Source organism: Flectobacillus sp. BAB-3569, from assembly GCF_002270355.1.
Lineage (GTDB): Bacteria > Bacteroidota > Bacteroidia > Cytophagales > Spirosomataceae > Flectobacillus > Flectobacillus roseus.
In genome coordinates, this window is record NZ_NJFZ01000020.1 from 57,672 (window position 1) to 115,342 (window position 57,671).

Annotated in this window: 46 protein-coding genes and 1 pseudogene (2 of these 47 cut by a window edge); 15 read left to right on the plus strand and 32 right to left on the minus strand. The window is 37.1% G+C overall.

Annotation, left to right across the window (positions count from 1 at the left end; genetic code table 11):
- The 3 genes from BWI92_RS18320 to BWI92_RS18330 form a co-directional block, all read left to right on the plus strand.
- Positions 1-156, plus strand: the end of a protein-coding gene (locus BWI92_RS18320; protein ID WP_095165390.1) for a hypothetical protein. Its footprint begins 2,289 nt before the window's first position; only the last 156 of its 2,445 coding nucleotides appear in the window; the start codon falls outside the window, past its left edge; it ends in the stop codon at positions 154-156.
- 260 nt (positions 157-416) lie between these two features.
- Positions 417-1,133 (plus strand): DUF1080 domain-containing protein, encoded by a 717-nt coding sequence (locus tag BWI92_RS18325; protein ID WP_095165393.1) that lies wholly within the window; start codon positions 417-419, stop codon positions 1,131-1,133.
- Positions 1,134-1,425: 292 nt separating this feature from the next.
- Positions 1,426-2,301 carry a YicC/YloC family endoribonuclease gene (locus tag BWI92_RS18330; protein WP_095165395.1) on the plus strand — a complete coding sequence of 292 codons (876 nt, stop codon included), beginning with the start codon at positions 1,426-1,428 and terminating at the stop codon, positions 2,299-2,301.
- A 167-nt stretch (positions 2,302-2,468) separates the two neighbouring features.
- Here the strand turns inward: BWI92_RS18330 and BWI92_RS18335 are convergent, their stop codons facing one another.
- From BWI92_RS18335 to BWI92_RS18345, 3 genes are read right to left on the minus strand one after another with little or no spacing between them, the layout of a single operon-like run.
- The gene (locus BWI92_RS18335; protein WP_095165397.1) at positions 2,469-3,098 is read right to left on the minus strand and encodes a response regulator transcription factor; all 630 of its coding nucleotides are present in this window, start codon (positions 3,096-3,098) and stop codon (positions 2,469-2,471) included.
- On the minus strand, positions 3,091-4,386 hold the full coding sequence (locus tag BWI92_RS18340; protein ID WP_095165399.1) for a triple tyrosine motif-containing protein: 1,296 nt from the start codon (positions 4,384-4,386) through the stop codon (positions 3,091-3,093). Before BWI92_RS18340 ends, BWI92_RS18335 begins: the two co-directional genes overlap by 8 nt.
- Entirely contained in the window at positions 4,353-6,077 is a 1,725-nt protein-coding gene (locus BWI92_RS18345) for a two-component regulator propeller domain-containing protein (RefSeq protein WP_095165401.1), read from the minus strand. The genes BWI92_RS18340 and BWI92_RS18345 overlap by 34 nt, the downstream gene beginning before the upstream one ends.
- A gap of 157 nt (positions 6,078-6,234) precedes the next feature.
- Between BWI92_RS18345 and BWI92_RS18350 the strand changes: the two genes are divergently transcribed.
- Positions 6,235-6,807, plus strand: a complete 573-nt coding sequence (locus BWI92_RS18350) for a DNA-3-methyladenine glycosylase (RefSeq protein ID WP_095165403.1) — start codon at positions 6,235-6,237, stop codon at positions 6,805-6,807.
- A gap of 264 nt (positions 6,808-7,071) precedes the next feature.
- On the opposite strand, the gene BWI92_RS18355 is transcribed toward BWI92_RS18350, so the two are convergent.
- The 18 genes and pseudogenes from BWI92_RS18355 to BWI92_RS18440 all read right to left on the minus strand — a co-directional run bounded on the left by BWI92_RS18355 (position 7,072) and on the right by BWI92_RS18440 (position 34,363).
- Complete coding sequence (locus tag BWI92_RS18355; RefSeq protein WP_095165405.1) at positions 7,072-7,968, minus strand: EamA family transporter; 897 nt, start codon at positions 7,966-7,968, stop codon at positions 7,072-7,074.
- 211 nt (positions 7,969-8,179) lie between these two features.
- Positions 8,180-9,256, minus strand: a complete 1,077-nt coding sequence (gene hemH, locus BWI92_RS18360) for a ferrochelatase (RefSeq protein ID WP_095165407.1) — start codon at positions 9,254-9,256, stop codon at positions 8,180-8,182.
- A 258-nt stretch (positions 9,257-9,514) separates the two neighbouring features.
- Positions 9,515-10,546, minus strand: a complete 1,032-nt coding sequence (locus BWI92_RS18365) for a DUF4249 domain-containing protein (RefSeq protein WP_095165409.1) — start codon at positions 10,544-10,546, stop codon at positions 9,515-9,517.
- Positions 10,547-10,566: 20 nt separating this feature from the next.
- Complete coding sequence (locus tag BWI92_RS18370) at positions 10,567-12,999, minus strand: TonB-dependent receptor (protein WP_176464475.1); 2,433 nt, start codon at positions 12,997-12,999, stop codon at positions 10,567-10,569.
- Positions 13,000-13,295: 296 nt separating this feature from the next.
- Positions 13,296-13,982: an HAD family hydrolase gene (locus tag BWI92_RS18375; protein WP_095165414.1), complete on the minus strand. Its 687-nt coding sequence runs from the start codon at positions 13,980-13,982 to the stop codon at positions 13,296-13,298.
- Between the two features lie 57 nt (positions 13,983-14,039).
- A complete protein-coding gene (locus tag BWI92_RS18380) occupies positions 14,040-15,638 on the minus strand; it encodes a serine hydrolase (protein WP_095165416.1) in 1,599 nt (532 codons plus the stop codon).
- Between the two features lie 429 nt (positions 15,639-16,067).
- Positions 16,068-17,543, minus strand: coding sequence for a serine hydrolase (locus BWI92_RS18385; RefSeq protein ID WP_095165418.1), 1,476 nt, complete (start codon positions 17,541-17,543; stop codon positions 16,068-16,070).
- 166 nt (positions 17,544-17,709) lie between these two features.
- Complete coding sequence (locus BWI92_RS18390) at positions 17,710-18,405, minus strand: LytTR family DNA-binding domain-containing protein (RefSeq protein ID WP_095165420.1); 696 nt, start codon at positions 18,403-18,405, stop codon at positions 17,710-17,712.
- A 2-nt stretch (positions 18,406-18,407) separates the two neighbouring features.
- The gene (locus BWI92_RS18395; protein WP_229363305.1) at positions 18,408-19,985 is read right to left on the minus strand and encodes a sensor histidine kinase; all 1,578 of its coding nucleotides are present in this window, start codon (positions 19,983-19,985) and stop codon (positions 18,408-18,410) included.
- Between the two features lie 632 nt (positions 19,986-20,617).
- Positions 20,618-22,132: a PQQ-dependent sugar dehydrogenase gene (locus tag BWI92_RS18400; RefSeq protein ID WP_141234835.1), complete on the minus strand. Its 1,515-nt coding sequence runs from the start codon at positions 22,130-22,132 to the stop codon at positions 20,618-20,620.
- 11 nt (positions 22,133-22,143) lie between these two features.
- Entirely contained in the window at positions 22,144-23,178 is a 1,035-nt protein-coding gene (locus BWI92_RS18405; protein ID WP_176464476.1) for a plastocyanin/azurin family copper-binding protein, read from the minus strand.
- A 232-nt stretch (positions 23,179-23,410) separates the two neighbouring features.
- Positions 23,411-24,520: a DUF2891 domain-containing protein gene (locus BWI92_RS18410; protein ID WP_095165424.1), complete on the minus strand. Its 1,110-nt coding sequence runs from the start codon at positions 24,518-24,520 to the stop codon at positions 23,411-23,413.
- A gap of 232 nt (positions 24,521-24,752) precedes the next feature.
- Positions 24,753-25,940 carry an AraC family transcriptional regulator gene (locus BWI92_RS18415; RefSeq protein WP_095165426.1) on the minus strand — a complete coding sequence of 396 codons (1,188 nt, stop codon included), beginning with the start codon at positions 25,938-25,940 and terminating at the stop codon, positions 24,753-24,755.
- 532 nt (positions 25,941-26,472) lie between these two features.
- Positions 26,473-28,111, minus strand: a pseudogene (locus tag BWI92_RS18420) (sodium/sugar symporter).
- Between the two features lie 199 nt (positions 28,112-28,310).
- The gene (locus tag BWI92_RS18425; protein ID WP_095165428.1) at positions 28,311-29,591 is read right to left on the minus strand and encodes an amidohydrolase family protein; all 1,281 of its coding nucleotides are present in this window, start codon (positions 29,589-29,591) and stop codon (positions 28,311-28,313) included.
- A 151-nt stretch (positions 29,592-29,742) separates the two neighbouring features.
- Positions 29,743-31,068 (minus strand): TolC family protein, encoded by a 1,326-nt coding sequence (locus tag BWI92_RS18430; RefSeq protein ID WP_095165430.1) that lies wholly within the window; start codon positions 31,066-31,068, stop codon positions 29,743-29,745.
- A 378-nt stretch (positions 31,069-31,446) separates the two neighbouring features.
- Positions 31,447-33,027, minus strand: a complete 1,581-nt coding sequence (locus BWI92_RS18435; protein WP_095165433.1) for a DHA2 family efflux MFS transporter permease subunit — start codon at positions 33,025-33,027, stop codon at positions 31,447-31,449.
- A gap of 316 nt (positions 33,028-33,343) precedes the next feature.
- Positions 33,344-34,363 carry an HlyD family secretion protein gene (locus BWI92_RS18440; RefSeq protein ID WP_229242037.1) on the minus strand — a complete coding sequence of 340 codons (1,020 nt, stop codon included), beginning with the start codon at positions 34,361-34,363 and terminating at the stop codon, positions 33,344-33,346.
- Positions 34,364-34,812: 449 nt separating this feature from the next.
- Here BWI92_RS18440 and BWI92_RS18445 point away from each other — a divergent pair, with 449 nt between their 5' ends.
- Positions 34,813-35,337 (plus strand): MarR family winged helix-turn-helix transcriptional regulator, encoded by a 525-nt coding sequence (locus BWI92_RS18445; protein WP_095165438.1) that lies wholly within the window; start codon positions 34,813-34,815, stop codon positions 35,335-35,337.
- Positions 35,338-35,516: 179 nt separating this feature from the next.
- A complete protein-coding gene (locus BWI92_RS18450; protein ID WP_095165441.1) occupies positions 35,517-35,981 on the plus strand; it encodes a cytochrome c in 465 nt (154 codons plus the stop codon).
- A gap of 193 nt (positions 35,982-36,174) precedes the next feature.
- On the opposite strand, the gene nuoH is transcribed toward BWI92_RS18450, so the two are convergent.
- The gene (gene nuoH / locus BWI92_RS18455; RefSeq protein WP_095165444.1) at positions 36,175-37,266 is read right to left on the minus strand and encodes an NADH-quinone oxidoreductase subunit NuoH; all 1,092 of its coding nucleotides are present in this window, start codon (positions 37,264-37,266) and stop codon (positions 36,175-36,177) included.
- 80 nt (positions 37,267-37,346) lie between these two features.
- The gene (locus BWI92_RS18460) at positions 37,347-38,519 is read right to left on the minus strand and encodes a PLP-dependent aspartate aminotransferase family protein (protein WP_095165446.1); all 1,173 of its coding nucleotides are present in this window, start codon (positions 38,517-38,519) and stop codon (positions 37,347-37,349) included.
- Positions 38,520-38,912: 393 nt separating this feature from the next.
- Here BWI92_RS18460 and BWI92_RS18465 point away from each other — a divergent pair, with 393 nt between their 5' ends.
- A complete protein-coding gene (locus BWI92_RS18465) occupies positions 38,913-40,193 on the plus strand; it encodes an amidohydrolase family protein (protein ID WP_095165448.1) in 1,281 nt (426 codons plus the stop codon).
- Positions 40,194-40,352: 159 nt separating this feature from the next.
- On the opposite strand, the gene BWI92_RS18470 is transcribed toward BWI92_RS18465, so the two are convergent.
- A complete protein-coding gene (locus BWI92_RS18470) occupies positions 40,353-40,940 on the minus strand; it encodes a DUF4202 domain-containing protein (RefSeq protein WP_095165450.1) in 588 nt (195 codons plus the stop codon).
- Positions 40,941-41,098: 158 nt separating this feature from the next.
- Here BWI92_RS18470 and BWI92_RS18475 point away from each other — a divergent pair, with 158 nt between their 5' ends.
- From BWI92_RS18475 to BWI92_RS18485, 3 genes are all read left to right on the plus strand, one after another.
- The gene (locus tag BWI92_RS18475) at positions 41,099-41,875 is read left to right on the plus strand and encodes a PspA/IM30 family protein (RefSeq protein WP_095165452.1); all 777 of its coding nucleotides are present in this window, start codon (positions 41,099-41,101) and stop codon (positions 41,873-41,875) included.
- An 82-nt stretch (positions 41,876-41,957) separates the two neighbouring features.
- Complete coding sequence (locus BWI92_RS18480; protein WP_095165454.1) at positions 41,958-42,515, plus strand: TerD family protein; 558 nt, start codon at positions 41,958-41,960, stop codon at positions 42,513-42,515.
- Positions 42,516-42,535: 20 nt separating this feature from the next.
- A complete protein-coding gene (locus tag BWI92_RS18485) occupies positions 42,536-43,141 on the plus strand; it encodes a TerD family protein (protein WP_095165456.1) in 606 nt (201 codons plus the stop codon).
- 421 nt (positions 43,142-43,562) lie between these two features.
- On the opposite strand, the gene BWI92_RS18490 is transcribed toward BWI92_RS18485, so the two are convergent.
- Positions 43,563-43,838 carry a hypothetical protein gene (locus BWI92_RS18490; protein WP_095165458.1) on the minus strand — a complete coding sequence of 92 codons (276 nt, stop codon included), beginning with the start codon at positions 43,836-43,838 and terminating at the stop codon, positions 43,563-43,565.
- A gap of 545 nt (positions 43,839-44,383) precedes the next feature.
- On the opposite strand from BWI92_RS18490, the gene BWI92_RS18495 reads away from it, so the two are divergent.
- The 3 genes from BWI92_RS18495 to BWI92_RS18500 all read left to right on the plus strand — a co-directional run bounded on the left by BWI92_RS18495 (position 44,384) and on the right by BWI92_RS18500 (position 46,420).
- Positions 44,384-45,112, plus strand: a complete 729-nt coding sequence (locus BWI92_RS18495; protein WP_217903448.1) for a twin-arginine translocation signal domain-containing protein — start codon at positions 44,384-44,386, stop codon at positions 45,110-45,112.
- A complete protein-coding gene (locus BWI92_RS27785) occupies positions 45,100-45,339 on the plus strand; it encodes a hypothetical protein (RefSeq protein WP_217903449.1) in 240 nt (79 codons plus the stop codon). Before BWI92_RS18495 ends, BWI92_RS27785 begins: the two co-directional genes overlap by 13 nt.
- Before the next feature lie 265 nt (positions 45,340-45,604).
- Positions 45,605-46,420, plus strand: a complete 816-nt coding sequence (locus BWI92_RS18500; RefSeq protein ID WP_095165460.1) for a mechanosensitive ion channel family protein — start codon at positions 45,605-45,607, stop codon at positions 46,418-46,420.
- A 120-nt stretch (positions 46,421-46,540) separates the two neighbouring features.
- Here the strand turns inward: BWI92_RS18500 and BWI92_RS18505 are convergent, their stop codons facing one another.
- From BWI92_RS18505 to BWI92_RS18530, 6 genes are all read right to left on the minus strand, one after another.
- Positions 46,541-47,794 carry an aspartate aminotransferase family protein gene (locus BWI92_RS18505; protein WP_095165462.1) on the minus strand — a complete coding sequence of 418 codons (1,254 nt, stop codon included), beginning with the start codon at positions 47,792-47,794 and terminating at the stop codon, positions 46,541-46,543.
- A gap of 3 nt (positions 47,795-47,797) precedes the next feature.
- The gene (locus tag BWI92_RS18510) at positions 47,798-48,994 is read right to left on the minus strand and encodes a hypothetical protein (protein ID WP_095165465.1); all 1,197 of its coding nucleotides are present in this window, start codon (positions 48,992-48,994) and stop codon (positions 47,798-47,800) included.
- 62 nt (positions 48,995-49,056) lie between these two features.
- On the minus strand, positions 49,057-49,908 hold the full coding sequence (locus BWI92_RS18515; protein ID WP_095165468.1) for a type 1 glutamine amidotransferase: 852 nt from the start codon (positions 49,906-49,908) through the stop codon (positions 49,057-49,059).
- A 245-nt stretch (positions 49,909-50,153) separates the two neighbouring features.
- On the minus strand, positions 50,154-51,257 hold the full coding sequence (locus BWI92_RS18520; protein WP_095165471.1) for a carboxylate-amine ligase: 1,104 nt from the start codon (positions 51,255-51,257) through the stop codon (positions 50,154-50,156).
- 67 nt (positions 51,258-51,324) lie between these two features.
- Entirely contained in the window at positions 51,325-52,302 is a 978-nt protein-coding gene (locus BWI92_RS18525) for a RimK family alpha-L-glutamate ligase (protein ID WP_095165474.1), read from the minus strand.
- Between the two features lie 63 nt (positions 52,303-52,365).
- A complete protein-coding gene (locus tag BWI92_RS18530; RefSeq protein WP_095165476.1) occupies positions 52,366-53,070 on the minus strand; it encodes an esterase family protein in 705 nt (234 codons plus the stop codon).
- A gap of 443 nt (positions 53,071-53,513) precedes the next feature.
- On the opposite strand from BWI92_RS18530, the gene BWI92_RS18535 reads away from it, so the two are divergent.
- A complete protein-coding gene (locus BWI92_RS18535; RefSeq protein WP_229363307.1) occupies positions 53,514-54,302 on the plus strand; it encodes an esterase family protein in 789 nt (262 codons plus the stop codon).
- A 204-nt stretch (positions 54,303-54,506) separates the two neighbouring features.
- Positions 54,507-57,140 (plus strand): DUF5686 and carboxypeptidase regulatory-like domain-containing protein, encoded by a 2,634-nt coding sequence (locus tag BWI92_RS18540; RefSeq protein ID WP_095165480.1) that lies wholly within the window; start codon positions 54,507-54,509, stop codon positions 57,138-57,140.
- 354 nt (positions 57,141-57,494) lie between these two features.
- On the opposite strand, the gene BWI92_RS18545 is transcribed toward BWI92_RS18540, so the two are convergent.
- Positions 57,495-57,671, minus strand: partial view of a PIG-L family deacetylase gene (locus BWI92_RS18545; protein ID WP_095165482.1) — the 3' portion only. 2,340 nt of this gene lie beyond the right edge of the window; the window shows 177 of its 2,517 coding nt (coding positions 2,341-2,517); the start codon falls outside the window, past its right edge — the gene reads right to left on this strand; its stop codon occupies positions 57,495-57,497.

Consider the following 57,671-nt stretch of genomic DNA (forward strand, 5'->3'; position numbering starts at 1 on the left):
AGAGCATTAGTTGTTCCAGAAGGAAAACACACCATCGAGTTTAAATTTGAACCAGAAGTAATAGCAAAAGGCTCAAAAATTGACTTTGTTGCTTCGTTCTTTTTAGTTGGCTTGTTGGGATTGGCTATTTTCTTCGAAGTAAAAAAGAAAAAGTAATTTGATTATAGGTTAAAACTTATTTGCACAAATACTCAGTGCTTTTGGGCTTGCAACATGATGTTGCAAGCCCATTTTTTATATATTATAAAAAGGATATATTTTTCAGTATTTCCGAAATCAGAAATCTCAAATCCGCAATTGAATGAAAGTTTCCCTCCTTGTCAGGTCATAATATTCAGAATTGAGTATTACATTTGTTTTTGTAAATGATTGTACAATTTCCCCAATCAGCCCATTTTCTAAATTCCCTTTATTACATGAAAAAAACTAGTTTTATTACTTGCTTAATGCTTTCAGCATCGGTTTTTAGCCTACAAGCTAAAGAAACTCCAAATACTCTCTCTAAAAAAGAAATCAAATCAGGATGGCGTTTATTGTTTGACGGTAAGTCTACTACAGGTTGGCATACTTGGAAAAGCAAAGAAGTAAAAGCCAACTGGATTGTGTCAGATGGCGCTTTGAAATATGATACTTCGAAAGGCAAAGAAGGTTCGGGTGACTTGGTAAGCAACGAAGAGTTCGAAAACTTTGAATTGAGTATCGAATGGAAAATTTCACCAAATGGTAATAGTGGTATCTATATCAATAGCCAAGAAGATGCAAAATATGGATACGGATGGTTTACAGGTCCTGAAATCCAAGTAATCGACAACGATGGTCACCCAGATGGTAAAATCAAAAAACACCGTGCAAGCGACCTTTATGATTTGATTCAGTCATCATCAGAACCAGTGAAAGCCGTTGGTGAATGGAATACTGTTAAAATCATCAGCAACAAAGGAAGCCTTCAGGTATTTATGAATGGCGTAAAAGTGGTTGAAACACGTATGGATGACCAAAACTGGAAAGATTTAATCGCAAATAGTAAATTCAAAAATATGCCAGACTTTGGTAAGTTCTTGAAAGGACATATCGTATTGCAAGATCATGGCAATGATGTTTGGTACCGTAGTATCAAAATCAAATCACTTTAGTATTTCGCTTCACAATTGAGTGAATGCTTATTGAGTGATTTAGTGATTTTTTAGCAGTAAATTTGTAAAAAAAGCGGTCGAAAAGTATTTTCGACCGCTTTTTTTTTACCAGTATTAAAATAGTAATAATTTCAGCAATCCCAAATCCAGCATTGTTCGGAAACTTTAGCCCTAGACAAACTCACCATTCTCGACTCCGCACTCATCCTTAATTACAAACACCTCCTCTATTTTATTTGGACAAGTCAATTTTTACCTGCAAATTGCATAGAACGTAAAATATTGAATAACTATGTTGAAATCAATGACAGGCTTCGGGAAGGCAGTAGTAGAAGCAAATCATCTTACTGTAACTGCCGAAGTCAAAAGCTTGAACTCTAAATTCACTGATATATATTGCCGTATTCCGAAAACATTTTCTTCAAGAGAAATCGAGATTCGTAATATTCTCACTCAGCAATTAGAAAGAGGTAAAATAGAATTTAATTTACAGGTACAATATACAGATACAACCGCCGGCACTTCGGTCAACAGAGTTTTGGTACAAGCTTACGTAAAAGATTTGGCTGAAACCGCTGCTATTTTCGGAAGCATCGAAACTACTGAGCTATTGAAAATTGCCTTAACGATGCCAAACGCTTTTAATACCGACGCTGTTTCGGAAGAGCAAAGTGAAGCAGAATGGAAAGTGATTGTACAGGCCGTAAATAAGGCAGTTGAAGAATGTAATAAGTTTAGACTTAGAGAAGGTGCTATCGTACAAGCTAAATTTATCGAATATGCACAGAGTATCGGTAGCCTCTTAACGGAAGTTGAGGAGTTAGACAAAACTCGTATCCCTGGCGTAAGAGAGCGCCTCCGTAAATCGGTGAGTGATTTGTTACAGGATGAAAATTTTGACAAAAATCGCTTCGAACAAGAATTGGTGTATTATGTAGAGAAATACGATATTTCGGAAGAAAAAGTACGTCTACGCACACATCTGGACTATTTCCAGACGATTGTTAAGGAAGGGAATGGTAAAAAGTTAAACTTCTTATCTCAGGAAATTGGTCGTGAAATCAATACGATTGGTTCTAAGGCAAACGATGTAGGTATTCAACGTTTGGTCGTGAATATGAAAGACGAATTAGAGAAAATCAAAGAGCAGACTTCTAATGTTCTTTAAAACAGACTTACGATAAAACTACTATTAAAAAGCGGTTGGAAAATAATTTTCGACCGCTTTTTTGATGAATAGGCTAATAAATCATCATCGAACGCAAAGCTATTTGTTTCCAATACTGAAAAGAGTAATCACTCATTCACTCAATCGCAATTCACTAAATTCTCACCTTACAGTCCATTCGCATTGGCAAATTCTATCAGTTCAGATACTTTTGATACGCCGAGCTTGAAATGAATATTTTTACGATGTGAACGCACGGTTTCTTCACTCAAATGCAAAGCCTCCGCTATTTGCCCTGAACTTGCCCCTTTCTTAATCAATCTTATGATTTCAACCTCTCGAGGGGTAAGCAGAAATTTTTTAACAAAATAGTCAGTCTGGTGGAGGTTTGTTTTCTCTAAATTCAATTTTGGGTCGAAGTATTTTCCCCCAGATAAAACTTTATCAATTGCCAAAATGAGCTCCTCCTTGGTAGAATGTTTGAGCATATAGCCATCGACTTTGAGTTTTTGCGCTTGATCGACAAATTTTCCTTCATTATACATCGTGAGAAATATAATCCTTACCTCTGCAAAATTAGACTTGATCAGTTTAGCTAACTCTAGTCCGTCGATATTAGGCACGTTTATATCCAGCAAAATTAAGGCAGGTTTTCTTTCCAAAATTGCGTTCATAACCTGTTTCCCATCTGTGACAAGTCCCGAAAAATGATAGGTATCCCTCAGCATAGAGATAATTCCTTCACTAAACAAAACGTGATCATCGGCAATTAACAGGGATGCTTTAGATTCATTCATAGGGTATTTCCAATATAAAGGTGGTGCCAAGATTACTTGTATCTATATGCCATTGGGCTTGAAGGTTATCAACACGAGTTTGAATATTTTTGAAACCAATTCCCCAAGAAGAACTCTCTTCGTTAATACCAATGCCGTTATCCTCGATTGACAGATAAATCATTTGTTCATGAAAAATAAGCTGCATGGTGGCCTCGTGCGCTTTAGAATGCTTTAAAATATTGTTGAATACCTCAAGTACGATTCGATAAATATGGATTCTTGATTTTTCTGGTAGTTGTTTCTCTTTGCCAAAATGGATAAACGTAAACTTAATGTCTGAAGATTTTTGTATTCGTTCTACAGCGTTTTCGAGTGCTGCAACCAAACCATCTTTCATCAAATCGGGTGGTAGTAAATTCCATGAAATTAACCTTAAATCCTGAATAGCTTGATTGACAAGCTGAATCATTTCATGACTTACGCCTTCATTGGATAGTCTTCCTCTTAAAATCGACAAGCTTCCACCTAAATCATCATGTAAATCCTGAGCTAATCGCTTTCGTTCTGACTCTTGTGTTTTAAGTATTGTCTCAAGCTCGTGCTGTTGGACCAGTAATTTACGATTTACCCAGTAAGTAGTTCCTATATAGCCACAGAAAATCAGTAGAAGAACAGAAGCTAGATAAAATGGAATTGTTCGCCAAAAAGGCGACTTAATCACTATGACCAACTCTTTAACAGGAAACCCTTCATTGTCTAGGTTTTTTACTTTTATCTTGAATTTGTATTCACCATAGGGTAAATGGGTATATCTTATCGACTGCTGAGATCCAACATTCATCCAACTTTTATCAAATCCTTCAAGTTGAACAAAATACGTATTACTAATCTGATTACTGTAGTCAATTCCGACATAAGATAGAGTGATTGTATTTTCATCATAATTGAGTATAATTTTATCCTGTTCACCAATATGTCCTTTTTCGACCGATAAAGGTTTGTCATTAACAGACATATCGGTCAAATAGATATTTATTAACGAATTGCGGGAGGGTGTAATCAAAGGGTTAAAATAGGTCAGTCCGTGGGTAGAACCAAAATAGATTGTACCATTAGAGGCTTTGAGACTTGCATTCCGATTATATTCTCGAAATTCCTCTTGTGTAATCGCCTTAAATTTTTCATGAGTCAGGTCAAATTGGGCTACACCTTTATTCGTACTCAGCCAAAGACTATTCTTAAAAGGCATAATGGCATATACTACATTATTGATTAGTCCACTTTTATCGGTAAATACACGAAGCACTTGAAGTTTTTTACATCAAATTTAATAAGTCCTTTGTTAGAAGAAATCCAAAGGATATCAGAATTGGGTTGTCGATAACACTCCATGACATTAAAACCTTGTAAAAACAATTGAGGCAATAGCACAGGCTTTTCAGTCTTAGTCGAATAGACCGCCAAGCCCTTCTCTCGCCAGCCCACGTACAGCCTCTGTGCCGAAGCGTCATAATAGAGACTTCCAGAACCAGGTTCTTTATCCTTTGAAAAAGCAGATATATGTTTGTCTTTTAGCAAAAACAATCCACTCATGGTGCTAAGCAAAATCTGGTTATCCTTATACCGACAAATCTCTCGCACATAGTTTGCATTGACATAATTGTTCGGGTCTGCATGATTAAGGACAGGAATAAACTTCTTTTTTTGTTTGTCAAAATAGGCCATCCCTAGAAAAGTAGCTACCCAGACAATTCCATTGGCATCAATCAAAATATCGTTAACATCATGATCTGGCAATCCATCCTTAGTCGTAAATTTCTGTAGTGAAATAGGCTCTTCTACCATTCCAGTTCTATTGGGATTCATTTTGATGTACCAAATTCCCTCATCAATCGAACCAACCCAGAGGTTATGCTCCTGATCTTCGGTTATTCCACGAATAGAAGCACCATTAAATTCTCCAAAATCACAGGGATTGCTATCAAAGGTATTGATTTGAAAATGTTGAGGTAAAATAACATCTATTCCAACAGGGTCTGGATTTGCCCATAGGATTTGTTGGTCGTCCAAAATAGCAGTAGAAATCTCCCAATTTGACAAACTCCTTGCGTTATTCAGTTGATGAGTGTAGTATCGACCTATTCGTTCTTGTAACAAATCAAAAACAACCAACCCATAATTACCACTAATCACTAGTTTTTGGGTGTCAAAGCTTTCTTTGATATCATATGTGGTAGGACTAATTCCTCTCAGATTAGGCAGTTTGAAGGATTTTATTTTTTTCGATAAAACTGAGTACTTCCATAATTGGCTACCAGAGACCCCCCAAACATTGCCTTTAGCATCTAGTTCAAAACTGGTGATATCACTTTTATTGGGAAGGATTTTGGGAGAAATGAGAATCTCTTCTTTGGTCTGGTAATTTAAACCTACTACTCCCGTTGGTAACAAAATCCATACAATTGGGCGAATAGGGTCTTTTTTTACTTTTCCTGAAAGGTAATCAGCTTTGTAAATAAAATCTTTCCATATTTTTCTTTTGTGAAAACTTTTATAATTCAAAGCCATAATGCCTTCTTCTTCATTGATATACCAGATTTCATCCTTATTGGCATAAAAAACTGTCGTAATCGTTGAACGTCTTGAGTTATTACTATAAAAGCGCGTGAAGTTATTTGACTTTCTATTAAAACGATTCAGGCAATCCCCAGAACCAATCCAAAGGTCTCCATTGGCGTCCTCAACAACCCCTCGCAAATCTCCTCCGCCTATCGTTGTGCTATCATCATCAATAAACTGATAAACTTTTATATTTGAACCATCATAACGATTGAGTCCTGCCTGACTAGCAAGCCAAATAAATCCCCTCGAGTCTTTAAAAATGGTGTTAATAGAGCCTTGAGAAAGTCCATTTTTGATCGTGATATGCCTATACCCTTCCTGTGCTACACAAGGAAGACTTAGCAATAACCAAACTAGTAAAACTGAACATTTCATAAATATTTTAGTTAATCGAGTAGGCTAGTTACTAATAAAAGATAAGCAATAAAATACTTAATTGCCAGTAGATATACAAATAGTAACGTCTTCAGTATTACATACAAACCAATAACTTTAACCTAGGGCCTTACATTCGAGGGTAAACTAATTAGAGATGAATTTAGATAACTTATTAACCTTAGATACCCTTCAACTTGCCAAAGCAATGTTGGGGTGGCGTTTGAGACTTGATTCAGAAGAAGGAAGCTACGAAGGAATAATTGTTGAAACAGAGGCCTATCTACAGGGCGACCCAGCCTGTCATGCTTACAGAACAAAAACCAAACGCAATGCCGCCATGTTCGGAAAACCTGGTACGATCTATGTCTATCAGATTTATGGAATGCACTACTGTTTTAATATTTCAGGAAACGAGGAAGACATTGGCGAGGCAGTATTGATACGAGCATTAGAACCAACGCTAGGAATAGAATTAATGAAAATGAGAAGAAATACAGCATCGCTAAAAAATCTCTGCTCAGGTCCAGCAAAATTGGTTCAGGCTTTTGGCATTCACATGGACATGAATTTTTGGAATGTCCGCACAGATGCTCTTAGCTTAATTCCTCCTCAAAATCTGCTTGTAGATAATGACATTATTACGACTACACGCATTGGTATAACGCAAGGAGCAGATTTACCATATCGGTTCTATATAAAAGGTAATTCGTTTATCAGTAAGAAATAGGTGATTTGCGATTGAGTGAATGAGTGGTTGTGTGATTATGCAAAAATTTGTTTTCCATCAGTAGAGACTCAATGCTTTGCGTCTTAAGCTAAGTTATATCTACCATAGTAGCATCAAAAAAGCGGTCGAAAAACATGTTTTCGACCGCTTTTTGATAAAACTTGGAGCATAATCTCAATCCTAAAACCCTCTTGAGATACACAATATCAATTCTCAACCATTGAAAAATAAATTAAAACAATCACGCATTAACTCAATCACAATTCACTCAATATCAAAAAATCCTTGATGATTGATGAGAAAAATAGCGACCAAGGCCAGTAATAAACCTAGATAGTTAAGTTTGGTAAGTTTTTCTTTAAAGAAAACAATACCAACCAGTGACGAAACCATAATGACACTTATATTGTACAAGGGCAACACATATGCTCCATTGTTATCGTAATCGCTCAAGGCTTTTAATAAAAAGTAAAAAGAGAGAAAATTAGGAATGCCTAAAGGAAATGCGGCTAATATACTTTTGAAGTTGATATTTTCATTCAATTGGATTTTACGATAAATCAGTACCAAGGCACCAAATGCCATCGAACCAATCAAAATAGTAAGAGTATATGGAATACGTTGTTCATCTGTTTTGATAAATTCGGCCGACAAAAAGTTAAATGTTGTATTCGTTATGCCATACATCACAAATACCGCTAAGGGTAAAAGCCAATTGCGACTAGTATCTGAACCTTTTGCCTCCTCTTTTTTGAAAGTACTCAAACCTACCGCACCAATAGCCAAAGCCAAGCCTGCGTAATTGAGTGCATCAAAACTGCCTGATTTTGTAATAAACAATAAACTGAAAATAACAGGAATAACCAAAGAGATATTATTTGCTAGAGAAGTGGCAGTCATGCCCATTTTCTGCGTGGAAATACCCGACAGGATAAACGTTACTACAAATCCGATACCCAACAACAAAGCATACTGTGAGCCTGTATTGAAAAAATCAAACTCGAAATGCTGCTTTGCTGGCATCATCAATAAGCCTGTCAGAAAGCAAACTGGATAATTTAAAATAATTGCTTGAAAAGTATTGACTTTAAAGTTGGGGTGAAGCCTAAAGTTGACCAGTAACAGTACTGAAAATAGAACACTAAGTATTAGAGATAGCATGGTTAGTTTGTTAAAACGATAATATAAAATTTGGAAAAAATACTCTATTTAAATTAAGAAGAAACTATTTTATTTCTTGCATGTGTAGCTACAAAAACAAATTTACAGGAATTCCTGAACACATTTAATAAGGTGTAAAAAATTACCCGTCTTGTCTACATCAGTATGAGTAAGACAAAACGGGTAAGGTAATATAACAAAATATGTATGCCTACTTGGAGTTTTTGGTAACTAAATCCTTCAACAACTCCACCCAAATAGGAGAATTGTTTAGGCTTTCAACTAATTGCCAATGCTCTCCACCTAACTCCTCAAACACTTCTTTGTACTCTTCTCCTACCTCAATAGTTGTTTCGAGACAGTCAGATACAAACGCTGGTGAAAAAGCCAAGACACTTTTCTTTCCTTCTTTTGCGAGTCTTTTAATTGTATCCTCGGTGTAAGGCTGAATCCAAGGGTCTCTTCCTAAGCGAGATTGGAAAGTAGTAAGATAAGTACCTTCTTTTAACCCTAGTTCTTTTACCATCAAGCGCGTTGTTTCATGACATTGTGCTCTATAACAATATTGGTTGAAAGAATGAATTGTGTCGCAACATGAGCCAAAGTTACAAGTCTTTCCTGTGCAATCTCCTTTACGAATCTGACGCTCAGGAACACCATGATAGCTAAAAATAAAATAGTCATACTCATGAGAAGCCATGTATTTACGAGCTGCTGCGGTAAAATGCTCAATGAACTTCGGATGATCGTAATAAGTATTAACAAACTTGATTTCAGGAATAATTTGCCATTGCGATACAATCTTCATCACTTTTTCGTACACGGAGCCTGTTGTAGCGGAGGCATATTGTGGGAAAAACGGAATCACAATAATTTTTTGATAGCCCGAATTTCTGAACTGCTCTAACACAACATCCAAACTAGGACTTTGGTAACGCATCGCTAATTTTACCTCAAACTCCTCTCCTAGCTCTTTTTGTAGCATTCCCTCTACATCTTCGCCGTAGAACTTTAACGGCGATCCTCTATCCTCCCATAATTCTTGGTAAGTTTTGGCTGACTTCGGAGAACGAAATGGTGCGATAATCAAATTAACCAACATCCAACGAAAAGCCACTGGAATGTCAATAACCCTACCATCCATCAAGAACTCACGAAGGTATTTTCTTACATCTGGTGTATTGGGAGAATCAGGCGTTCCTAGATTAACGATTAAAACTCCAGTTTTCATTTTATTATGCGAAGTGGTCACAGAAGCTTGCGTGTTTTGAGTTTTTACTATTTCCATCTGAGTTAATTTGCCCCGAAAGGCATCCTATTAGTTTGGGATAACAAACCTACGGTACAAAGTTCGAAAAGGTTTCTTAATTTTTAACTTAACTCTTCCGCTTTTGTTTAATAATTTATCAAAGAATGAAAAATTACTAATCTATCCAACCCTCTGGCTTGAATGGTGTACGATAAAGCCCTTCCAAGCATGGTACTCTGTCTTGGCAGTTTGGAGCGCCTGGAGGACAAGAATATACTTCCCCAACCGTAAAATTGATCAGTGGCCTTTCGTCAGCAGGTACGCCTGTTTGACGGTCGATATAAAAAACTCTTTTTTCACAGCATATACATCAAAAATACCAAGGAGTTTCTCGGTTGGATCAGACTTTGATTTTATATTCAAACTAAAACGAGTCTCAGCAGGTACATCAAACAAGGTTCCTGTATTCTGGGTTTGATTGCTTAAGCTTTGATAATAATCGTAGGCATCTTTGGTAATAGAGCGCTGTTCGAGTCTTAAATAATATTTTGAATAATTATCGAATGGCACTCTAGCGACTTTTTTCCCAGTCAATCGTTGTCCATTCATGAGGGCGTCAGACATGATATTGAGCTCGTTACTGAAGGTTAAATTCCAGCAGGGAGCACTACAGATATAATTCCAAACTTCATCGGTCGGAATACGAGGAGGATCGCAGTTGGTGGTGGCAAAGTTATATTTTGCTCCGCTATAACAAGTCACACAAAATTCAGCTCTTTCATAATGCTTCCAAAACCATTGATAATAATCTCCCGCTGCTGGATCATCTTGAAAATCTGCATAAATGTTAAAACCTGCTCTACGAGGGTCGGCTTTGCCGTAAACATCATTTACTTCAAATCTGGTAATTAAGTTTTCAATCTCTGGTGCTTTGCGCATTTTTTCGGGTGAAGATTCATATTCTTTGCCGTTCGACAAGCGAAAATGTAAGGTATAAGTTTCACCAACAGCGCCCTTAAACGTATCTGGTGAAGAATAAACACCCTTGGCAGCGCTCACCCCAGATTCTACATAATTAATGGTCGAACCTGAGGCTGTTGTTAGCCATACCTTCGCACCTGTGATTGGCGTAAAACCGCTCGTTCCGTCGATTCGGTCGGCAGACCAGTAGAGCTTTACCTTTTGTGCCTCCGTAAGGTCAGACAAAGAAGCTTCAACTGTAATAAATTTCAAATAGGCCGCTTGCTCAAAATCACTGACAGGATTGATACAAGCTACCAGATTGAATAATACAAAAATGAGGATATATAAATACGAAAAACGCTTCATAACAATAGCTGGAATAAGTTTTATAAGAACTTGAAATTATAAGTTAACGAAACAAATGGTGCTCCAAATACACTTAACTCATACGGGCGTACACCATAGGCAACAGGCTTGAAGAATACCGAATAGGCATTTTGTCGGGCATAAATATTATACACGGTAAATGTCCAACTACCTTCCCAACGTTTTTCTTTGAGTGAGGGATTGGTAATAGTCCACGAAAAATCTAAACGGTGATAATCAGAAATACGGGAGTTGTTACGAGCAATATATACAGGGTATCTTTGATTATCTATTTGGAATAAACCCACTGGTGAAGAAACAGGGCGACCTGTTTGATAAGCAAAAGTAAAAGAGAAACTATGATGTTTGGATGGCTGAATATTAACCAACATATTAAAATTATGAGGCTTATCATAATTAGAAGGAAACCAGTCCCCATTACTAATCTGCTGAACGCTTGGAAAATCACCTAGCATTTGTTGCAAACTTCTTGCATAAGTATAACTCAACCAACCGTTTACTTCTCCTCTTCTTTTTGTCAACATTAACTCTAGCCCATAGGCCTTGCCTTTCCCTGATATAATTTGAGTTTCAAGGTTTTTATTTAACTGTAAATTCGCTCCTGAAACGTAATCCAAAATATGCTGTGCATTTCGGTAATAACCTTCTGCCGACAATTCCCAAATATCATCTTTGAATGAATGAAAACCTCCAATCGTATAAAAATCGCTAAACTGAGGTTTCACAAATTCGTCTGCCAATTTCCAGCGTGCTGTAGGTAATGGCGTCGTATTATTTGAGATCAGTTGAAAAAACTGTTGCATTCTATTGTATCCCAACTTCAACGTATTCTTTTCATCAATAGAATATTTCATCGTCAATCTTGGCTCAAAACCGCCATAAGATTTCATCACTTCCCCACTACTGTAAGTTCTGGTACTCACGATTGTGTTTAAAGATTTGGGTTCAGTTGTCAGATAGGTATTTACTGTTCCTGCACCCAATGCCAGATAATGAGCATATCGGAGGCCAGCTTGAATAGTCAATTTGTTATTAAACTTATATTCGTCATCAACAAAAATCCCAAATTCCATTCCTTGTTCCTTAGGAATTTCCACGGCTGCAATACGTGATTTCACATCTTTATTCAAGCTCCCCGGCTGTATATCATAACGAATACCACTGATACCAAAGTTGATCTTTTGCTTGTCGTCGGGTAAATAATCCCATTGAGCCTTCAGGTTATTGTAAAAAACCTGATTGCGCAAGTCAATATTATTCACTGAATCGGGTGCATACGTTCGGGTTTTGTACAAACTGGTGATTCCAACAATCTCCATACTTAATTTTGAACCAAAATAATGACTCCAATGAATAGAAGCATTTTGATGTCCGTAATCAAACTGAGTTTTTGAGGCAATCACATTTTCAAGACTAAATAGCGAGTCTACCTGATAATAGTCTTTACTCAAATAGGCCGAAAGCGTAATGGTATTATTTTTATTAGGGCGATAAAATACCTTTGAGGCAAAATCATAAAAATTTGCCTTTGTTCCTTTCATATTGTCTGGCGCTAACCATTTGAATAGAAAATCATTGAACGAAACTCTTCCCGCTACTAGCACAGAAAGTTTTTCTTTTACAATTGGAATTTCAGCCATTGCTCGGTTTGAGACCAAGCCAATTCCTCCCGATAACTTAAATTTCTCAGTACTTGGTTCGGTCACCTTAATATCCAACACCGCTGCGCTTCTACCACCAAATCTGGCAGGTATTCCTCCTTTGTAAAGTTCTAATTCGCGAATCGCATCTGAAGCAAAAACAGAAAACAATCCAAACAAGTGTGTAGGGTTGAAAATGGGCATATCGTCAATGTAAATCAAATTTTGATCTACATTACCTCCTCGAATATTCACACCATTTGAACCCTCTCCCACAGACGAAACCCCAGGTAGTGTTTGAATGGAGCGAATGATATCTATTTCACCCATCATGGCAGGAAGCTTCTTGATACCCTTAATGTTGAGAAGTGTTACTCCTAAAGAAGGCGTTTGAATGTCTTTTCGAGTAGCTTGACTCGACACAATTACCTCCTCTAAGGTCTTGCTGATTTCATCCAGCTCAATATTCAACTGGACATTTTTGGTAAGAACAACCCTTGTCCTAAATGGTTTGTATCCAATAGCACTTACTTTCACGACATATTCGCCATTTGGCAAATACAATTTGAATACCCCTAAAGTATCGCTAATAAATCCAGATTTTTTGAAATCAAGTGAAATACTTGCATTGGCAATAGGCTCCCCCGTGCGAGAATCAGTCACTTTTCCAGCAATTTCCAGAAGATTGCTTAAAGTCTTATTTTGTGCGTAACAGGAGTTTGAACTTCCTATTGCCGTCAATAGCAACAGGATTTTCAGCAATAATGCTGCTTTACGTAGTTGTTGAATCATGTAAATAAGTGTTTGAGGAAAGACAATCGTCTTATTGTTGGTAAAAACGGCAATATAAGTAATTTTCCTCATTTGCTGCCCTGATTCTATACCAACGGTGACGGGGCTACGATAAGTCAGGTGATTTTATCTACTAGAAGAATAATCTTGGAGAGGGTAATGGTGAGTGGTGAATTAGTGCTATTAGACGGATATTATGTTATTCAAATGCGTTCTTATCTTTAGCTTTTTTGATGTAGCAGCAATTTTATTTTAAAGACAGCACTAATTCACCATTCACAATTCATCATTAATAATTATAAAATAGCCAGTACTTCATTGGCATGAGCAAACTCGTAGAAGTTTGCGTGTTCGACCTTATGTTCGACGGTCTCGTGTGCCCAAGTGGTGTGATAAGGCACATGTACGCCTATTCCACCCAATTTTAGTACTGGCAACACATCTGATTTCAAAGAGTTTCCAATCATCATAAACTCTTCGGGCGCAATGTCCAAATGACTAATCAGTTTTTGATAATCAGCTTCCTGCTTATCTGACATGATTTCGATATGGTGAAAATATTTTTCCAGACCTGACTTCTTCAATTTTCTTTCTTGGTCAAGCAAATCACCCTTGGTGGCTACAACCAGTCGGTATTTTCCTTGGAGCTGTTGTAAGACTTCTTCTACTCCATCAAGAAGCTCGATCGGTTTTTCGAGCATTTCTTTTCCCAAATCCAAAATCTTTTCGATAGCCTCGATAGAAATAGTTTTACCCGAAATATGTAAAGCCGCCTCAATCATACTCAAAATATAACCTTTAACACCATACCCATAAAGGGATAGATTAGCGATTTCAACTTTGAGCAACTCCCTCGAAATAGTATGCTGTGGATGATAATCTTCCATCATTTCACAGAATTTATTTTCTACTTCTTGAAAATAGGGTTCATTCACCCACAAGGTATCGTCTGCGTCAAAGGCAATTACTTTTAGTTTGTTCATTTCTTAGAAAATAAAAATGGATGATTTTTCTAACAAATATACAAGAGAGGTTCTACTTTATAATTTTTTCAAAGAAAACCGTGGCTTTGAGGCTACCGTCATATCCAACATAATATCATATTTACCTGTTTCTTTAATTTTGATGTTGTATCCATCATAACACAAGTTTTTGTCATCATTATTGAGAGCCAAGCTATTATTCCAATCGTTGTTTAATCGAAATCTTAATTCTCCCGCATTTAATGGATAGTTTTTGAGATAAAATAGATTGGGATTACCCTTTTTAGTTTGCATCACAATATCTTTTCCATCCCAGCCGCTTGTTGTCGCCGTTCCAATAATTCCCCAAGGAAAAGTATCAGATGTTTTTTCAGCGGTTTTAACGCCTCTTAAATTAGTAACAGTAAGGGCTTTTATTTTACCAAATTGGTCAGTTTTAAAGTTAAAAGTAAAACTATCAACCAATTTATATAGCGTTTTTGTCACTGGAATCAGCGGAACTCTTGGCAGGATACTTCCATTAAATACCACCGTTCCATCTACAATTCTTACGTAAAAAGTTCCTTCCTTTGAAGAGTATATCCCTTCTATTTGGTGCAAATCGTTTTGAGTTACTTTACCTACCTCGATTTTCTTTTGAGACTTACCATATACAATACCTGTTATTTCTTCTGCGATTTTGTCTACTGGCACCATCTCTGAATTGGCTAATATGATGATGGCGATTTCTTGCTCACGGTCTCTGATAAATCTACATCTATAACCAGGTCCAAGTCCGCCGTGACCAAACAATATTTTATCAGAATTTTGAATCCTATACACCTCTTGTCCAAGTCCATAATGCTCTTCCAGATAAGGATTACACATATATTTGACCAAATTAGTGTCAATTATTTTACCTGTATAAAATGCCTCACTAAATTTGTACAAATCCTCTACGGTCGAATACATGGCGCCTGCAGCATAAGGATGGTCAGACTTAAAACGTAATGCTTCATTAGAGTTTTCCCCAACCATAAACTCATAACCTAGCGCTTTATTGGCATCTTTCAAATCATTAAAATGAAAACCACTGTTCGCCATTTGACAAGGCTTAAAAATCATTTCGGCAATAACTTCCTCGTATGGCTTTCCTGTAACCTTTTGAATTATATAACCCAGCAGATAAAAATTCGTATTAGAATAACTCCATTTAGTTTCAACCGAAAAATCGAGCGGTTTGCTCAAAAGTTGTTTGATTAGTTCCTCCTCGCTGTTTGATTCATCAGTTTCGGGAATTCCTGAGGTATGCGATAGCATATTTCTGATGGTAATACTATCTCCTTTCGAGTAATTGGGGAAATATTTAGAAAGATTATCCTCAATAGAAAGCTGGCCTAGTTCTTGTAATTTTAGAATAACTATGGTCGTAAACATTTTGGTGGTTGAGTATACTCTATAGCGGCTATGATTGGTGTTCTTTTCCTTTTTTACCGCATTCCGATAGCCATAGCTTTTCTCGAAAATGATTTTTCCTTTTTCTGCCACTAATACCGAGCCGCTAAACTGGTTGATTTTTTCGTAGGAACTCAATAATTCGTCGATAACAACATTTTTCTGGGCGTAAACAGTACTCTGTGATATCACAAAAAGTAACGTAACTAATATATGTTTCATAAAATGATTGGTTTAAAAAGATTTAGGTTTTCTCAGGTAAGAACTGTACCATTGAAAATGAGAAGAATAAAGAGTTTTGTAAATATCGTTTGTCTCCTATTTGGGCAATAACTATCCTTTAGCCGAAATCTCTTTCTGCTTAATTCAATAAAAAAGATGATTTGATTTTACAGCATTATCTGCTTTTTATCAGTGCTAGAGAAAATTAAAACATTGGATACATAGGCTACGTTTTAAAAAAATTTATTTGGCATTTCTCAAAAAAACGAAATTTCCTATCGCCACCCCTTACTTTTCTTGTCTTGACACAAGAAAAGTAACAAAAGAAAGTCAAGAAATCCTAAACTCGCCTGCGGCTCAAACAACAGGATTTCATAAAAACAAATACATTCATTTAATTTTCGATGTCTTAAGAATTTAAACATACTCTTATTCTATTCTAAAAGTCAAATTATTGTCTTCTGTTTTGTCTGTATTTAAGGCGTATTTGTGTGTATTAATCCAACTAGTTTGATTAATCACAAATTTAAAAGCATAGGTTTTTCCTTTTTCAAATTGCGATTTGGGTACTTCAAGCTCATAGATATTATTACCTTTTAGGTGCATCTTAAAATCTTTGCGTTCGGGGTTCCAATCATTGAATGAACCTGCCACTGTGATACTTTTTATCAATTTAGGGTCTAATTTCCGATTATATTCAAAGCTAAAAATCACCTTATCTTCTGTTAACCTATATCCATAGTTTATTTTTTCACTTGATGTAGTTACTAAATCTTCTACTATTTTCACCACCGTTTCATATAAATTGCCAAAGGTATTTTCTCCAGTAATATTAACGATGACGCAGATCCCTATTTGTAGTTCAGGATAGACTATAAATAGAGTGTTTGTTCCAAAAGCACCTCCATGTTTAAAACAATACTTTCCATTTTCTGATACGCCAATTTCGTCCCAAAAATATCCATTCCAAGATGATTCGCTGTTGGAAATATTGCGCTGAGATTCTTGCACTATTTTATTTTTTGGATCTAACTCAAATCTTAAAAATTTGATTAAATCGTTCATCGTTGAATTTCTATATCCACCAGCAGCCCACAAATTGGTAAAACTATTGGGCATCAACAGGTGATTGTTGTTATAACCACTCGCAAGACTATAATCTATTTTTATATTACGCTTCGTTTCTTTCATTTTTGTTTCAGAAAAGAAGCGTTCACTCAAAAGTGTTTCAAAGTTTTTATTATACACTTTTTCTAAAATAAGCGCCGACAATTCAAGACTTGTATTGCTGTATTTATGCTTTTTCCCTGGGATAGTATCTAGTTTTATCGTTTTTAAGTCTTCAAGAAACTGCTTCTTACTATAACTTTCATCTATTTTTTTTATGCGAAAACAAGTACTATCGTCTATATTCTTTTTCAGATAACTCAAATCTGGAATTTCTCTGTCAAAGGCAGATTGAAAGGAGATTAAATCCTTTATTCTTACTGGAATACCTCTATAGGCCAAATTGGGAAATGAACCATCGAGATATTTCCTGATGTCATCGTCAAGATTGACTTTCTTTTCCAGAACAGCCTTGGCCATCAAATAGCCCGTCATCACTTTTGTAACTGAAGCAACATCAAAACTGGTATTGTTATCAGCTTTATTAACCTTTCCTTTGTCAATTTCTCCATAATGTTTGGTATAAACTTTTCCGTTTTTTACTATGCCAATAGAAACGGAATAGGCATTTGACTTTTTGAGCAAATAATCGGCATTATTGTCTAAAATCGTGAAAATTCCCTTATTTGAAGCATTTTGTTGTTGAGCAAATAGCGTAGTATTGAAAAAAGTACATAAAAAAAGAAAGAGTGAACAGTATAGCCTCAACAACTGAAGCATCCTTAATCCTTGTTTCATAATTGAGAAGTTTAAAATGTTTTAGGTTTGTTTTCTAAATTGTTTTGATTGAAAATGAGTAAAATAAAGAGGTTTATTGGTTACACTTTTTAAAATTTGGGCAAAAAGGTTCCCTTCATTGAATTTGAAATTCAGATGCTTACAATTGACCATCAAATAGAGAAAATTATCTCAATTTAGCCTTGGCTTCAGCCCAAGCCTCCTCGTAACTGGCACCAATGGCAATTTCTTTGGATTTGATTTCTACAGCATTTTTGGCGATTTTTTCTATCTTATCGAGCGCAATCAAATACGAACGATGTATACGTAGGAATAGGTTTGTAGGTAATAACTCAGACATTTCGTTGAGGGTCATTCTAACGACTACTCTTCTTTCTGTCAAAATCACATTGAGATAATTTCCTTCGGCTTCGATATAATGGATTTCGTCCAGAAAAACCTTTTCTTCCTGATAACCCGTCTTTAAAAAAATGGACTCAGGTACAGATTTAGCAGATTTCTGAATGACTTCGCTTGCTTTGTTACAGGCTTTCAAAAATCGAGGAAAAGAAAAGGGCTTCAAAAGATAGTCCAAGGCATCCACTTCAAAGCCCTGAACGGCATACTCGGAATAGGCAGTGGTAAACACCACAAAAGGTTTAGAGGTTAAACTAGAAAGCAGTTCCAAGCCCGTGATATCGGGCATGCGTATATCCAAAAAAATCAAGTCCACCTGATTGGTCCGCAAATAATCTAAGGCTTCAAATGCATTGGTAAACATCGCTTTTAGTTCTAAAAACGGCACTTTTTCTGCATGAATTTGAATTACCTCTAGGGCTTTGGGTTCGTCGTCGATGGCGATAGCTTGGATAGCTTGATTCATGCTTATTGGGTTTGAAATGGTAAATAATTGATTTGCAAAGAAACGAAATATTCATGCGAATTCGACTGAATATCTAACCTATGGCGATTAGGATAAATCATTTGTAGGCGTTTTTTCAAATTATCCAGCCCAATACCTGAAGCTTTTTCAGTATCCAAACCTTGTCGAACATGCATCGAATTATGAACCTTGCAATACAAATAGGTATCATCAAAAGTAATCGTAATATATATCCACGAGGGATTTCTCAGACTTACTCCATGCTTAAAAGCATTTTCAACTAGAGGATTAATCAACATAGGTGCTATCCAAATTTCTTTTTCTTGAGGCTGAATAATCACTTTTATATCAATCGAAAAGTTTTGATCTAGGCGAAGTTTCTGTAAACTAATGTAGTTTTCGAGATATTCTATTTCTTTGACTAATGAAATCTTATCTTGGTTGTTGTCATGCAACATAAAACGCATCATGTCACCTAGTTTTTGAATTCCTGTCGAAGTATCCTCTGCCTTTTCTCGTAAAGCCACAGCATATAAGGTATTCAAAGCATTGAACAAAAAGTGCGGATTGACCTGTGCTTTCAAAGAAGCCAACTCCGTGGATTTATGGACAATCTGGTTGGTAAGTGTCGTTCGGGTATAATCAATATATGAACGAATCATCGCGGAAATATACCCTATTCCAGCAGCCAAGGTAAATATGGCTTCCAAATCAAAGATATCACGAGGAATATGTTTATAAATAACTGCATAAGATACCACGCAAAACACCACATAAGCAAATCCTCCAAAAATGAACACCAAAACTCCCTTGGCAGTCTTAATTGATTGTGGAATCAGCACAAAAGGAAACAGCCCATAGTACGCCAACCCGTGAAACAAGATAGCTCCAAAAGCAATGGAAGCCCAGTATGCTGGTTGTGGAGGATGAATCACTACATTGCCAATAGAACCAACCGATACCCAAAATATCCCTGTTAACACCCAAATGGCCGCCACACATACATAGGCACCAACGTTGGCTTGGTCGGTTTTTTCAATGGCTTTCTTTTCCAAATGATAGACCAACAGCATTCCAAGCTCGTAGGCAAGCAAAACAAAACAGGCATTGAGAAAACTATTGAAGACAAACCATTTCCGATAAATAGATTCAGTCGCAAAACCTGATACCTGATTGAGTTCTTCTTTCTCAATTCTCCAGTTAAGTTTAAAAAAATGGTATGACCAAACACTGAGAAACGTAAGTAACAATACGCCTGCCAACATTAAAATGACCGTTGTATTAAACTCTTTTTTCACAATTTTAGGAACGGTAAAAAAGTGCAACAACGTCCAAGCTCCAAAAAATAGTACCGCCGCAATAATCGTTGGTAAGTTTATATACTTAATGGTATCATACTCTCGAACAGCGTCCCAGAAGGATGTATAATCCATCAGTATGTATTCGTAGTTTTGTACTTTACCAATTTCATTATCAAAATATTTTATGACCCTCGTAAGGTGTACAACATTGTATAGTACAGTAAATAGTAGTGCCAATGACCACTCAGTAATGCGTAATTTTTTCTGGATAGGATTCATGGTTTAGCCGTTTTTTCTTCAAACTTAGACAATCCTCTTTTACTGAGTGAATGAATGGGATGAAACTTCCTAAAAATGGGATAAAATGCTTCAATTAGTGCTTTGCTAAAAGAATTAGCCGATTGTATAGACATGTTTCAGATAAAAAATATTCAAATCTTTCACTTGTAAAGTATAAGCACTAAGGACATAAAATTAGTATGGCGGGAGCACAGTCTTAAAATAATTAGTCAAAAATATTACGCTTGATCAATGAGCTCTCAACCAAAAATATATTCAGGTTTAGGGCTTGAGAAATAAAATGCAGACACCAAGATAAACACTTCTAGACGACCACTACCCAACCTTCAGGCTGAATGCAATCTGATTTCTTTATAATAACACTAGCGAATGATTGAAAAATGTAGACAGCAAAAAATCATCAATAAACGCATTTTTTATTCTTTGAAATAAACAAAAATGAAGCTCGTGAAGCTGACTAAATTTGGTGTACAAATTTCTTGGTCAGTTTCACGAGCTTCACGTTTAGAATCCAACTTTACCTATCAATCCTTAATTGATTGAAGATTAACAACTTAAACCTTATAAAAGATTAATAAAACATTTATAGAGAATATTTTATGTTGATTTTTTTATTTAAGTTGGTTGAGAGAGTAACAAACCAAATTATTCAATACTCTTTTAGACTTATTGGCATTAATTATTTCTCCTAGACGCATTTCGTAGACATATCCTGCTTTCATCTCATCTAATACCACATGCACTTTTGTTTTATCATCGGAGAGAGAAATACTCTTTACCCCTATCTCTTTTACGTCAAATTGCTTTGAACCATAGGCTTGATGATATTCATAATAAAAGCGTTTAAACTTAAAATTGGCTACATTTTGTGCACTTTCGGCATCGAGTGGCATCGAGAAAGTCAAATCAAAACCATCCTTGGTCAGGTTCATTGCCATGAGATCTAGGTGTTTTTCGCCCTTCCATTTAATCCTTTGTATACCCCTAGCTCCTACCCAACCGTGGTCGTTTTGACCTACCCACAAAGCACCATCTGGGGCAAATGCTAAACGGTTGTTACCAATTCGCATCTTCGAACCAACATTTAATGGTATACATGCTCCTTGCATTTTACCATTCACTTCTTCAAGTAAAAGGCGAATCATGTACTTATGATCCATATCTCCAATCAACATTTGACCTCCAAATTGACCAAACTTTCCATTGGTATTATCTAATACTGGTTGTGTAGGTGAGTTAGCAAAATAACCATGTGGAAATTGTACTATTTCTTTAGTACGCATACTATCCAACTGCGCTACAGGAAGCGAAATAGGCACTACTCTTGGAAAGTCCTTCTTCCAAATAAGACCAGCAGGATGTCCATAAAACTTGCCTTCTTCAACATGAAATAGCTTGCTTGTACCTAACCAATCTCCTTGATTATCGGATACCAGCAATCTACCTTGTGCATCAAATCCAAGTCCGTTTGGCGAACGGAAACCTACTGCATAAGGATGCAATTTGCCCTGCTTATCCAATCGCATAATCCAACCACGATAGTCCACACAGGCATACATACGACCTGGTCTTGACAAAGAATCGTAAGTACCTCGAATCTCGGGACGGATACCTGCGCCATTGGAAGCTAGATTAAGCGCTATAAACAAATTACCTTGTTTATCTTTGACAGGACCAAAAGCAAACTCATGGTAATTGCCTGACAAGCCAAAATCATCGGTAACTTTCTGGTAGAGGTCTGCCTCGCCATCTCCATCAGTATCTTTTATTCTCGTTAATTCTGGTCTTTGCATGACCAAAATTTCATTATTGCTCACCACCATCAAACCTAAAGGGTCGTGTAAGCCCTCTGCAAAGCGTTTCCATGTACGAGTTTTGGGATTGTAAATCATAATTTCCCCACGGTGGAAACCCGCGACAAAACGTCCATCTGGCAAAAAGCCAATAGAGCCTGTTTCAGCAATCAAACCATCTGGGAGCGGGATGTCTTCAACCTCATAATACATCGCAGCAGAATCTTTAGGCATTGATGTGTTTTGCGCCTGCACAGCAGAGCCTAGTAAGCTAACTAATAAGCCTACTCCAAATGATTTCCATAGCTTATGCTTCAAATCTTTCCTTTTCATGAAATAGGTTTTTATTTTCTTTTAATGATAACACTAAAGGATTTTATAGTCTTCGGAACTGCAATGACCCCATTTTTAAGCGTTACTCCTTTTAATTGATATGTAATTGCATCATTCTTGGGTAGAGTAAAGTTCATGGTTGAACTGCGCTCTCCAATTACAAACGTTCTGATGAGAGATTGAGCAGTCTCATTCCAAGTCAAGGTTTCACTAACTTTTATCCCGTCTAGGGTATATTCGAAGGTTGGTACTCGCTTTAACAATTTATATCCTTTAAAGTCTACCTTGGGTTGGGTTTTATTGATACCAATTGTAAAAGGAAATTGTTGTTCTTTCCAATAAATTTCACCCTCAACTTTTGTCAGCTTGCTTCCATTTCCTTTCCATTGTTCGGCGTTATCTACGAATCCGCCTGTCCAGATGTAACGCAAGTAACATTTACCAGCATCCCAACAATAGGACTCTGTAGGAGTCAGACCAACAGCAATTGCCGCTGGACTAGCTTCTGGCATAAACGTACGATAGAGCATTGGAAATTCAATCGGATATGGATGTGGAGAACTAGGCATTCCATGTCCATGATGGGCGTGTTCATTACGTGTACCTACGCGTTGAGTTTCAGGGATATTGGTATCTTTTTCGAATGGTGGAATATAAGATTGTCCTACATAAATAACACCAAACATCACGTAGCCATGTCCCGGGTAAGTACATACATAAGGATATTGACCTGCTTTATCAAGCACAAACGAAATAGTTTCCATGTTACCTGGCTCTACAATTTTTGTACTGGCTATCACCAATGGCGAAGTTGGAACATAATTCATTTTTGCACCACGTTCTGCTAACTTGGCGGCTTCTTCAACCACTTTTAATCGAGAACTTGGTTTGGTCAATACAAAATTATGTGCCATATCATCATGATTGTCCAGTATCAGCGTAACACGAGTATTGGGTTTTAGTATCAATCTTGGCGTATCAAACTGCAAACCGCCGAGTACTTTTATCGTTATAGTGGTATCTGACAATACTTGGGCTTCAGTCATTACTGGTAGACAGGACAAGAGTATTATTCCTGAAAGCACATTCCTTATTTGGCAAAATACTTTTTTCAATTTAAGATTCATTGAATACAATGTTTTGAGAAAAACGGGCAAAATCGTTTACTAAATTAGGTAGAGGTAGAATACAACAGCCCTACCTAGTTCAATAAAGACAGCAATCTGTAAAATTTACCTACAGTAACGTATTAGAATTTCTATATAAAATCCTTTAATCTTACTGATTCAAAGCATACATAGCAAATGAACCAAGCCAGTGATCACCACCGTAATTACCGTTGGCTATATTGGGTAAGGTCTTTTGTAAGAACATAACAGCCGTTTCTAGAAATTGTTTTTTGCGTGGATCGGAAGTAGGAAGCTGTTTGGCAATACCTTGCAAACACCATGCTTTACTCAATGACAAACCATCCAAATGTACGATTGAGTAATCCGAACGGTCACTCACGATAGGCAATTGTAACACATTTTTCAAACCTTCAGGCGTGTAAAATTGGTTAAACCAAACTCCAAACTCTTTATTAGGTAACACTCTGCGCATCAAATCGGCAATTTCTAAACTTGGAGATAGGAAATCTGTTCCATCTGGTTCTAGAATGGCAGCTACTGCCTTATTTTTCAAATAATAATCCTTACTGCGTTGTACTAATAAGCTTTCAAACGCCGTATTTTTCGTAGCACGTGCCCAATCCAAAGCGAACACCATCCCAAAAGCCGTGTTGGGATGCACACCCGTACGATTGGGATAAGTTTGCTTCGGTAAATAGTCTTTCCAACGTTGAACAATTATTTGCGTCAACGGCTGTAAATTTTTATGCCATTTTTTCGCCAATGGACTGTCCCAAGCCAATAATTCCTCATCCAGTTTCAGCAACCAAGCCCAGCCATAGGTTCTTTCAAAGCCCTTTGCTAGTTTATATTTGGAAAAATAATCGGCTTCGGTTTGCAAATTTTCTGGAAGAAAACTGTGTTCCAACACTTTGATAATTTGGGCTGTTTCTGGCAAATCTGGATACGATTTTAGAATTTTTACCAACATCCAATGTCCATGTACAGACGAATGCCAGTCCAAACAACCATAGAATGACGGGTGCAATTGTTTGGGACTTAAAGCCACTTCCTCGGCTGTTTCAATGGTGTGGTTGGGTTTATTAGGAAATTCTGTTTCGATACAATGCAAAGGTAACTGCGCCAAGAACGAAACCCCTGCTTGGGTTAGCTCAACCTTTTTTCCATCCTTCGACACACTGATATATGGATTTTGCTGTGCAAAACCTGATATGCTACTTGTAAGCAGTATTCCGAGTAATATTTTTTTAGCGTTCATTATAAAAAAGTTTTAGCAATGCTTGAAGTGTTTTTTACAAAAATGGAGAAGAATAAAATGCCCTTTATCTTGCCTTGGGTTGTACTGTTCCTAAAGCTTTTTCAAAGAAAAGAAGAAAGGTACAAATAAGTAGCTCAGTAGACATATATCCGCAAACCTTGAATATAAATAAAGGTCAGGACATTGTAGCACTACAACGTCCTGACCCTTGTATAAAATTTTCGAGTAACGTTTACTCGTTGGAGATGGCCACTTTGATATTCTTTTGAAACTCGGAGGGTGTTAATCCAGTATGTTTTTTAAATACGGTAAAAAAAGTACTCTTCGCATTAAATCCACAGTCCTTCGAAATACCTTCTATACTGTAATTCTGGTATTCATCATCACTCAAACGACGCTTTACTTCTTCAACCCTCAATGAATTGATATAATCACTGAAATTCATACCATAATGAACACGCATCATACTAGATATCTGATAGGCAGGTAAATTCGTTTCATAGGCAATATCATTCAATGAATACTTTGCTCTTAAATATGGCTTTTGGAGATGGATATAGTTTTCAAAGTTTTTAATAATTTCTGGTTCTATTTCGATTGTTTCAAGAACAAGCGGCTCACTATCGTTTACTGAAAAGTCAAAAACTTCTTCATAAACTGACCACATTTTTCCTATTTCACCACGATTTACCCAAAGAAAACCACAAAGGGTATAAAAAAACACGCTTTGAATAATTATTACCTGCGTAAAAATTCCTTTGAATGCGGATATACCTAAATTATTTACTATGACACCAAAATAAGCTATTTTAAGGATGAATAGCCCAGTCACCATTACTGCAACAAATATACTCCATTTGAAATGTCCCAAAGGAGTATTGGGGTTTTGCTTAAATCTTTGGGCAATTATACGCCAAATAAGCAATCCGTATACCATAAATAACAATCCTAGCAGAAAATCTCTGATATCATTTCCTATAAAACCTTCATGCCCAACAAACAAATTGGCAGGGTTTTCTTTGATCGACTCCAATATATTCACCTTTTCTTGGAAAGGAAGGATATAATAAGGTATCAATTCAAGGAATACAAGCACTACTGGTATCCCGTGGGCTAAATCCACAGGTTTTATTTTTAAGGAAGGATCGTTGATTTGACGTACATAGAAATAGGTTAATGCAGGCAAAATGAAATATACTGGCATTGCTACTCTGAAAATTACCGCTTGAAATTCAGTTGGCAATGGCCCATAGAGAATGGTATTGGCTAATCCATTGATTGACCAAATAAAGAAAATTGCCCCTAGTATATTTTTTCCTTGGTGTGTAAACTTGGTTAATACCCAATATCCTAAGAGGCATCCGATTAAAAATGAAAACAATCCTAATCCAAAAACAAATGTTTCGAATAGATGACCCATGTGAGTTGAAATGGTTTAAAAGTAAGGTTCAGGCGATGCAACTGCTATTCTAAGTAGAGTAAATAGCTTTTGAAAACCTTCGAGGATGCATTATAACTTAAATATACCACAAAAGTTAAAAATATTTGTGGTTGTTCAAAATTATTGGTGAGATTATCCGATTTATTGACAAAAGTGAATAAAACAAAAAAGTTTGAAGATAACATGATCTTCAAACTTTAAACTTTACATCCTTACTTTATATTTATCTTTAAACTTTGGTCTATCAGCTAGAAGCTGAACAACTCTAAGTATTTATTACTAATTTATAAAAAACTACAATCGAATGATTATTCAAACAAGACTTTTCAATTCTAATATTCTATTGAAAAGTGAGTTTTGTTTTCTCTATTGTTGAAACAAATTTACATTTTCAAAGTGTTCGATGATTAAAAAAATGGTTCAAAAAGGTTCAGAATTTAATATTCTGAACCTTTTTGAACCATTTTTCGGCATAAACTACTACTTTTTCTTTATTTACACCCATTCAATACTACCAAAAGGCAGTATATAGAGCCACAAGTATTCCAGAAATTAATATCGAAGAAACCACAAATGACTGACTTACTCTGAACATTTTGGATTCAATCTCTAACCCTTGAGGGTTATTTTTACTGTTAGGGTCAGTCAAAGTTACGATAATCATTAAAGCCACCAAGAGTAGAAATACCCAGAGAGTTCTATCTAGGAATGGCATTGGTTCAACGGTCATACCGAAGAACATCTCTGCCAAAGCAGGAATAGACTTGAAAGCCAAGGATAAAGGTAATGCTAAAAATGCAGCAACAATAGCTGCTTTTGATGTAGTTCTTTTCCAGAATAAACCCAAGAAAAACAGTGCGAAAGCCCCCGGGGTGATGTAGTTGGAGTATTCCTGAATAAACTGATAAGCTTGCTCTAACTTACGGAGTTGTGGAGTAATACAAAGTGCAATAATGAAAGAAACAATTACGGCTAAACGTCCTACTTTCACGGTTCTGTCTTCTGAAGCATCCTTATTATAGAACTTTTTATAAATATCTAAACTGAAAATGGTAGCTATACTATTACATTTTCCTGCCAAGGAGGCTACGATGGCTGCTGTTAATGCCGCAAAGGCTAAACCCTTCATTCCAGCAGGTAGAAGATTCATCAAGGTTGGATATGCGTGATCTGGTTTTACTTGTCCACTCACATCAAGCATTTCTTGCTGAAATTCACCATTTTGGAACAAAACATACGCAGCAATCCCTGGAATCACGACAATGAGTGGCATTAATAACTTCATAAATGCCGCAAAATTATCCCTCCACGGGCAGTATTGAGATCAGCCCCCAAAGTACGTTGTATAATATACTGATTACAACCCCAATAATTGAAATTATTAATCCACATACCACCAATCAAGATAGATAGTCCCGGCAATTCATAATAGTGTGGGTCTCCTTTCGAGAAAATCATGTGAAAATGGCTATCAGCCTGTTGACGCAAAATACCGAGAGCATCGACGACACCATTTCCATTAAATTTATCTGATACCATATTTAAGGCCAAATAGGTGGTTGCTAAACCTCCAAGTACTAGTACAACTACTTGAATTACATCAGTATAGCCAATCACTTTCATGCCTCCAAGGGTAATGAACACCGCAAACACAGCTAGCCCAAACATGCAATAATAAAAGGGAATCCCAGAGATGGTTTCTACGGCAAGAGCACCTAAGTACAAAATCGATGTTAAATTGACAAAAACATAGAGCAACAACCAGAAAACAGCCATTATCGTAGCAACAGTGTCATTATACCTTGTGGAAAGAAATTGGGGCATGGTATAAATTTTATTTTTCAGATAAACTGGAATAAAAAATATGGCCACCAAGATTAAAGTTGCGGCTGACATCCATTCGTAAGAAGAAATTGCTAGTCCAATGGCAAAACCAGAACCAGACATACCAATAAAATGTTCTGCGGAGATGTTTGATGCAATTAGTGAAGCACCTATGGCCCACCAAGTTAAAGAGCCTTCAGCAAGAAAAAAATCTTTGGTTTTGGAAGAAGTACCTTGTTTTTTTTAAAAACCCAAATACCGTAGCTAATTACTACAATAAAATATACAAAAAATACTAAATAATCTGCTGTTTGCAGTTGTTTCATGGTTGTTATAGTTAATTGGGGATTAAAGATAGAATTATTCTTATGTAAAATATAAAATTTCACACCATTCTCCAATTAAAGACAACAAGGACTCTTATATAATCAAAAATGTGTTGCTCTTTTGATAAATTTTATCTCAGAACAACACATTTTATTTTTAAATAGCTAATATATAACAAATTAAGCGCCGTTATCTAAACTATTTTTGTAGATATACTTTCCCTTCCTTCATTACAAATTTTATTTTCTTTTCTAGAACTGTAATATCTTGTTCTGGATTTCCTTCTACAGCAACAATATCGGCCCATTTTCCTTGAGTAATCGAACCAAGTTTACCCTTCACTCCTATCAAGTCTGCTGCATTGATTGTAGCAGCTTGGATAGCCTGTGCAGGTGATAAACCAAATTTTACCATGTAAAAGAACTGTTTTCCGTTATTACCATGTGGATATACCCCTGCATCGGTTCCGTAAGCAATTTTTACACCAGCCTTGGCTGCCTTTTGGAAACTTTCTCTCTGGGTTTTGCCAACTGTTCTTTCTTTTTCAATAAGTTTCTCTGGATAGCCTAATTTGGCAAATTCCGAAAGAATATAATCATCATTGTAAATATCAGCCACCAAATAAGTACCTTTTTGTTTCATCAACTCAATAGCCTCCTCATCCAAGAAGCTTCCATGTTCGATAGAAGCCACACCAGCTTTAATCGCCATTTTGATACCCGTAGTTCCGTGTGCGTGTGCGGCTACTTTTTTGTCCCACATCGCTGCCTCGGCCACTAGTGCATTCATCTCTTCTTGCGAGTATTGTGGCGCACCCACCGACTCTTCCTCTGATAAAACTCCAGCTGTAGCCGTAAATTTGATTAAATCAGCACCATATTTAATATTATATCGTACTTGTTTACGAATCTCATCTATGCCGTCTGCAACCCCAGAAATGGCCTTGAATGAGAGATAAGGTGAAAAACCGCTGATATCTGCATGTCCACCGGTAGCCCCAATGATTGGGCCTGAAACAAAAAGTCTAGGACCAGCAATATGCCCTGCATTAATAGAACGCTTCAATGCCACATCTATTAATTCAGGTGCACCTACATCTCGACAAGTGGTAAAGCCTGCCTCTAAGGTCTTTCTGGCAAAAATATGAGCCTCAACCGCATAATCTATTGGTGATTTTCGAAACAAATCCTCCATATAGTTATCAGGTTGTGAGGTAATATGTGTATGGCAATCTATAAACCCAGGCAATACTGTTGCTTTGGATAAGTCAATCAATTTGGCTTGTGCAGGATATTTGAGATTTGCTCCTACCGATTGAATGATATTACCTTTGATAAGGATAGTCTGATTTTCGAGAAAAACACCTTTTTCACTATCAAACATTCGTCCTGCTTTGATGACAATGAGTGAATCAGAAGATTGTGCTAAAACAGCACCTTGTAATAAAAGACCCGCCAGAAGCGTCCAGATTTTTTTCATGTGGGAATGTGTTGATGAAAAATTGATTTAAGCAAAGGTAAGTATTATTTGGCTATCGGCTATCAGCTACTAGAATTTGGAGAAACTCTTAAAACAAAAAAACTCCAATCCCGCAAAAGCAGTATTGGAGTTAACAACAGAGATTGTTTTTCTACCAAAATTTTAAACCTGACAAACGGCTCACTTCAAGTTTTGCCTGTGTCATCATGTATTGATATTGTAACTGTGTCAATTGAGCTTCACGCAAAGCAGTTTGTGCAGCCTCAATTTCAACATTGGTAATAACGCCATTTTTGTAACGACTTTCAGCTAATTTCAATGCATACTGTGCTTGGAATACGTTTTTCTCTGAAAGGTCAAGTTTGTTTTTGGCAATTGTGTAGTCGTTCTCCGCAGCGTCCAAATCTCGTTTCAAAGCTTGATTGGTAGCTTCTGAAGAATATTTCAACATTTCTTTGCTCAATTTCGCCATTTCGGTTGAGTACGCTCCACGTCCACCTGCATAAATTGGGATAGTCATTTTTAAACCTAAGACTGTGTTAAATTTAAAATCTTTATCTACTGGAGGCACTTCCCCATTGATGCGTGGCAAATATCCGTTTTTAATGCCTAGTTGACCCACTGCAGAGACGGTTGGAGCCATGCTCAATTGCGCTATTTTAACATCCTTATCCGCTATCAAATCTTTATCTTTGATATTTTTCAAATCAACGTTATTGGTTTGAGCTTGCTCAAATGCTGCTGAAACAGTCAAATCTGCCCAAGTTGCTGAAAAATCTGCATCAGTAGGAACCATAGTTCTTGCATCTGCACCAATCAAGGAACTCAAATAAATCAACTGGCGATCTAATTGGCCCTGTAAATCTGTTAATCTAGTTTCGGCATTTTTATAACGTACTTGGATCGAAACTCTATCATAATCCAACGCATCACCTTGTTTCAAACGATCTGAGATTAGTTTTTCGTTATTGGCAACCAATTTCAATTGTTCTTTTTGTACCTCGATGGCTTTTTGCAAATACACAATACCGTAGTACAAATTCGCTACTTGGTAAGCATAATTTTGTTTCAACCCCTCTACATTATTTTTAGAGAGGTTTGTTTCTAATTTTGCTCTTTCAATCGCTAAAGCTTGCTTACCCCAGTCAGCAATGGTATAATTGGCGCCAACATTGGCATTGTAGTTCATGTTTGGCTGAAAACTCAACTCTGTCGAAGTAGAACCAGCGGCAAAACTTGCCTTGGCAACAGGGTCAATACGAGTTACGCTTAATTCTGATTGAACTTGTGGTTTTAATGCTGCTTCTTGAATTTTTGTTTTGTAATCTCCAATCGAAACCAACTGTTGCTGTTCCTTAATTCTTGGAGAATAATCAATAGCAGCCTTCACCAACCGACCCAAAGCGTCCGTATTTTTATCTTGTGCAAAGCTCATCTGTGCACAAAGGATAAGTCCGAAAACTGTTAATTTTTTCATTATCTTCTTTATAATTATGTCTGTTAAAATAGAGGTTGAGGAATTGGGTCATAAGACATCCTTTGCAATTTTGTCAACCGATGTCTATTCCCCGTGACCTTATACCTGTTAAGTATTAGTGCTGAATTATGAGTGGTGAATTGTGAATGTAAAATTTTAATTATCAACACTCTGTTCTCACCATCACTTAAATTTTATTTTGCATGACGACTTAAGTTAGTGGGCAAAATAAGATGTAATTTTTGAGCTTTCGGCTTTCGGCTCTTGGCATTCAACAAATTTTATCTAACGCTACTAAATGACATTTAAACACTCTTTGCCTTATGCCTGTTGCCTAGTGCCTAAACACATAACCTACATATCATTCTGCACGATGACTTAATGACTATCTGCTGCTGCTTTTGCTGCGGCTGCGATTTCTTCTTTGGTTTTCTTTTTCGTTCTCAATAATAAGAGTAAAGGAAAAATCGCGATGAAAAACAAAGAAACTACTCTGTAAGTATCTAAGTAAGCAAGGTAATAAGCCTGTTTAGCAACTAAACCTTCAAGTTGGGCATACGCCATCTTTGTTGCGCCAAAATAATCACCTGTTTTAGAGGCAAAATTGGCAATACTACCGTTGAGGCGCTGTACAAACAAAGGATTATCCATGGCCATATTCGCCATCAAGTCCGAACGGTGTTGCGCTGCTGCATTCGTTACATAGTTGTTGGCCAACGCAATACCAAAAGCACCTCCCAGTTGTCTAATCATATTGGTAAGGGCAATACCCGCAGGATATTCTCTTTGTTGCAAACCTGCTACAGCTTGGTTGATCAATGGCATTTGTAACATGGCAACCCCTAGCACACGACATACTTGCATAGGAAAGAAATCCCATTTGCCCATTTCGGGAGTAGCTGTACCACTGTAAAAGCCAAAGAATACAAATATCAGGATACCAATAGCCATATATGGAAGTGGAGAATCGCCTGCCGCCATACGTCTTCCTATGACTGGAAATAATATTACACCAAGCATTGTTGGCGCAATCAATGACAAACCTGTCTCGAGTGGCGTAAATCCATTGATACGTTGTACCATTACTGGATATACAAATACTGAGGTAAACAAACCAAGACCTGCAACAAAGGTAAATATGGTAGAAAGTCCAAAAACTTTATATCTAAATATCTTCAGGTCAACAACGGGGTGTTCGGTGGTCAACTCTCGCCAGACAAACCCTACTAATCCCACTACAGCCGACAAACTTAGGATTACAATGGTTCTAGATTCGAACCAGTCATCAGATTCTCCCTTTTCTAATACGTATTGCAATGAACCAATACCAAGCGTAAGTAAGAAAATCCCAGGGTAATCTATAATAATCTTGTCTTTCTTCTGACCTTCACCTTCTTTTCTTTCTATGTAAAGAATCGTCAAAATTGTAGCAGCAATACATATCGGAATATTCACGAAAAATATATCTTGCCAAGTAAAATGTTCAACGATATATCCACCCAAGGCTGGCCCTAAAGTTGGCCCTAGAATAATACCCATCCCAAAAATACCTGAGGCTATGGGTCTATCTTTAGGTTCGAAGGCATCAAATAAGATAGCCTGTGAGGTTGATAGCAAAGCTCCCCCGCCTACACCTTGAATAAATCTCCAAAATACTAATTCCCAAAGTCCATGAGAAGCTCCACAGAAATAGGAAGAAATACCAAACAATAAAATTGAACCTAAATAATATGTTTTTCGTCCGAAGTAATCTCCTAAAAATCCCGTCATTGGGATAATGATTACGTTAGCGATGGCGTAAGATGTTACGACCCAAGCTACGTCTTCGATTGTAGCCCCTAGTGAACCAGCCATCTGGTTGAGGGCTACGTTAACGATTGTGGTATCCAAAAGCTCCATCACCGCTGCCGAGATGGTGGTTATCACAATCATTGCTCTTGCTAATCCTTTAGCCGCCATAGTTGATGATTATTTTAGTCTCGAAACTAAAGCTGAGCAATTCAAGAAGTGTTGGATATTTCTCCAATCAGTCCCTTATCATTGGTAGTCAATATCCGCTTTACGAGGCATTGTTACACTTGATATCAAATGGCTGAAGAATTACAATTATGAATTGTGAGTCTGAAGTAGATTCAACAATTGACAACCGCGCAATCCCTTGCTTATTTCTTCACCTCAATTTGTCTTTAGATAAGCAAAACCCTAAATCATGATTACTCACAAAACTTATCTAAGCCTCCACTTCTTATGACCAATTGCCCAACTTTATCTCGAATTATTTTACAGGAACAGAAACTTCTAATGAAAGACCTGCACGTAAAATATCTTTGTTTTTAGCAATGTCCTCAATTTCAATTTTTACAGGAACTCTCTGAGTTACTTTCACAAAGTTACCAGATGCATTATCAGGAGGTAACAAAGAAGCCTTGGCACCAGTAGATTCTGAAATTGAAATAATTTTTCCTTTTAATGGACGGTTTGGATACGCATCTAAAGTCAATTCGGTCTCATCTCCTACTTTCAAACGAGCGATTTGGTTTTCTTTGAAATTAGCAACTACCCAAAATTGTTGATCTTGAACTACCGTCATCAAAGTTTGACCAGCTTGAATAAACTGTCCAGCCTCAACCGTTTTCTTCCCGATACGACCTTCAGATGGAGCATACACTTTTGCATAAGACAACTTCAACTCCTGTTGAGCAATTTTCACTTTCTTTACTGCTAAAGTAGCTTCAGCTTTGTGTAAAGCGGCTGTCAAAATTCCCATTTTAGATTTGTTCGAAGCGATGTCTTGTACAGCAGCATTATATTGAGCAACTAATACATCGTAGTTTGAACGAGAATCTTCTGCTTGTTTTTTAGTGATTGCATTATCTGCTACCAACGCATTGTCACGATCTGCATCACGCTTTGCTTTGTCTCTACGAATTGCCGTAGCTTTTAGGTTAGCTTCCATTGCCGCTATGCTCATTTTCAAATTTTGAATATTTGCTTTAGCGTTTTCTACATCTGTTTCTGCTTGCAACAAATCAGCTTTTAGTTCCTCTAATGCCAATTTCCCTTCTTCCGAATCAATTTCGATCAACAACTGATCTTTTTTAACTACATCGTAATCTTTTACTGAAATTGATTTTACATAACCCGAAGTACGAGGTAGTACTGGCACAAAGTAAGATTCAATTTGTGCGTTATCAGTATCCTCATGCGTCTGAGAATAATGATATTCCTTATATCCCAAAAATCCACCGACAGCCACTACTGTTAATAAAATTAACTTTGGCAATTGCTTTTTCATTGAACTCTGATTTTCCATAATTTTTATAATCTTAAATAATCATTGTATTTCTTCTAGTCGCTGTATGCTTATAGAATCAATTCCTACAAATGGTCCATCGAACTTATCTTTTGTGTTGCGTCATCAAATGGTAAGAGATGCATATGTATGAGAAAAATTCAATTTGTGTGTGAATTGATGACACAAAGGTAAACTAAGTTTACTAAATTAGTCAAGTAAGTTGACAAATATTTTTTCATTTATTAACTTTGTATCAGATTCAACGAAAAAACAGCCAAAATTTCCTTGGATTATTCATCTTTTCGGTAAAAGATACTTAAAACTCCTACTACAATTGTGTGTAACAATTTGTAATTTTGAGATTCTAAACCCACAAGATGTTATAAAATGATTTGTACACAGAATAACCGAGGTATTGTTATAATACAAAACAGTACCCTGAAATAGTTATGACAGAAGATGATGTAATAAAACTCAAAGAATTTAAAGCGAATAAAAATCGCTTGATGGGACGTCTATTAAACCGTTCCTACAGATATATGTCCACCTTGGCGGTGAAATTTTTAAACGATAGAGGATATACCAATTTTAGGGTAGGTCAAATTGTTGCGCTAGTAAACATTGATGTGGAAGGAACAAGTGTCAATAAAATTGCCCAGAAAGCAGGAATGACCAAACAAGGTATGAGCAAGCTTGTAAAAGAATTAGCTGATGAAGGTTATGTCTATACCGAAAAAGACCCAAGCGATGCTCGTGCTCTGATTGTTAAACTCACAGACTTAGGAGTTAGATGTATCTTGGACTGGAAAGCATGTACAGAATATATCGATCAAAACTTCGAGGAGGTAATTGGAGCTGAGCAATTGAATACACTTAAGGATATTTTGAGGAATCTGGTTGATAAATATGAAGAAATGATAGAAACAGGAGAAGTTCCCTGCGAGCCTATACCATTGGCTTTTATCAAGAAATAAATATCAGTTTTAGAGCCAATTAATATCATTGAAGGAACTAATCAGATTCCTGAAATTGCATACCAAACAATAGAATATAGCGTAAAATTAAGGCAAATATCCTGCTTTATATACCCCAATTGGGATATTATCTTTATTTTTGCCCTGTTATTTTCCTCCAAGGCACTAAAAACAAAAAAATGGAAAACAAAATTTTCAAAACCCTACGTGTAGTAAACACCCTTTTAATTGTAGTTGTAGTTTGCTTTATTTTTACTTTGTTGGCATTTGCGATGATGCCTAGTCAAGCAGAAACAGCAGCGGCTGGTACTACAACAGGAGCAAATCCTGTGGCAGCAGCTCCAGCAGCACTTTCAGCAGAAGCTACAAAAGGTAAAGAAATTTTCACAAACAACTGTGCAGCTTGCCACGCTTCAACCGACGAAGTTGTAGTAGGCCCAGGATTGAAAGGAATCGAATCACGTAGAGATGCGGCTTGGGTTGAAAAATGGGTACAAAATCCTCAAAAAGTGTTAGCTAGCGGTGACAAATACGCAAACGACATTTTTAAGAAATTTAATGGTACTCAAATGACGGCTTTCCCTAATTTAGGCACTGAGGACATCAAAAACATTTTGGCATTCTTAAAAGAAAGTAACCCTTAAGATAATCTCATCTTTAATTGAGTGAATGGGGATTGATTGAATGAGTGATTATTCTTTGAATCCACGTTTTATCGGTAGAGAAACAATGCTCTGCTTCTCAAGATGAGTAATCCAACATCTAGCATCAAAAAAGCGGTCGAAAAATTTTCGACCGCTTTTTTGTTATTACTTTAGTATTAGCGCAAATGACTTCTTAAATCATCAACATTCTCCAAATAGCAGATAAAAATACTGCCAAAATTGAAAATGGTGTAAGTACTTTCCATGTAAGATACATCAGCTGGTCTACACGTAAACGAGGGAATGTCCATCGCACCCACATTTGTACAAAAATGAGCATATAAGCTTTGGCTAACAACCAAATAAATCCCCAAATTGCGCCAGACCAAGAGCCTGGTTCCCCAGAAGTCCAAGTAGCTAGTTTGACAGAACCAATATTCGGGAAAGGTGAATTCCAACCTCCCAAAAACAGAATAACGCCTAAGACACTTACCAATAGCATCATACCGTATTCCGAAAGAAATATCAATGCCCAGCGCATGCCAGAATACTCAGTATGAAAACCTCCTACCAACTCAGACTCAGCTTCGGGTAAGTCAAAAGGTGCACGGTTGCATTCTGCCAAAGAAGCGATAAAGAAAATAATAAACACCCCTAAGAAGAACGGAACTCTGAAAATATTCCAAGTCAAAAACCCTCCCACTTGCGTTACATCGATTCCTAAAGATTTTAGTCCAAAAAGATAATTATCATGTCCTGAAAAAATACCTTGTTGTGTACTTATTTCTTGTAGATTTAAGGTTTGAGAAACCATTACCACACATAAAACCGACAAGCCTAATGGAATCTCATACGATACGATTTGTGCAACCGAACGCATCGCTCCCAACAATGAATATTTGTTGTTTGAAGACCAGCCAGCCATCAAAACTCCAATAATATCTATTGAGACAATCGCCAATAGATAGAATACACCAACTTGTGCTTGTGAACCTTGCAAATATTCTCCTGGACCCAGCGGTATTACCGCAAAACCCGCAAAAATTGCCACAAAAATCATACAAGGTGCTGCTAAAAACAACCACTTGTCTGCTAGTTTGGGCACAATATCTTCTTTCAACAAAAGTTTGACCAAGTCTGCAATCAATTGAAGTGAACCGTATTTTCCTACAACCATAGGTCCCAAACGGTCTTGCATGAAGGCGGAGACCTTACGTTCGGTGTAAACACCAATCACAACATTTGCTAAAACAAGACTCAAACAAATTAGTAATGCAACGAACATATCTTATTCTTTTAATATTTCGTCGTTGAGGAAAAGAACATTTGAATCAAGCACAAATATTCTTTTCCTCAAAAACATTATTATTCAGCAATCGCTTTTTCCAAAGCTTGTTGGAAATCAGCTATTAAATCGTCTACAGACTCCAAACCTACCGCAATACGAACCAAGCCGTCGGTGATACCCACTTCAGCACGTTGTTCAGCGCTTAATTTTGAGTGTGTCGTCGACGCTGGGTGTGTGATAATGGTACGAGTATCTCCTAAGTTTGGCGAAATAGAAGCAATTTTCAAGTGTTTTGACATTTTATTCACTACCTCAAAACCACCTTTTACATCCATCGTCATGATTGCTCCACCCATCTTCATTTGCTTTTTCGCTAATTCATATTGTGGGTGCGAAGTTAAGAATGGATATTTTACCGAATTTAAAGCTTCATTTCCTTCCAACGCTGAAGCCAATTTGTAAGCATTTTCTGAATGCTTCTCCATACGAAGGTGAATCAACTCTAAACTTTTCGATAATATCCAAGCATTGAATGGCGACATTGAAGGACCTGTATGACGAGCAAAGAAACGAATTTCTTTAATCAAGTCGGCACGACCACAAACTACCCCACCCAAAACACGACCTTGTCCGTCAATATATTTCGTAGCTGAGTGAATCACTAAATCAGCACCCCAATCAGCAGGTGTTTGAATCACTGGCGTAGCAAAGCAGTTATCTACCGCCAAAATCAAATTATGTTTTGCTTTAAGTTGCGCAATTGCCTCAAGGTCAATCAAATCCAAACCTGGGTTTGACGGACTTTCACAAAACAAAAACTTGGTATTAGGTTGAATAGCATTTTCCCACTCCTCAATATTATGTCCATCCACATAGGTACAAGTAATGCCCCATTTAGTAGTGATTTTACTCAAAATCTGAATAGCCGAACCAAATAAGGCTTTTGAAGCTACCACGTGGTCACCTTGCTGTAATAAGGCTGCCATCGCTGCGAAGTTAGCTGCCATACCAGAGGCAAAAGCAAGTCCATCTTCTGTGTTTTCGAGCATACACATTTTCTCAACGAACTCATCCACGTTAGGATTCATATAACGAGAGTAAATGTTACCTTCCATTTCTTCTGCAAAAATGGCTCTTCCTTGCTCAACATCTTCAAAAGTAAAACTTGAAGTAAGGTACAATGGCACTGAATGTTCACGATTGTGTGAGCGTTCTGCCTGAATTCTGATGGCTTTAGTTTGTTTCTTCATCTTGGCCCTCCAATTTCTACCAAAATCAACAGTGATCTTGGTAATTTTATTAAGTTTTTGATTAACAAAGGCTTTCTCAAACCCACGCTTTTACTTGATTCAAAAGCATTTTTTTACCCTTTTTAGCAGGCTTTACACAATAATACTCGACAAAATCAATATACTAAATTGAGTAATTGCTTATTTCAAAAGAATTAGACCCCTAAGTTACGCCCAAAAGCTCGAATGACGAGAAAAAATCGTCTCTTTTTCAAAAAGAAGCGACATTTTTCGATTTTATAAAACCGAATTCTTATTTTTAGAAAGTGGTATCATAAATATTGATTTTATGATAGGTTTACAGACATCACAATTTTCACCGCCATTTTGGCTAAACTACCTTTATTAACAAACATGAAAAAAACGTTACAGACCATCGCCGCTATTGCGATTTTCAGTACTGCTTCTTTGGCTCAACGCACGCTGCTTCATTGCGGTACATTTATCGATGTTACCAAGGGCAATACCCAAAGTCAGGTAACTGTCATAGTCGAAGGCAAAAGAGTTACAAGCGTGCAAACAGGATATCTGACGCCAAAAGGAGCTGATAAGGTCATTGACTTAAAGTCAAAAACCGTTATGCCAGGACTAACAGATATGCACGTGCATATTGAAGGTGAAACCAGTAAAGACCAGTTGGTAAAACGCTACCAATTTAATCAAGCAGATGTGGCTTTTGAAGCAGCTCGCAATGCCAAGACTACATTAATGGCTGGATTTACTTCTGTTCGCGACTTGGGCGGTTCAGGAGTCAATATTTCGCTTCGCAATGCGATCAGCAAAGGTATTGCAGTAGGCCCACGTATTTATACCGCTGGTAGAACCATTGCTACTACAGGAGGCCATGGTGATCCAACCAATGCTTTAAGCGAAAACTACACGCCAGATCCGCATATGGTTACGGGCGTAATCAACGGTGCTGAGGAGGCTCGTCAGGCCGTTCGTCAGCGCTATAAAGATGGCTCTGACTGTATTAAAATCACCGCAACAGGGGGTGTTTTGAGTATTGCTAAAAATGGAAAAGCACCACAGTTTCAAGAAGACGAGCTGGAAGCAATCATCAAAACAGCCAAAGACTATGGATATCATGTGGCAGCTCACGCACACGGTGCTGAAGGTATCAAACGTGCAGCTAAAGCAGGCGTAACAACTATCGAACATGGTACTTTTATGGACGATGAAGCCATTGAAATTATGAAGCAAAAAGGTACTTACTTAGTGGCAACAATCTTGGCAGGAAAAACAGTTGCTGATTCGGCTAAAGTACCAGGTTATTACCATCCTTTGGTAGTTCCAAAAGCTTTGGAAACAGGACCACTTATCCAAAATATGTTTGGAAAAGCATACAAAGCAGGTGTAAAAATTGCCTTTGGTACCGACTCTGGTGTGTCATTACATGGATTAAATGCCTACGAATTTCAATATATGGTAGAAGCAGGTATGCCAGCAATCGAAGCCATTCAAGCAGCTACAGTAACACCAGCTAAAATTTTAGGTGTTGAAAAAGATCTAGGCTCTATCGAAGCAGGTAAATTCGCTGATATTATTGCTACTGATGGCAATCCTTTACAAGACATTACTCAAATGCGTAAAGTGAGCTTCGTAATGAAAGATGGCGTAGTTTATAAACAATAAAATAGGTATTGCTTATAAACTTCTGAATCTTCGTAACATAAGTCACCTCGAAATTTAGAAATACAAAAGCGGTCGAAAATTATATTTCGACCGCTTTTTTGATAGCTTAAGACTCAAAGCATTACGTCTCTACTTGTGGAAATCAATCATATTTTTCTCCTAGCCCAATCTCTCCAAAGCTTTCTGAATTAAGTCTAATCCTTTTTCACTGTAAGACAATTGTAGAGCAAAACTATGTCCGTGGGCATCCATTTTCAACAAAGATTTTCTGATAATCTCAATCATTTTTTCATCGTCATGTTTTTGAAAAAATACTTCATATTGAAACTCTAAAAACACTAAACAAAGTGCATTCTCGATAGTTTGCACATCGGCATCCTGCTTTATTTTTTGTTTTGTAATAATTTGCTTTACTCTTTCTATTAATGATTCTTCGTAGCCTACCTCTCCAAGGATTTGAGCGGCAGTTTCAGCATGAAACTTTCCTAAATCCTTTCGCCAAGTCAAATATCCCACTTTCCCCTCAGGATAAGTATTGCGAGGAATGCTCCAACGTCCAATATGTTGACTTCTCGAAGCTAATTGAAGTTCTTCACTTGCCTGAGGATCTAGTTTCAGTACCCAATCTGAACATTTCAAGGCCATAAAATATTCTTGTGGGTAGGTTTCTCCATCCCACACAAATATATTAGGATCTTGTTTGTTGTAATTATCGAACTTTTCGAATGCTAATCCAATTTTTTCCATATATTTAGAAGAGTGTTTGATTCCTGTACATTTATTTTTGATTCCATCCAAAGCTACAGCACATCATCCATACTAGCAACCAATCATCCTGATTTTGCTTGTTAGTTCAGCATTAAACCTGCTAAATTTCGAACAAATAAACCAAAACATGATTTAAAATGTGGTCTGACTTACTACAAATCCTATTTAACCATGAAAAAAAGTCCTCCACCGACCCTAACCCTCAAGACCCAAACGTTTTGTTGGCTTTGGCCGAAAAAGAACTCATTAAAGCGATTGCCGATGCTGAGCAAGTAAAAAAGGTTGCCCAAAATAATTATCATAGTCTTCTCGCCAAAGCGGAGGAACTACAAGGGCAAGCGAATCAACTGTATCAGGCTGCACAAAAATCGTTACAAACTGGCAATGAGGAACAAGCTCAACAATGGTTACGTAAAAAATCACTCGTAGATGAACGTATCAGTGAGTATAAAACCTTGTTGGAACAAGCCCAACAATTACTTCATCAACTCGAAGCGCAACATCAGGATTTACAATTTCGCCTTGAGTCTACTCGATTAAAAGGTCAGATGCTTATTGCCAAAGTTGAAGCGGCTAAAACGCAAAAACTAGTACAAGGTGTTCAAAATCAGGAAAATGCCTCAGCACTAGAGCAAATTTCAGCCTTGGAGCAGCAGTTTCAAATCAAGGAAGATGAGCGAAGCATGCGAGAAGAATTGCAACAAAATGATACCATTATCAAAAAGGCATTTGAAGAAATTGCCTTTCAGCAAAGTATCGAAAAAGACTGGGAAAAACTAAAATCTGAAAAGGATTTGAAATTAAATGATAAACAAGCCAAGAAAATAGAAGACTTTTTTAGTAAAACAAAAGATACTCCGACAGAAAAACCACAAAGCGATAAACAGAAAAAAATCGACGATTTCTTTAAATAGGCAAGAGTCATACATTTTTATCAGATGTAGTCAAAGCCACATACCTGTTTCCTATTTTAAAAATACTTAAACTCAAAACAACATGGCAATCAATCTCAAAAAAGGCGGTTCAATAAACCTATCAAAATCAATGACAAAGCTCAATAAACTGATGATTGGGCTGGGCTGGGAATACGCTTCTATTCCTGTAGACTTAGACGCATCAGTCTTTATCCTTGGAGCAAACGGGAAACTCTTATCGGATGAGTATTTTGTTTTTTACAACAATTTAAAAGCTCCAGATGGCTCCGTTCAACACACGGGTGACAATCGTACAGGTAGCGATAATGATGACGATGAGGTTATTTTAGCAAACTTAGATAATATTCATCCTAACGCAACAGAAATATGTATCTGCGTAACTATTCACCAAGCGCAACTTCGTAATCATTCGTTTGGGATGTTGCGTGATGCCTATATACGTATAGTGGACATGGATATCAAATCAGAAGTAGTAAACTATGACTTGGACAGTTCACACAATGCCGAAAATGCACTCGTGTTTGCCAGAATCAAGAAATCAGGAAATGAATGGTATTTCTATGCTGATTCTCAAGGTTCAAAGGATGAATTGCAAGCACTAGTAGATATGTTCGTTTAATAGATAAACACCTTAATTTTATGATAAATCTGACCAAAAACAGCCGTATTTCTTTAGAAAAAAATGGCTCTCAACTAAAAGAAATCAGCATTGGACTAGACTGGGGAAGTATTCAACATTCTTACTTATTTGGACTTTTAAAGGATTCGACCGCTGTAGATTTAGATGGGTCGGTTTCGCTTTTTGCTGGTGATAAACAAGAAATTGAAACCGTATATTTTCACAATCTAAAATCCAGAGATGGAGCTATCAAGCATAGTGGTGACGACAGGGTTGGTGACAGTAGCGCCGATAATAAAGATAATGAAATCATTTACATCAATCTTGAGCAAATAAATCCAAAAGTCACATCGATTTTCATCTATTTAAACTCCTATAAACAACAAGATTTTGCCTCTATCCCTTATGCCAAAATCAAAATTGTCGAAGGTAAAAATCACAACCCACAACAGACTTTTGCAACCTATAATATTGCCTCAGACGAGACTTACAGTGGATATGTGTCAATGATTATGGGCAAAATCGAAAAACTCAACAATAACTGGACATTTACTGCCTTGGGAGATCCAATTAAAGCCAAAAACATTAAGGAGACAGTTATGTTAATTCAAGACAGATATATGTAGATTATCAAAGCTATTTTCTGTAAATAGCTCTCCAAAGTATTCCGAGTATCTCAAAGCCATTTCGATAGTTAAATATAGAACTACCTGAAATGGCTTTTTTGTATCTTTTTTACTGCCACTGCTGGTGAAAGTAATATACCAACTTGCCATTGCTGGAGTTTTTCTCCAGCATACTCGCGTCAGCAATATACCAACTTATTTCTCTACTAAATACCTAACTAGTTGCTAACGCAAGTCTCTTTGGAGATAACTCCAAAGAGGGTGAAAGAGAACAAAAATAATTCATCTGCCATTGCTGGAGTTTTCTCCAGCAAACTCGCGTCAGCAATATACCAACTTAATTCTCTTCTAAATATCTGGCTCGTTGCTAACGCGACTTTCTTTGGAGATAACTCCAAAGAGGGCGAAAGAAGATAATTATTTAGTTAACACAAACACCTTCCTCATAGTGGAAATGGTCAACTGATGCACAACTAAATTGGCCAATATATTTGGGGCTTTTTTGATATTCCTTTTTGATATCGAAATATTTTTTTTCAATTGCCCAATCATACAATAGCATATCTGTTGGATATAAACTAAGTATACCTGTCAATGAATAGCGTTTAATAACTTCCTCAGCTTTTTCCTTACTTTCAAATATTCCTGCTGGGTAATTCGCCCCTTCTCCCATAAAAACATAGACTTGGTTTTTCATTTTTTATATATTAATGTACTGATGAAATTACAGCTTTCAAATAATCTATTGGAGTTTTCTCCAGCAAACTCGCGTCAGCAATACCAACTTATTTCTCTGCTAAATACCTAACTCGTTGCTAACGCCAGTCTCTTTGGAGATAACTCCAAAGAGGGCGAAAGACAAAAATAGTTACTGCCATTGCTGGAGTTTTCTCCAGCAAACTCGCGTCAGCAATATACCAACTTATTTCTCTGCTAAATACCTAACTCGTTGCTAACGCAAGTCTCTTTGGAGATAACTCCAAAGAGGGCGAAAGAGGAAAAATAGTTACTGCCACTGCTGGAGTTTTCTCCAGCAAACTCGCGTCAGCAACTTATCGATGTGCTTATATCCTAAAACTTGGTTCGTTGCCGACACATTAAGCTCATTGGAGATAGCTTTACCTAAGGCAAATATGGAGTGTAATCGATTTATCTTTCAAAAAAATTAATTATTCTTTTTGATACAATAAAGCAAATATTTACATTTACATCTATAAATAATCTAAAAACTATCCAATTATAATGAATACTAGAAGAGATTTTCTGAAAACTTCAGGCGGTGCTTTGGCAGCAAGCTTATTACCTTGGAACGATTTGTTTGCACAGGCAGGTCTTGTTAACAAAGTAGGAATTCAATTATTTTCTCTCCCCAAAATGCTCGATAAAGACTTTGCTGGCACAATGCAATTCTTATCCAAAATGGGCTACAATGAAATAGAGCTATTCGGACCGTATCCATTCAGTGATGAAGCTGCTCGTGAGAGTTGGAGCAAGGTAACGCCAATGCTTGGATTTAGTGGAAGTGGATATTTCGGAAAATCAGCCAAAGAAATAAAGCAAATTCTTCAAGATAATGGTTTAAAAACTCCTTCAGCTCATACAGATTTAGCAACGCTTCTCAACAATATGCCGCAACTTGGAGAAGCAGGACGCGCTTTGGGTTTTGAATACGTGGTATTGCCTGCTATTCCTGAAGACCGTCGTAAAAACTTGGATGACTACAAAAGAATTATCGACGATTTCAATAAAATTGGTGACAATGCAAAGAAAGAAGGCTTAAAGTTTGGCTATCATAACCATGGATATGGCTTAAGTAAGATGGACGGAGTTGTCCCATTGGAGCTTATCATGGAAAAACAGATCCAAATTTGGTGTTCTTCGAAATGGATATTTATTGGACAACTGCTGGCGGAATGGACCCAATTGCTTTGTTGGATAAATACAAAAATCGCTACCACATGCTTCATTTGAAGGATATGAAGGAGAAAAAACGCTTCTCAGGTGATGGTAATAGCTCTAACCAATGGTTTGAATTATTCCCATACATGACATCTGCTGGTGAAGGTGTTTTGGGAGTGAAAGAGATTGTAGAAAAGGCAAAGCAGGTAGGTGTAAAACACTATTTTGTAGAGCAAGATTTAGTGGCTAATCCAGATGTAGCTTTAAAGAAAAGCATCGATTTTATTAAGTCAGTGTAAATTATTGGACAAAATCAAATTTAAGATTTTGCCTAGGGCTTTCGGCGGTAGGCTTTCAGAAAAGCATCGCTGTGATTATACACTCTTTGCCTAGTGCCTAGACTAATAACTTTTCTAACTAAGCATATTAACCTGAACATTACTATCCACTATTAATTTTTACCAAGGGAGGCTAAAACGGTCTCCCTTTTTTGTTTACAAAGGTGACCATTTCTAGCAATTACGTCCGAAAGTCAAAATATTCACTTAAACCTCACTTATTACCATGGACGTTAGTTTCTCAAATCTCAAAGACCAAATCTTTCTTGCTATTACACAGTATGGAGGAAAAATTTTATTAGCACTTATCGTTTTTATCATTGGTCGTAAAATTATTGCAAAAGCCTCGCAAGTTTTAGGATCAAAAATGAACAAGAGTAATTTTGATAAAGATATTCAGCCATTTCTCATCTCTCTTGTTTCGGTTGCCTTGAATATTATGCTATTGCTAAGTTGCGCAGGTATTTTGGGTATTCAAACCACTTCTTTTGTAGCAGTACTTGGAGCGGCTGGTTTGGCGGTTGGGTTAGCTTTACAGGGGAGTTTATCAAACTTTGCTGGTGGTGTATTAATCCTCATTTTTAAACCTTACAGGGTTGGCGATTTAATCAGCGCGCAAGGATACACAGGAACCGTTGAATCGGTTCAGATATTCAATACCATTTTGGTAACACCAGACAATAAAACATTGATTTTACCCAACGGAGCATTAGCCACATCTGCAATCACCAATATTAGTGGCAAAGGAACAATACGCGTAGATATGGTTTTTGCCGTGGGAAATCACAATTCGTTAGCTTCTGTCAAAAAAGCATTTACCAACGCAGTGCATAATTGCCCTACTGCATTACAAAATATGGAGCATGACATTTTACTCAACTCAATGACAGAGAATGCTTTAAAATTTGACGTGAGAGTATGGACTAACTCTGAAAATTACTGGGCCACTTATTATGGAGTAACGGAGTTGGTATATGAACACTTGAAGAAGGAAGGCATTGAGGCACCTAAAATTCATTTAAACTTACATCAGTTATCATAAAGATAATTCATCAAAAAAGCGGTCGGAAAATAAATTCCGACCGCTTTTTTGATGCTACTATGCTAGATTTTACTGAGCCTGAGACGCAGGCATTGCGCCTCTATCATAGATAACCGTTTTTTATTCAATGCAAGCAAGTATAATTTCACAAGCCATTCTAATTTGTTCCTCTGTGATGATTAATGGCGGAGCAATTCGCATGGAATTATCACAGAACAAAAACCAATCTGTCAATAAACCTTTTTCAATCGCTCGGTCGATAATCCCTTTTAGTTCATCAAAATCAGCGAATTCCACGGCCATCATCAAGCCCTGATTACGGACTTCTTTGATTTTAGGATGCACTAGCAATGAGCGAAATAAAGCGGCTTTTTCTGGAACAGACTCATATAATTTTTCACCTCGAATTAAATTAATCGTTGCCAATGAGGCAGCCGCAGACACAGGATGCCCGCCGAAAGTAGTAATATGTCCCAAAATAGGATTATCCTTAAACACGCTCATTACCTTCTGATTCGCAATAAACGCACCGATAGGCATACCTCCGCCCATTCCTTTGGCACTTGTGATTACATCGGGATAAATACCAAATTGCTCAAACGCCCAAAAACTGCCTGTTCGTCCAAAACCAGTTTGTATTTCATCAATAATCAAAAGTGCTCCTACCTCATCGCATTTTTTCCTTAATGCTTGAAAATACTCTACTGTAGGTACACGCACCCCCGCTTCGCCGCCAATAATTTCAATAATAACAGCTGCCGTTTGCTCTGTAATTTGCTCAATATCAGCCATATTCCCATGGGTGATGTTTTTGGTCATTGGCAATAGAGGTCTAAAATTTCTTTTGAAATTTTCGCTCCCCGACAATGACAATGCTCCTTGTGTAGCACCATGATACGCATTATAGCAAGACACAAACTCTGTTCTTTGGGTATATCGTTTAGCCAACTTCATGGCTCCTTCGATCGCTTCCGTTCCTGAGTTAGTAAAATATACATTGTCTAATACAGGTCTATCTCCTGCGCCAGGTGTTAGCGAATCTACCAAGGCTTTTGCCAATAGCACCTGCGGGCTTTGCACAAATTCGCCGTACACCATTAGGTGCATATATTTGTCAACTTGGTTTTTGATGGCCTCCACAACCTTTGGGTGGCGATGTCCGACATTGGATACCCCAATGCCCGAAATCAAATCCATGTAAGACTTACCCTCTTTATCGTATAAATAAACCCCTTCGGCACGCTCAATTTCCAAGGCTAATGGAAAATCAGAGGTTTGGGCCACATTTTTCAAAAATAACTCACGCTGCGTAATCAAAACCGTAATGTTTAATATGTGATGAAGCCACAAAATTACAAGATTTTGTGGCTTCATTTCTTATTTTTCCATAAAACAAACTGTTCCCCCTACCCAATCAAAGTCTTTGTTGAACCTCACTCCTATCATTTCCCCTCTCGATAATCGGGCGAGATTGGTCAATAAGGTGGGTTTGGGTGCTCCTTGTTCCCATCCATAGAGCAAACGTATTTCAGCTTTTACTTTGCTCCCGTCTGTTGTTTCTATGACTGGCAAATAATTGACTTTCCTTTGTAAAATATAGTCGGCAGGATTTTCGACTTCTTGCAAATCTGTTTCTGTAATATTGATTTTTACGCCACTTCCTGCAAAAGAAAACAATGGTTTTAGAACGTAATTCTCTAAATCTTTCGGAAAATCTCCTTGAAAATCAGACAAGTAATGACTTTCAGGAATATATTGATGATTGAATAAAGGCAAAATATATTTGCTAATTCTAAAAAACCAATTGGGGTGTCCTACCCACTCAACGTCTACTTCATCTGTAAAGTTAAACGCTGTTTGAAGCTCAGGATAATTGGCTAAATCATCAAATATCAATCGGTTATAAATACGTTTGATAGGAACGAGCTCTCCTGCTTCTTTGTAAAAAAGTAATTTTCCTTTCTTGATAATCTTGGTAATACATATAACCTTTACTCCCAATAATTCCTCCGTGACTTTGAAATCAATCCTTGTTTTTTGGGTTTCGGGATAAATTTCTAACAAAATCACATTTTCGGGTTTTTCTTCTCCAACAATTAAATTTCTTAAAAACTCGACATATTTTGGTCGAGTTAGGTCATTAAACAAAAAATCAAAGTTGTCAGGAATAGGATATTGATTTTGAAACTGCTTTGACAGAAAATATTGGAAAGCAAATAAAGAAGGAAAGCCCTGTAATTCAATCAACTGAGGTTCTATTTCACCTGTTTCATTTTCACAGATTGCAAAATCTATCGCCAAAAAAGAAGAATTATGATTCTCATGAGGCACATTTTGCCCCGCTGGAATAGCCTTTTCTGTTTTTTCCTTAAAATCTGCTGAAGTTAAAACCGAAATAATATGCTCACAGGCATCAAGCAATTGATTTTTGAAGGCTTTGGGCACAAATACAGGGGTTTCTGCCACTCGAAAATCTAATTGTTGAGGATACGCATGGTGAATTGATGCAAGAAATTGCTGATAGGTATCAGAAGAAAATTGAGCATTAAAGTTTTGTCGAGAAGCTTTATGCATATTTTTCAATCGGACGGCCCTATCCGAGGGTATTTATCGTGAACAGATAGGGCCATCCGTTGTTAATTCTGTGAAGTTGTTTTGAAAATTGCCGTACTAGCTGTTTTCAAAAAGTTAGGTAAAATTACCGATTCTGTCAGCAAAATTTTGTCTGGGTCGGCCAATTGCTCTACCATACTATTATATTTTGCCAAACCATGTGATTTTACTACAGCATGTCGTTTGTCTTCTTTTTGCAAATAACGTAACATTCCTTCACCATCAGCTTCTGGGTGAAATTGTGTTCCGAATATCTCTTTAGAAAAACGAATGGCCATGATGGCACGCTCTAAATTTACATGTGGACGTTCTTTTTCTAATCTTAAAATCGTTACACCCAAATCCTTAATACGTTTTTTGTTGGGACGCACCAATTGATAATCTCGAGAGTCGACCACATAAAACGGTTCTGGTAATCCATCAAAAAAGGGTTCTGAGCCAGCTTCCACAGTACGATGAACAGGAAAAACACCGAAGGAAGTGCTTCTTCGTTTAGAAACAGTTCCTATACCCAAATGACGAGATACTAATTGGAAAGAATGGCAAATCAAAAACATATACTTAGGTTTTTGAATACCTGCTATTACCTCCTCGCCACGATTGTAAGCAAAAACAGAATCGATAAATGTAAAATAAGGTGCTTCCCAAGATTCGCCAGATTCGAGTGGACTACCTGGACCGCCCGTAGAGATATAGATATCATAACTTAGGTCTGGCAAAGCCATTTCGGCACGCACATTATATACATCGTACTGCAAGGAAATATGAGATTCTTCCTCAAAGTTTTTAATCAAATTCAGGATACAACGCATACCTTCATTGGCTACGTTGTCGTACATATCGAGAATGGCTATTCGAAGACTATTGTGATTCATCTGAAACAAAGTTGATGGAAATGCTTAGGGATTATTAGTGGTAGCACTCATCTTTAGAAAGTACATTACAATACTTAAAGTGCTTAATTACTTAATATTAGAATGTAAAATTAGCCATTTTAAGTCATTTTTGTGGCTAAAATTTTACATTTCCCTAATCTTTATTTCGCAATAACTTTATTTATTTTTTGTTTCGAATAGTCTAAACATTGATTCAAGAAATATTATTTTGTATTTCCTAAATCTTAAAAAATACCTACCTTGGTTTCTTCAACGATATAGTCTACTACTTTTTTCAAATCACCTCCTGATTGCTCAAAAACTGCCAATTGACGATCGGCACCCGTACCATTATCAAGAATCGTTCGAATATACTCTACTTCATGGCGACTGCCCAATTCGTCCAGTACGTCATCCACGAAATCAAGTAGCTCGTCACATAGATTTCTGTATGGAACTTCCTCTTGTTTCCCGAAATCAATTAATTTCCCATGAATACCATAGCGAGCTGCACGCCACTTATTCTCATTAATCAATACTTTTCGATAGCTTCTAAAATTGAGATTTTGTTTCAACAATTTATAAATTTTGACTACCAAAGCCTGCATCAATGCCGCCAAACATATTGTTTCGTCGGCACGCATAGGAATATCGCAAATTCTAAATTCAATGGTATTGAAGTAAGGATGTAAGCGAATATCCCACCAGATTTTTTTACCGTCGTCAATACAATTTGTTTTTACTAGTAAATTGACATAATCGTCATATTCACTTGCAGAGGCAAAAAACTCAGGGATACCCGTACGTGGAAATTTATCAAAAACTTTTGAACGATAGGACTTGAAACCCGTATTGCGCCCACACCAAAAAGGAGAATTGGTAGACAAGGCATAAATATGCGGCAAGAAGTAACGAACCGCATTCAAAATCTCCAATCCTTGGTTACGGTTTTCGATACCGACATGGACATGTAGACCAAAAATTAAATTTCCTCTTGCTACGTCACGCATTTCGTCAATTAGGGCATCGTAACGAGGGTTGTCGGTTATGAGTTGGTCTTGCCAATCAGCAAAGGGGTGAGTTCCTGCGGCTGCCACTTTTAGATTTTGGGCATCGGCTAATTCAATGATGTGTTTTCGAAGATAAATTACCTCATCACGCGCCTGTTGGATATTATAACAAATATTTGTCCCAACCTCCACCACTGCCTGATGCATTTCGGCTTTTACTCTTTCTTGTAAACTAATTTTTCCCCCTTCCACAATTTTAGACATGTGCGAGCGCAAATCTCTAGTATCAGGGTCTATTGTTTGAAATTCTTCTTCTATTCCTAGGGTAAATAATGACATAGTTAGTTGCGGTTGGGTGGTTTGATTGAGAACTGTGCTTATTTTGGAACACAGTTCTCAATTATTTCTATTTTTCCATCATTTTATCGCGAGCTACACCAGCCACGGAGCTACGAACAAATGTTCCCCAAGTAAGATTGTCTTTGCCCGGTTTATGCTTTTTCGCACGGTCAATAGCGAACTTTGCGGAAGTCTCGACCACCCATTCAAAGTTTTCTTGACCGACTGAATTTACGTCTGCATCGGGCGCAGGGTTACAGAAGTCAATCGCATAAGGAATGCCGTCACGCACAGCAAACTCCACAGTGTTAAAATCGTAGCCAAGCGCATGGTTTAGCGCCAATACATAATCTTTGACGGTAGCTAATAGCTTTTTAGCAGCAGGTCCTGTGGGTAATTGAGCATCGTAGCGCAAATGGTGTGGATTTCTTGGTTCGTAAGGCATAATACGAACATCTTTGCCACCGATGCAATAGCAACGGAAATAATCAGTGAAAAGAATTTCCTCTTGTAAGAGCATCACCAATTGACCCGTCTCATCGTATGCATTGAAAAGCTCATCGGCATCACGTACTTTGTATACGTTTTTCCAACCTCCTCCTGAGTGTGGTTTCATATAGGCAGGAAAACCAATATAATCGAAAATATCACCCCAAGGCATCGGGAATTTTAAGTTACGAAAAGAAGTATCTGAGGTATCATCAGGACGAACTTTTGAAGGCAAAATCACAGTTTTGGGTACAGGAACGCCAATATTTACCGCCAATGCATTGTTAAAGAACTTTTCGTCAGCACTCCACCAAAAGGGATTATTGATTACTGCTGTTCCTGCCATGGCAGTGTTTTTCAACATTGCTCTATAATAGGGTACGTCTTGCGAAATACGGTCGATAATTACATCATATCCAGAAGATTCTCCTTGAATTACTTTATCAATTAAGGCTCTTTCAGCGACAATTCCTTTAGGTGCAATTTGGTTGACTCTTTCTACAAATGCTTCAGGAAAAGTATTCTCCATTCCATGTAAAATACCGATTTTCTTCATAGTTTTATTCGTAAGTTTTTTGTTGAGTGAACTTTATGAAATTTCTTTAATTTTTATTTTTTACTAAATTCTTGACAGGTATTCTGGAAACATTTCTCTCCAAATAGGCCAATCGTGCGTTCCATGCCAGCGGACATCCAACCAGTGATCGACATGTTTACTTTTAAGAATTCCTGAAAGTCTTTCTGTTTCTGGTCTACAGAAGTCTGCATTACATGTGCCTAATACGATATTCATCTGCCACAAATTAGGATCATTCAGATTGGGTAAATAATCAGGAGGATTATTAAAATATACCTGATCATTATAAAAACCATTGAGAAAGGAACGAATATCAAAAGCCGCACCCATCGTAAAAAGGTGAGAAACCTTATCAGGATGTCTGAAGGCAAAATTTGCTGCATGAAAACCACCGAAACTACAACCTGCAACCGCCACTTTAGCGACACCACATTCTCTCTGAATGGCAGGAATCAGCTCTTCATTGAGATATTGATCATAGTAGATATGGTTTTGAATACGCTCTGAAGGATGAAGATGTTTGGCATACCAAGAGTATTTGTCAATACTATCAGGGCAATAGATTTTGACTTTCCCGTCATTAATTAAACCTTTAGCAGCGTCAATGAGTTTGAAATCTTTGGCCTCGTAATAGCGCCCCATAGTAGTTGGAAACACAATAACTGGATAGCCCCAGTGGCCATATATTAAGATTTCGTTGTCTGCCCCCAAATGATGCGAATAGTATTTAATGTATCTTTCCTGCATATGGTTAATGGTTTTGAAGTGTTTGGGCAGTTCGAGGCAAAGATCAAAAATTGTATTTCAAAGGAAAAATTGTGCTTTTGACTCTCTCAAACTGGTATTCCTTGGAGGATTTTCTCTTAAAAATAGGCATTGTTTTTTATTTTCAAAATTTTTCAAAATAATTAACTCATTAATTTATTGTTTATCCGATGATTCTTCCAATGATTCTGTATTTTACCAGAAAATCTTCAAATTAGTACCTCGAGACTTGGTGACTTGCAAAATTTGTACTTTACCAATGTTTAGGGTTAATCATTCTTGAGTTATGCCAATTCGAAGGAACATTATCGAAGAAAAGCTTCTATTTTCAACCAACAAACTCTATTTTTATGAAACTGACTTTAACCTTGTTAGTCCAAATACTCTTTTTCTCATTGAGCTACTCACAAAAAATAATTAAACCAGTGAATCAAACCACATATAAAAACGACAGTATTTATTCGCAATATCTTCAAAGAACCGTCAGTCTATCAATTATTATTCCCACCCAACATCAGCAAAAATTATCTTTGCTTTTGGTCAACGATGGACAAGATTTCCCTGCACTTCATATGCAAGATAGCGTGGAGTCCATGTTGGAAAACAAGCATACTATCCCGTTTCTGACAGTGGGTATTCATTGCAATCACGAAAGAATTTTGGAATATGGTACAGCCGCACAAGCAGACTACAAAAATCGAGGTACAAAAGCTGGGCTTTACACACTTTTTATTCTTAATGAACTCATTCCATATTTAGAACATCAGTATCCTTTGAGAAGAGAACCTGAAGCCAGGGTATTTGCAGGATTTTCGTTGGGAGGTTTATCCGCTTTTGATATTGTTTGGCATCATGCCAATGCATTTGCTAAAGTAGGTGTCTTTTCTGGAGCCTTGTGGTGGCGACAAAGAGAGGAAGGATACACCGACGAGCACGACCGAATTATCCATAAATTGGTACGTGCTGGCTTGTACAAGGCTGGTTTGAAGTTTTGGTTTGAAGCGGGAACAAACGACGAAAAAGACGATCGTAACAACAATGGCGTCATCGACGCCATTGACGACACCTTAGATTTGATGAAAGAGTTACATCAAAAAGGGTATCATGCCCATGAAGATACACACTACTATCAAGTAGAAGGCGGCGAACATAATACCCATACATGGGGAAAAGCAATGCCTGTTTTTTTAAAATGGGCTTTTGAAAAGAAATAAGCTCATTTCTTAAATTTTGTTAATGACTATCACCTATATGATAACTCTTTCTAAATTGTCCAAAAATTACATAACTATTATATTTCAATAAGGCTTTCTGTGAACAATCATCGCTAAAGCTGTTTTACTTGTTCAACCTCAACCCGCTTTTTCAAATAGAGTACTCTGTATTTGAAAAGTATTTTAAACCCCAATCATTCTCCTATGAAGTTAATACTGTCCGTTATTACAACACTCCTATTATGTAGTTTGCTCTCAAGCTTTAGTTTTGCCGACACTGGTATCAAAGGCAGTATCAAAAATATGAAAGGTGAGTCGCTTTCATTTGCCTCTATCATTATCAAAGGACAAAATAAAGGCACTATGGCCAACGAAGATGGCTTATATGAATTGGCACTACCAAGTGGAACCTACACGGTAGTTTTCCAATACTTAAGTCATAAATCATTAGAAAAAATAGTTAATGTTCAAAATGACTATGTAACACTCAATGTCAACCTCGAAGAACAATCTATTAGTCTTAATGAAGTAAAATTTTCTGCCAAAACAGAAGATCCAGCCTATACCATTATGCGTAAAGCTATTTCGATGGCAAGGTTTCATATTTTAGAAGTAAGTAACTACAATGCTCGAACCTACGTAAAAGGAACAGGAAAAGTCAACTCTGTATCCAAACTCCTGAAAGCTGTGGCGGGCAATAAAATGGAAAAAGAATTAGGAATAAAAATTGGACAAACCTATATTCTTGAATCCATCAACGACATTAATTTTTCTCAGCCAAATACGGTCAAAGAAAAAATTGTTTCAAGCAGAAGTAACTTTCCAAAGCAAATCCAGCAGAGCAGTGGCAATATTATCACTTTTGCCCGAACCAATTTTTACGTACCAAATATGGGAGGACTTGTTTCTCCATTGTCACCAAGTGCATTGGCATATTACAAATTTAGCTTTGAAGGAATGTTTGAGGATAGAGGTGTTCAAGTCAATAAAATCAAGGTAACACCCAAATCTTGGGGGCCAGATGTATTTTCAGGAACGATCAATATCATCGAAGATACATGGGCGATTCATAGTCTTGATTTGAAGTTTAATGATGATAATGGTAACTACACCCTCAAACAACTGTATTCACCTTTCAAGGATGTTTGGATGCCAGTTTATATGGATTCAGGATTTAGTTTCGACGCTTTCGGTATTGTAGCTGAGGGTCGTTATGTAACTAATGTTCGTAATTATAACTTAACCGTAAACCCTAAATATCATCAACAACCCGTAGTAATTGATGAGAAAATCGATAAAGCGGAAGCAAAGGAATTGAAAGGTCAAAAAGTTGATAAAAACTTGGCTTTAAAACAACAATCCATGACGCGCAAGCAACTCAAAAAAGTGCTCAAGGATTTAGAAAAAGAAGACAAAGCCGAGAAAAAAGCCCAAAATCAAGACGTAAATGTCATCCGAGATTATAGCTTGGATATTGATTCACTATCCACGAAACGAAGCAATGATTTTTGGAATACAGAGCGCCAAGTTCCACTCACAGAATATGAGGTGGTAGGCTACAAACAAGCCGATAGTTTGAATAAAGTCAACGAAGGACAAATTAAAAAGGACTCTATCAAAAACCTTCCAAAATTCAAATTAAGCCATATTTGGTCTGGTCATACTTATAATTATGGTCCCAGAACGCCTTTGTATGGATACCAAAAAACTTTATCCTTTTCGTCGCCAGCTATGGCCAATTCAAATGTAGATGGTTCTTACTACAATACAGTTGAAGGGTTCTATTTGGAAACAGGCTTGAAATATATTAAGCGAAACAAATTACTGAGTCGTTTGGAAATCGGAACTGATTTACGCTACTCCTTCGGAAGAAATAAGTTGACAGGTTTGCTTTTTGGAACATTTGTTCATAAATACACACAGTTATCGGTAAAAGGTGGTCAGTTTGTGTACCAATACAATCAAAACCAACCTATTACCCCATTTGTCAACTCTATTTACTCGCTCTTATTTGAACAAAATTATATGAAGGTTTACGAAAAAGCCTTCGGTCAAATAGAGCTTCGTCATCAGATATCGCCGAAGCTTACAGGAAGTCTTTCGTTTGAAACAGCCCAACGACATATATTAGAAAATATTGCCAATACAAAGCCTATTTTCGACAATAAAAACAGAGAGTTCAGTAGCAATTTACCGACAAACAGCGAACTCTCGGATGTATCATGGACTAATCATTCCATTCAAATTCTGAACGCGGGACTATCGATTAGACCGTTTGCTAAAACAAGTAAATTTAACGGACGTGAATTTATTTCAAACTACCGCAATCCTAATTTCAGAATCAGAAGTAAATGGGGCTTCAGCAAAGCAGGTGACTTTAATAATACCGAAATAGAATACGAACAAGTATTTGACCTCAAACGTCTAGGTGACCTTCGTTTGATGGTAACTGCTGGAGATTTCTTAAAAAAACCAAGCTATTTCCTCGACTACAAGCACTTCAATGGCAATCAGGTTTTGTTCAGAAGAGAAGGACTGTTTAATTCATTCAGAAATCTAGATTACTACAACTACAGCACAAACGGTTCATATATTGAGGCACATGCACAACAAGATTTCAGGTCTTTATTGCTTACAAAAATCAACCTATTAAGATTATATGGCTTGAAAGAATCGGTATTCGCAAATTATCTGTACACGGGTAACAAAAACTTCAACTACCTAGAAGTAGGTTATGGCGTATCAGGTATCGGGAAAATATTCGGCTTAGAAGTCGTAAGCAATTTTATCAATGGCAAATACGACGCAACAGCTTTGAGAGTGAAGTTTAGTAGATAGTGTTTGAGGGGACAGTTGATGAGGCACAGAGGCACAAAGTGAGCATGTGAAGTTAATTGAGCATTCTACTAGCGAAAATAGAGTCATTCCTAACTCTAACATTCGTGTTATTTTCCAAGCATTAATCAAAAAAGGGGTTCGAAAAACTAATTTCGAACCCCTTTTTTGATACTACCATGCCAGATATAACTCGACTTGAGACGCAGTGATTGCGTCACTACTGGTAAATTTAGCCTCAACACAATTACTAATTTACTAAATTACTCCATTAGAGATGACTCACTTTGTGCCTAAATCTCTTTACTACCCACTTTGTGCCTTTGTACCTCAATCACTTTGCCACTCAACAAAAACCTACTTCCCCACCGATATCAAGTTAGCAAATAGTCTGTATGCACCCGAAACGCCCGCAGGAAGTTGACGGAAAAAAGCATAGCCTGTGAAGATGTAATTACCTTTTCCGTATTTGGCGTATAATAAGCCTCCATCCGCTGGCTTTTCATTGGGGTCATTTGAGGAAATAATAGTTTC

What these genes read in the sequence shown, in the direction of transcription:
- BWI92_RS18505 (WP_095165462.1), bottom strand. Translation starts at nt 47,794, where the DNA reads ATGAAGCCACAAAATCTTGTAATTTTGTGGCTTCATCACATATTAAAC.
- BWI92_RS18325 (WP_095165393.1), top strand. Translation starts at nt 417, where the DNA reads ATGAAAAAAACTAGTTTTATTACTTGCTTAATGCTTTCAGCATCGGTT.
- BWI92_RS18395 (WP_229363305.1), bottom strand. Translation starts at nt 19,985, where the DNA reads ATGAATCCTATCCAGAAAAAATTACGCATTACTGAGTGGTCATTGGCA.
- BWI92_RS18390 (WP_095165420.1), bottom strand. Translation starts at nt 18,405, where the DNA reads ATGAATCAAGCTATCCAAGCTATCGCCATCGACGACGAACCCAAAGCC.
- BWI92_RS18415 (WP_095165426.1), bottom strand. Translation starts at nt 25,940, where the DNA reads ATGGGTCATCTATTCGAAACATTTGTTTTTGGATTAGGATTGTTTTCA.
- BWI92_RS18515 (WP_095165468.1), bottom strand. Translation starts at nt 49,908, where the DNA reads ATGAATCACAATAGTCTTCGAATAGCCATTCTCGATATGTACGACAAC.
- BWI92_RS18425 (WP_095165428.1), bottom strand. Translation starts at nt 29,591, where the DNA reads ATGAAAAAAATCTGGACGCTTCTGGCGGGTCTTTTATTACAAGGTGCT.
- BWI92_RS18400 (WP_141234835.1), bottom strand. Translation starts at nt 22,132, where the DNA reads ATGAAAAGGAAAGATTTGAAGCATAAGCTATGGAAATCATTTGGAGTA.
- BWI92_RS18470 (WP_095165450.1), bottom strand. Translation starts at nt 40,940, where the DNA reads ATGGAAAAAATTGGATTAGCATTCGAAAAGTTCGATAATTACAACAAA.
- nuoH (WP_095165444.1), bottom strand. Translation starts at nt 37,266, where the DNA reads ATGTTCGTTGCATTACTAATTTGTTTGAGTCTTGTTTTAGCAAATGTT.
- BWI92_RS18485 (WP_095165456.1), top strand. Translation starts at nt 42,536, where the DNA reads ATGATAAATCTGACCAAAAACAGCCGTATTTCTTTAGAAAAAAATGGC.
- BWI92_RS18430 (WP_095165430.1), bottom strand. Translation starts at nt 31,068, where the DNA reads ATGAAAAAATTAACAGTTTTCGGACTTATCCTTTGTGCACAGATGAGC.
- BWI92_RS18495 (WP_217903448.1), top strand. Translation starts at nt 44,384, where the DNA reads ATGAATACTAGAAGAGATTTTCTGAAAACTTCAGGCGGTGCTTTGGCA.
- BWI92_RS18490 (WP_095165458.1), bottom strand. Translation starts at nt 43,838, where the DNA reads ATGAAAAACCAAGTCTATGTTTTTATGGGAGAAGGGGCGAATTACCCA.
- BWI92_RS18465 (WP_095165448.1), top strand. Translation starts at nt 38,913, where the DNA reads ATGAAAAAAACGTTACAGACCATCGCCGCTATTGCGATTTTCAGTACT.
- BWI92_RS18445 (WP_095165438.1), top strand. Translation starts at nt 34,813, where the DNA reads ATGACAGAAGATGATGTAATAAAACTCAAAGAATTTAAAGCGAATAAA.
- BWI92_RS18540 (WP_095165480.1), top strand. Translation starts at nt 54,507, where the DNA reads ATGAAGTTAATACTGTCCGTTATTACAACACTCCTATTATGTAGTTTG.
- BWI92_RS18525 (WP_095165474.1), bottom strand. Translation starts at nt 52,302, where the DNA reads ATGAAGAAAATCGGTATTTTACATGGAATGGAGAATACTTTTCCTGAA.
- BWI92_RS18375 (WP_095165414.1), bottom strand. Translation starts at nt 13,982, where the DNA reads ATGAACAAACTAAAAGTAATTGCCTTTGACGCAGACGATACCTTGTGG.
- BWI92_RS18500 (WP_095165460.1), top strand. Translation starts at nt 45,605, where the DNA reads ATGGACGTTAGTTTCTCAAATCTCAAAGACCAAATCTTTCTTGCTATT.
- BWI92_RS18330 (WP_095165395.1), top strand. Translation starts at nt 1,426, where the DNA reads ATGTTGAAATCAATGACAGGCTTCGGGAAGGCAGTAGTAGAAGCAAAT.
- BWI92_RS18530 (WP_095165476.1), bottom strand. Translation starts at nt 53,070, where the DNA reads ATGCAGGAAAGATACATTAAATACTATTCGCATCATTTGGGGGCAGAC.
- BWI92_RS18510 (WP_095165465.1), bottom strand. Translation starts at nt 48,994, where the DNA reads ATGCATAAAGCTTCTCGACAAAACTTTAATGCTCAATTTTCTTCTGAT.
- BWI92_RS18405 (WP_176464476.1), bottom strand. Translation starts at nt 23,178, where the DNA reads ATGACTGAAGCCCAAGTATTGTCAGATACCACTATAACGATAAAAGTA.
- BWI92_RS18435 (WP_095165433.1), bottom strand. Translation starts at nt 33,027, where the DNA reads ATGGCGGCTAAAGGATTAGCAAGAGCAATGATTGTGATAACCACCATC.
- BWI92_RS18475 (WP_095165452.1), top strand. Translation starts at nt 41,099, where the DNA reads ATGTGGTCTGACTTACTACAAATCCTATTTAACCATGAAAAAAAGTCC.
- BWI92_RS18370 (WP_176464475.1), bottom strand. Translation starts at nt 12,999, where the DNA reads ATGATTCAACAACTACGTAAAGCAGCATTATTGCTGAAAATCCTGTTG.
- BWI92_RS18345 (WP_095165401.1), bottom strand. Translation starts at nt 6,077, where the DNA reads ATGAAATGTTCAGTTTTACTAGTTTGGTTATTGCTAAGTCTTCCTTGT.
- BWI92_RS18385 (WP_095165418.1), bottom strand. Translation starts at nt 17,543, where the DNA reads ATGAAACAAGGATTAAGGATGCTTCAGTTGTTGAGGCTATACTGTTCA.
- BWI92_RS18355 (WP_095165405.1), bottom strand. Translation starts at nt 7,968, where the DNA reads ATGCTATCTCTAATACTTAGTGTTCTATTTTCAGTACTGTTACTGGTC.
- BWI92_RS18440 (WP_229242037.1), bottom strand. Translation starts at nt 34,363, where the DNA reads ATGAAAAAGCAATTGCCAAAGTTAATTTTATTAACAGTAGTGGCTGTC.
- BWI92_RS18350 (WP_095165403.1), top strand. Translation starts at nt 6,235, where the DNA reads ATGAATTTAGATAACTTATTAACCTTAGATACCCTTCAACTTGCCAAA.
- BWI92_RS18450 (WP_095165441.1), top strand. Translation starts at nt 35,517, where the DNA reads ATGGAAAACAAAATTTTCAAAACCCTACGTGTAGTAAACACCCTTTTA.
- BWI92_RS18380 (WP_095165416.1), bottom strand. Translation starts at nt 15,638, where the DNA reads ATGAAACATATATTAGTTACGTTACTTTTTGTGATATCACAGAGTACT.
- BWI92_RS18335 (WP_095165397.1), bottom strand. Translation starts at nt 3,098, where the DNA reads ATGAATGAATCTAAAGCATCCCTGTTAATTGCCGATGATCACGTTTTG.
- BWI92_RS18480 (WP_095165454.1), top strand. Translation starts at nt 41,958, where the DNA reads ATGGCAATCAATCTCAAAAAAGGCGGTTCAATAAACCTATCAAAATCA.
- BWI92_RS18365 (WP_095165409.1), bottom strand. Translation starts at nt 10,546, where the DNA reads ATGAAGCGTTTTTCGTATTTATATATCCTCATTTTTGTATTATTCAAT.
- BWI92_RS18460 (WP_095165446.1), bottom strand. Translation starts at nt 38,519, where the DNA reads ATGAAGAAACAAACTAAAGCCATCAGAATTCAGGCAGAACGCTCACAC.
- BWI92_RS18520 (WP_095165471.1), bottom strand. Translation starts at nt 51,257, where the DNA reads ATGTCATTATTTACCCTAGGAATAGAAGAAGAATTTCAAACAATAGAC.
- BWI92_RS18410 (WP_095165424.1), bottom strand. Translation starts at nt 24,520, where the DNA reads ATGAACGCTAAAAAAATATTACTCGGAATACTGCTTACAAGTAGCATA.
- BWI92_RS27785 (WP_217903449.1), top strand. Translation starts at nt 45,100, where the DNA reads ATGCTTCATTTGAAGGATATGAAGGAGAAAAAACGCTTCTCAGGTGAT.
- hemH (WP_095165407.1), bottom strand. Translation starts at nt 9,256, where the DNA reads ATGGAAATAGTAAAAACTCAAAACACGCAAGCTTCTGTGACCACTTCG.